At 67.7% G+C, this 56,811-nt stretch carries 56 protein-coding genes, 1 tRNA gene and 3 rRNA genes (1 of these 60 only partly in view); 41 read left to right on the top strand and 19 right to left on the bottom strand.

Going from position 1 to position 56,811, the window contains the following annotated elements:
* Together AWB89_RS17100 and AWB89_RS17095 are read right to left on the bottom strand one after the other, a co-directional pair.
* Positions 1-786, bottom strand: the 5' portion of a protein-coding gene (locus AWB89_RS17100; protein WP_085092813.1) for an NAD-binding protein. Its footprint begins 930 nt before the window's first position; only the first 786 of its 1,716 coding nucleotides appear in the window; it begins with the start codon at positions 784-786; the stop codon falls past the left edge of the window.
* A 158-nt stretch (positions 787-944) separates the two neighbouring features.
* Positions 945-1,316, bottom strand: a complete 372-nt coding sequence (locus AWB89_RS17095) for a nuclear transport factor 2 family protein (RefSeq protein ID WP_085175261.1) — start codon at positions 1,314-1,316, stop codon at positions 945-947.
* On the opposite strand from AWB89_RS17095, the gene AWB89_RS17090 reads away from it, so the two are divergent.
* Positions 1,315-1,887 carry an NUDIX domain-containing protein gene (locus tag AWB89_RS17090; protein WP_174627844.1) on the top strand — a complete coding sequence of 191 codons (573 nt, stop codon included), beginning with the start codon at positions 1,315-1,317 and terminating at the stop codon, positions 1,885-1,887. The genes AWB89_RS17095 and AWB89_RS17090 overlap by 2 nt on opposite strands.
* Before the next feature lie 30 nt (positions 1,888-1,917).
* Positions 1,918-2,448: a pyridoxamine 5'-phosphate oxidase family protein gene (locus AWB89_RS17085; RefSeq protein ID WP_085175257.1), complete on the top strand. Its 531-nt coding sequence runs from the start codon at positions 1,918-1,920 to the stop codon at positions 2,446-2,448.
* On the opposite strand, the gene AWB89_RS17080 is transcribed toward AWB89_RS17085, so the two are convergent.
* Both AWB89_RS17080 and AWB89_RS17075 read right to left on the bottom strand, forming a co-directional pair.
* Positions 2,436-2,975, bottom strand: a complete 540-nt coding sequence (locus AWB89_RS17080; RefSeq protein WP_241520523.1) for a TetR/AcrR family transcriptional regulator — start codon at positions 2,973-2,975, stop codon at positions 2,436-2,438. The genes AWB89_RS17085 and AWB89_RS17080 overlap by 13 nt on opposite strands.
* A gap of 11 nt (positions 2,976-2,986) precedes the next feature.
* A complete protein-coding gene (locus AWB89_RS17075; protein ID WP_085175252.1) occupies positions 2,987-3,976 on the bottom strand; it encodes an NAD-dependent epimerase/dehydratase family protein in 990 nt (329 codons plus the stop codon).
* An 82-nt stretch (positions 3,977-4,058) separates the two neighbouring features.
* Here AWB89_RS17075 and AWB89_RS17070 point away from each other — a divergent pair, with 82 nt between their 5' ends.
* On the top strand, positions 4,059-4,871 hold the full coding sequence (locus AWB89_RS17070; protein WP_085175250.1) for an SDR family NAD(P)-dependent oxidoreductase: 813 nt from the start codon (positions 4,059-4,061) through the stop codon (positions 4,869-4,871).
* Here AWB89_RS17070 and AWB89_RS17065 read toward each other — a convergent pair.
* Positions 4,868-5,848: an Lrp/AsnC family transcriptional regulator gene (locus AWB89_RS17065; protein WP_085175248.1), complete on the bottom strand. Its 981-nt coding sequence runs from the start codon at positions 5,846-5,848 to the stop codon at positions 4,868-4,870. The two genes, AWB89_RS17070 and AWB89_RS17065, sit on opposite strands and share 4 nt — an antisense overlap.
* Positions 5,849-5,949: 101 nt before the next feature.
* Between AWB89_RS17065 and AWB89_RS17060 the strand changes: the two genes are divergently transcribed.
* Positions 5,950-6,807 (top strand): LLM class flavin-dependent oxidoreductase, encoded by an 858-nt coding sequence (locus AWB89_RS17060; RefSeq protein ID WP_085175246.1) that lies wholly within the window; start codon positions 5,950-5,952, stop codon positions 6,805-6,807.
* Here the strand turns inward: AWB89_RS17060 and AWB89_RS17055 are convergent.
* Positions 6,804-7,592, bottom strand: coding sequence for an SDR family NAD(P)-dependent oxidoreductase (locus AWB89_RS17055; RefSeq protein WP_085175279.1), 789 nt, complete (start codon positions 7,590-7,592; stop codon positions 6,804-6,806). The genes AWB89_RS17060 and AWB89_RS17055 overlap by 4 nt on opposite strands.
* A gap of 45 nt (positions 7,593-7,637) precedes the next feature.
* On the opposite strand from AWB89_RS17055, the gene AWB89_RS17050 reads away from it, so the two are divergent.
* From AWB89_RS17050 to odhI, 3 genes are all read left to right on the top strand, one after another.
* Complete coding sequence (locus tag AWB89_RS17050) at positions 7,638-8,204, top strand: carboxymuconolactone decarboxylase family protein (RefSeq protein WP_085092795.1); 567 nt, start codon at positions 7,638-7,640, stop codon at positions 8,202-8,204.
* Positions 8,205-8,208: 4 nt separating this feature from the next.
* The gene (locus tag AWB89_RS17045; protein WP_085092793.1) at positions 8,209-8,709 is read left to right on the top strand and encodes a nitroreductase family deazaflavin-dependent oxidoreductase; all 501 of its coding nucleotides are present in this window, start codon (positions 8,209-8,211) and stop codon (positions 8,707-8,709) included.
* Positions 8,710-8,791: 82 nt separating this feature from the next.
* Positions 8,792-9,223: an oxoglutarate dehydrogenase inhibitor Odhl gene (odhI, locus tag AWB89_RS17040; protein ID WP_085092791.1), complete on the top strand. Its 432-nt coding sequence runs from the start codon at positions 8,792-8,794 to the stop codon at positions 9,221-9,223.
* A 7-nt stretch (positions 9,224-9,230) separates the two neighbouring features.
* On the opposite strand, the gene AWB89_RS17035 is transcribed toward odhI, so the two are convergent.
* The gene (locus tag AWB89_RS17035; RefSeq protein WP_085092789.1) at positions 9,231-9,458 is read right to left on the bottom strand and encodes a hypothetical protein; all 228 of its coding nucleotides are present in this window, start codon (positions 9,456-9,458) and stop codon (positions 9,231-9,233) included.
* 148 nt (positions 9,459-9,606) lie between these two features.
* Positions 9,607-10,374, bottom strand: coding sequence for a cutinase family protein (locus AWB89_RS17030; RefSeq protein ID WP_085175244.1), 768 nt, complete (start codon positions 10,372-10,374; stop codon positions 9,607-9,609).
* A 104-nt stretch (positions 10,375-10,478) separates the two neighbouring features.
* On the opposite strand from AWB89_RS17030, the gene AWB89_RS17025 reads away from it, so the two are divergent.
* A complete protein-coding gene (locus AWB89_RS17025; RefSeq protein WP_085175242.1) occupies positions 10,479-10,781 on the top strand; it encodes a DUF732 domain-containing protein in 303 nt (100 codons plus the stop codon).
* Between the two features lie 41 nt (positions 10,782-10,822).
* Here AWB89_RS17025 and AWB89_RS17020 read toward each other — a convergent pair.
* Both AWB89_RS17020 and AWB89_RS17015 read right to left on the bottom strand, forming a co-directional pair.
* Positions 10,823-10,895 (bottom strand) — tRNA-Arg (locus tag AWB89_RS17020).
* Positions 10,896-10,981: 86 nt separating this feature from the next.
* Positions 10,982-11,950: a GlxA family transcriptional regulator gene (locus AWB89_RS17015; RefSeq protein ID WP_085175240.1), complete on the bottom strand. Its 969-nt coding sequence runs from the start codon at positions 11,948-11,950 to the stop codon at positions 10,982-10,984.
* A gap of 98 nt (positions 11,951-12,048) precedes the next feature.
* Between AWB89_RS17015 and AWB89_RS27305 the strand changes: the two genes are divergently transcribed.
* The 24 genes from AWB89_RS27305 to AWB89_RS16895 all read left to right on the top strand — a co-directional run bounded on the left by AWB89_RS27305 (position 12,049) and on the right by AWB89_RS16895 (position 36,834).
* On the top strand, positions 12,049-12,504 hold the full coding sequence (locus AWB89_RS27305) for a tautomerase family protein (RefSeq protein WP_158089830.1): 456 nt from the start codon (positions 12,049-12,051) through the stop codon (positions 12,502-12,504).
* A complete protein-coding gene (locus tag AWB89_RS17010; protein ID WP_158089829.1) occupies positions 12,501-13,643 on the top strand; it encodes an alanine racemase in 1,143 nt (380 codons plus the stop codon). The genes AWB89_RS27305 and AWB89_RS17010 overlap by 4 nt, the downstream gene beginning before the upstream one ends.
* 113 nt (positions 13,644-13,756) lie before the next feature.
* Positions 13,757-15,409 carry an arginine--tRNA ligase gene (gene argS, locus AWB89_RS17005; protein ID WP_085175236.1) on the top strand — a complete coding sequence of 551 codons (1,653 nt, stop codon included), beginning with the start codon at positions 13,757-13,759 and terminating at the stop codon, positions 15,407-15,409.
* Positions 15,406-16,824, top strand: coding sequence for a diaminopimelate decarboxylase (gene lysA, locus AWB89_RS17000; RefSeq protein ID WP_085175234.1), 1,419 nt, complete (start codon positions 15,406-15,408; stop codon positions 16,822-16,824). The genes argS and lysA overlap by 4 nt, the downstream gene beginning before the upstream one ends.
* A gap of 3 nt (positions 16,825-16,827) precedes the next feature.
* Complete coding sequence (locus tag AWB89_RS16995) at positions 16,828-18,153, top strand: homoserine dehydrogenase (RefSeq protein ID WP_085092775.1); 1,326 nt, start codon at positions 16,828-16,830, stop codon at positions 18,151-18,153.
* On the top strand, positions 18,150-19,232 hold the full coding sequence (gene thrC / locus AWB89_RS16990; RefSeq protein ID WP_085175232.1) for a threonine synthase: 1,083 nt from the start codon (positions 18,150-18,152) through the stop codon (positions 19,230-19,232). The genes AWB89_RS16995 and thrC overlap by 4 nt, the downstream gene beginning before the upstream one ends.
* Positions 19,233-19,235: 3 nt before the next feature.
* Positions 19,236-20,183 carry a homoserine kinase gene (gene thrB, locus AWB89_RS16985; RefSeq protein ID WP_142282559.1) on the top strand — a complete coding sequence of 316 codons (948 nt, stop codon included), beginning with the start codon at positions 19,236-19,238 and terminating at the stop codon, positions 20,181-20,183.
* Between the two features lie 267 nt (positions 20,184-20,450).
* Positions 20,451-22,304: a transcription termination factor Rho gene (gene rho / locus AWB89_RS16975; RefSeq protein WP_085175230.1), complete on the top strand. Its 1,854-nt coding sequence runs from the start codon at positions 20,451-20,453 to the stop codon at positions 22,302-22,304.
* Between the two features lie 11 nt (positions 22,305-22,315).
* Positions 22,316-23,890, top strand: coding sequence for a fatty-acid--CoA ligase FadD1 (gene fadD1, locus AWB89_RS16970; protein ID WP_085175228.1), 1,575 nt, complete (start codon positions 22,316-22,318; stop codon positions 23,888-23,890).
* Positions 23,891-24,037: 147 nt separating this feature from the next.
* The gene (gene rpmE, locus AWB89_RS16965) at positions 24,038-24,280 is read left to right on the top strand and encodes a 50S ribosomal protein L31 (protein WP_066914959.1); all 243 of its coding nucleotides are present in this window, start codon (positions 24,038-24,040) and stop codon (positions 24,278-24,280) included.
* Positions 24,281-24,411: 131 nt separating this feature from the next.
* A complete protein-coding gene (prfA, locus tag AWB89_RS16960) occupies positions 24,412-25,485 on the top strand; it encodes a peptide chain release factor 1 (RefSeq protein ID WP_085175226.1) in 1,074 nt (357 codons plus the stop codon).
* Positions 25,482-26,327: a peptide chain release factor N(5)-glutamine methyltransferase gene (gene prmC, locus AWB89_RS16955; RefSeq protein WP_085175224.1), complete on the top strand. Its 846-nt coding sequence runs from the start codon at positions 25,482-25,484 to the stop codon at positions 26,325-26,327. The genes prfA and prmC overlap by 4 nt, the downstream gene beginning before the upstream one ends.
* Positions 26,324-26,977 (top strand): L-threonylcarbamoyladenylate synthase, encoded by a 654-nt coding sequence (locus AWB89_RS16950; protein ID WP_085175222.1) that lies wholly within the window; start codon positions 26,324-26,326, stop codon positions 26,975-26,977. Before prmC ends, AWB89_RS16950 begins: the two co-directional genes overlap by 4 nt.
* Positions 26,978-27,041: 64 nt before the next feature.
* Positions 27,042-28,229: a glycosyltransferase family 4 protein gene (locus tag AWB89_RS16945; protein WP_174627843.1), complete on the top strand. Its 1,188-nt coding sequence runs from the start codon at positions 27,042-27,044 to the stop codon at positions 28,227-28,229.
* A 250-nt stretch (positions 28,230-28,479) separates the two neighbouring features.
* On the top strand, positions 28,480-28,947 hold the full coding sequence (locus AWB89_RS16940) for an ATP synthase subunit I (RefSeq protein ID WP_085175220.1): 468 nt from the start codon (positions 28,480-28,482) through the stop codon (positions 28,945-28,947).
* Complete coding sequence (gene atpB / locus AWB89_RS16935) at positions 28,940-29,695, top strand: F0F1 ATP synthase subunit A (protein ID WP_085092759.1); 756 nt, start codon at positions 28,940-28,942, stop codon at positions 29,693-29,695. The genes AWB89_RS16940 and atpB overlap by 8 nt, the downstream gene beginning before the upstream one ends.
* A gap of 52 nt (positions 29,696-29,747) precedes the next feature.
* Complete coding sequence (locus AWB89_RS16930) at positions 29,748-29,993, top strand: F0F1 ATP synthase subunit C (protein WP_085092757.1); 246 nt, start codon at positions 29,748-29,750, stop codon at positions 29,991-29,993.
* A 9-nt stretch (positions 29,994-30,002) separates the two neighbouring features.
* On the top strand, positions 30,003-30,521 hold the full coding sequence (locus AWB89_RS16925; RefSeq protein WP_085092755.1) for a F0F1 ATP synthase subunit B: 519 nt from the start codon (positions 30,003-30,005) through the stop codon (positions 30,519-30,521).
* A 4-nt stretch (positions 30,522-30,525) separates the two neighbouring features.
* Entirely contained in the window at positions 30,526-31,866 is a 1,341-nt protein-coding gene (locus AWB89_RS16920; protein ID WP_085175218.1) for a F0F1 ATP synthase subunit B/delta, read from the top strand.
* Between the two features lie 52 nt (positions 31,867-31,918).
* A complete protein-coding gene (atpA, locus tag AWB89_RS16915) occupies positions 31,919-33,619 on the top strand; it encodes a F0F1 ATP synthase subunit alpha (protein WP_085092751.1) in 1,701 nt (566 codons plus the stop codon).
* A gap of 6 nt (positions 33,620-33,625) precedes the next feature.
* Positions 33,626-34,531: a F0F1 ATP synthase subunit gamma gene (locus tag AWB89_RS16910; protein ID WP_085092749.1), complete on the top strand. Its 906-nt coding sequence runs from the start codon at positions 33,626-33,628 to the stop codon at positions 34,529-34,531.
* A gap of 19 nt (positions 34,532-34,550) precedes the next feature.
* Positions 34,551-36,008 (top strand): F0F1 ATP synthase subunit beta, encoded by a 1,458-nt coding sequence (atpD, locus tag AWB89_RS16905; RefSeq protein ID WP_085092747.1) that lies wholly within the window; start codon positions 34,551-34,553, stop codon positions 36,006-36,008.
* A gap of 12 nt (positions 36,009-36,020) precedes the next feature.
* Positions 36,021-36,386, top strand: coding sequence for a F0F1 ATP synthase subunit epsilon (locus tag AWB89_RS16900; protein WP_085092745.1), 366 nt, complete (start codon positions 36,021-36,023; stop codon positions 36,384-36,386).
* A 7-nt stretch (positions 36,387-36,393) separates the two neighbouring features.
* On the top strand, positions 36,394-36,834 hold the full coding sequence (locus tag AWB89_RS16895) for a DUF2550 domain-containing protein (protein WP_085092743.1): 441 nt from the start codon (positions 36,394-36,396) through the stop codon (positions 36,832-36,834).
* A 15-nt stretch (positions 36,835-36,849) separates the two neighbouring features.
* Here the strand turns inward: AWB89_RS16895 and AWB89_RS16890 are convergent, their stop codons facing one another.
* Complete coding sequence (locus AWB89_RS16890; RefSeq protein ID WP_085175216.1) at positions 36,850-37,431, bottom strand: cob(I)yrinic acid a,c-diamide adenosyltransferase; 582 nt, start codon at positions 37,429-37,431, stop codon at positions 36,850-36,852.
* A gap of 70 nt (positions 37,432-37,501) precedes the next feature.
* On the opposite strand from AWB89_RS16890, the gene murA reads away from it, so the two are divergent.
* The 4 genes from murA (at position 37,502) to rrf (ending at position 44,239) form a co-directional block, all read left to right on the top strand.
* Positions 37,502-38,755 carry a UDP-N-acetylglucosamine 1-carboxyvinyltransferase gene (gene murA, locus AWB89_RS16885; protein ID WP_085092739.1) on the top strand — a complete coding sequence of 418 codons (1,254 nt, stop codon included), beginning with the start codon at positions 37,502-37,504 and terminating at the stop codon, positions 38,753-38,755.
* Positions 38,756-39,134: 379 nt separating this feature from the next.
* Positions 39,135-40,654: ribosomal RNA gene (locus tag AWB89_RS16880) — 16S ribosomal RNA — on the top strand.
* A 280-nt stretch (positions 40,655-40,934) separates the two neighbouring features.
* Positions 40,935-44,035 (top strand): 23S ribosomal RNA (locus AWB89_RS16875).
* 90 nt (positions 44,036-44,125) lie between these two features.
* Positions 44,126-44,239: ribosomal RNA gene (gene rrf / locus AWB89_RS16870) — 5S ribosomal RNA — on the top strand.
* The 16S, 23S and 5S rRNA genes sit together here, the layout of an rRNA operon.
* A gap of 88 nt (positions 44,240-44,327) precedes the next feature.
* Here rrf and AWB89_RS16865 read toward each other — a convergent pair.
* From AWB89_RS16865 to AWB89_RS16855, 3 genes are all read right to left on the bottom strand, one after another.
* Entirely contained in the window at positions 44,328-44,849 is a 522-nt protein-coding gene (locus AWB89_RS16865; RefSeq protein ID WP_085175214.1) for a methylated-DNA--[protein]-cysteine S-methyltransferase, read from the bottom strand.
* Entirely contained in the window at positions 44,846-46,342 is a 1,497-nt protein-coding gene (locus AWB89_RS16860; RefSeq protein ID WP_085175212.1) for a DNA-3-methyladenine glycosylase 2 family protein, read from the bottom strand. The genes AWB89_RS16865 and AWB89_RS16860 overlap by 4 nt, the downstream gene beginning before the upstream one ends.
* 64 nt (positions 46,343-46,406) lie before the next feature.
* Positions 46,407-47,291, bottom strand: coding sequence for a LysR family transcriptional regulator (locus AWB89_RS16855; protein ID WP_162293322.1), 885 nt, complete (start codon positions 47,289-47,291; stop codon positions 46,407-46,409).
* A 90-nt stretch (positions 47,292-47,381) separates the two neighbouring features.
* Here AWB89_RS16855 and AWB89_RS16850 point away from each other — a divergent pair, with 90 nt between their 5' ends.
* On the top strand, positions 47,382-48,623 hold the full coding sequence (locus AWB89_RS16850; RefSeq protein ID WP_142282558.1) for an MFS transporter: 1,242 nt from the start codon (positions 47,382-47,384) through the stop codon (positions 48,621-48,623).
* On the opposite strand, the gene AWB89_RS28490 is transcribed toward AWB89_RS16850, so the two are convergent.
* The 3 genes from AWB89_RS28490 to AWB89_RS16840 form a co-directional block, all read right to left on the bottom strand.
* The gene (locus AWB89_RS28490; protein ID WP_420914800.1) at positions 48,572-48,697 is read right to left on the bottom strand and encodes an MFS transporter small subunit; all 126 of its coding nucleotides are present in this window, start codon (positions 48,695-48,697) and stop codon (positions 48,572-48,574) included. The genes AWB89_RS16850 and AWB89_RS28490 overlap by 52 nt on opposite strands.
* Positions 48,694-50,085 (bottom strand): L-lactate MFS transporter, encoded by a 1,392-nt coding sequence (locus AWB89_RS16845; RefSeq protein ID WP_241520522.1) that lies wholly within the window; start codon positions 50,083-50,085, stop codon positions 48,694-48,696. Before AWB89_RS16845 ends, AWB89_RS28490 begins: the two co-directional genes overlap by 4 nt.
* 153 nt (positions 50,086-50,238) lie before the next feature.
* Positions 50,239-51,864: an adenylate/guanylate cyclase domain-containing protein gene (locus AWB89_RS16840; protein ID WP_085175210.1), complete on the bottom strand. Its 1,626-nt coding sequence runs from the start codon at positions 51,862-51,864 to the stop codon at positions 50,239-50,241.
* 45 nt (positions 51,865-51,909) lie between these two features.
* On the opposite strand from AWB89_RS16840, the gene nucS reads away from it, so the two are divergent.
* Together nucS and AWB89_RS16830 are read left to right on the top strand one after the other, a co-directional pair.
* A complete protein-coding gene (gene nucS / locus AWB89_RS16835; RefSeq protein WP_085092729.1) occupies positions 51,910-52,581 on the top strand; it encodes an endonuclease NucS in 672 nt (223 codons plus the stop codon).
* A gap of 23 nt (positions 52,582-52,604) precedes the next feature.
* Complete coding sequence (locus AWB89_RS16830; protein ID WP_085175208.1) at positions 52,605-52,898, top strand: hypothetical protein; 294 nt, start codon at positions 52,605-52,607, stop codon at positions 52,896-52,898.
* 10 nt (positions 52,899-52,908) lie between these two features.
* Here AWB89_RS16830 and mce read toward each other — a convergent pair whose 3' ends face one another.
* A complete protein-coding gene (mce, locus tag AWB89_RS16825) occupies positions 52,909-53,367 on the bottom strand; it encodes a methylmalonyl-CoA epimerase (RefSeq protein WP_139830429.1) in 459 nt (152 codons plus the stop codon).
* 78 nt (positions 53,368-53,445) lie between these two features.
* On the opposite strand from mce, the gene AWB89_RS16820 reads away from it, so the two are divergent.
* Positions 53,446-54,627: an acetyl-CoA C-acetyltransferase gene (locus AWB89_RS16820; protein WP_085175206.1), complete on the top strand. Its 1,182-nt coding sequence runs from the start codon at positions 53,446-53,448 to the stop codon at positions 54,625-54,627.
* Between the two features lie 132 nt (positions 54,628-54,759).
* Positions 54,760-55,671, top strand: a complete 912-nt coding sequence (locus AWB89_RS16815) for a tetratricopeptide repeat protein (protein ID WP_085175204.1) — start codon at positions 54,760-54,762, stop codon at positions 55,669-55,671.
* An 8-nt stretch (positions 55,672-55,679) separates the two neighbouring features.
* Here AWB89_RS16815 and AWB89_RS28315 read toward each other — a convergent pair.
* On the bottom strand, positions 55,680-56,811 hold a 1,132-nt coding region (locus AWB89_RS28315), incomplete at its 5' end, for a hypothetical protein (protein WP_193791366.1).

Below are 56,811 nucleotides of genomic sequence, written 5' to 3'. Positions count from 1 at the left end.
GAAGTACAGCGCGTCGACCCACGTCATCCCGGGATGGGGTTGATAGGTGAACCGCAACACGATCGTCGACCCGATCAGCAGGCCCAGCGCGGCGGCCAGCGCGCGGAAAAACATCGGGTTGACGTCGTTGCGCAGGGTTCGCAACGCGTCGAACGCCCGTCGCAGCTGGGGTGGGCGGGTGCGCACGCGGGTCGCCCGAGCGATCTTGATCCCCAGGGCGGACAGCTCATCCGGCGTGCCGATCATCGCGGTCCAGTCGCCGGCCTGCACCGGCAGGTCGCGGCCCGGGCAGGCCACCACCTCGCCGGGGTTGGGCGAGTTGCTGCCGTGAATCACCGCCACCGGCGCCAGGTCGCCGTAGATCTCGCGCAGGGTTCCGTCCCGGGGCGCCTCGGCGTCGGAGACGACGAACTTGATGCCGGCCGCCTCGAACGGGTGCGTGCTGTGGGCCAGGCACGCCTCCACCACCGAGGGCGCAGCGAGGTCGGCGACGTCCAGGATCGCCCCGGGTCCGTTGTCGTCGGCCACCGCTTCGCGGAGCACGTCATTGCCCAGCCGCGCGACCACCCGCACCCTGGGGTTGGCTTTCCTTGCCAGCAAAGCGATTTCGAGGTTGATCGCATCGTCGTCCCCGGCGCAGACGACTGCGATCGCGCGATCGGCCTCGACGTGGGCAAGCTCGGCGGGGCTGCTGAGCTTGACGACGCTGACGCCGGCGTTGTTCAGCTCGTCGATGATCGTCGTGGCCAGCGCGTCCTCACCGCTGACGATGATGTGCCGTCGCATGCTAGAGCGGTGGATCGTCGTCGTGAGGGTTCATCGATGCATTATCGCCGCCGACGCCCCGAGAAACGAGCTTTAACCCGCCGAAATCCCGGCTCGCTCGGTCGCCGATGAGGGGACTGCGGCGGAACCCTTGTGCCGCAACCGAAGCCGCGGCCCGCTCAGAGGACCTTGACGTCGGCCGGCGACCAGAACGCCCGCATCGAGGTGATCTTGGCGTCCTCGTCGAATTTCATGTGCGAGATGGGCGAGATGCGGCTGCGGCTGTCACCGGTGTCGAGCGTGAGGTGCCACAAATACGCCGCCTCGCTGCCGCCGACGCGCAGCTCCACGAGTTCGGTGTCTTTCTTGAGGTCCTGGAACCCCGCGTAGAACTCGCGGATGGCGTCGTGTCCGCGCCGGACGTCCGAACCGATCGGGTCCTCGACGGTCGCGTCGGCGGCATACAGGTTGAGGATCTCGTCGGTTTTGCCGGCGGCGACGAGCTCGAGGTAGCTGTTGACGGTCTGTGCGATGGCTTCCTGGGAGGGCATGGCTTGGGAACATACTCCTCGCGATACTGGCGGGGTGCCTTTCATCGAATGCGTCTCGTCCCGCGAGATCTATCGGAACCGCTGGCTGGTGATCCGGGAAGACGACATCCGCCGTCCCGACGGGAGTCTGGGCATCTACGCCGTGGTGGACAAGCCGACGTACGCGCTGGTGATGCCGTACGACGGGAGCCGGTTTCGGCTCGTGGAGCAGTACCGCTACCCGCTCGGCGCGCGGCGCTGGGAGTTCCCGCAGGGCAGCGCCCCGGATCTTGTCGACGCCGAGCCGGCAAAGTTGGCCGAGCGCGAGTTGCGCGAGGAGACCGGACTGCGCGCGACGTCGTTCGAGGCGCTCGGCCAGCTCGACGTCGCCGCGGGGATGAGCAGCCAGCGCGGCTGGGTGTTCCTGGCCACCGGGATCGCCGAGGGCGAATCGGATCGCGAGCACGAGGAACAGGACATGCGCAGCGAATGGTTCTCGCGCGAAGACGTCGAGGAAATGATGCGCACCGGGGTGATCGTCGACGCGCAGTCCGTCGCCGCCTACGGATTGTTCCTGCTGCGGGAGCGATGAATTCCACCGCCGCCATCGGTCAATACCGGCATGACGATCACACACCGCAATCTCGACGGGTACGGGGCGCCTCCGATTGGCTGGGACCGCGTCAAGGCAGTGCTGGACGGTGAGCTGACGCAGGCGCCGGGCAGCGGCGGCCCGCAACGCCACACCGTGTGGCTCACGACGATCAATCCGGACGGAAGCCCGCATGTGACGGCCGTCGGGACGACGCAGGACAACGGCAGCTGGTACTTCACCTCGGGCCCGGCGACCCGCAAGTCGCGCAACCTGGGCCGCGATCCGCGATGCGCGTTCAGTGTGGCGACGGAACCGTTCGACTTGGTCATCGAGGGCGTCGCGCGGCGGGTCACTTCCGGGACCGAATTGGCTTCCGTGGCGGACTCTTTCGTGCGCGGTGGATGGCCGTGCGAGGTTGCGGGCGACGCGCTGACGGCGGAGTACAGCGCGCAATCGGCCGGCCCGGCGCCGTGGCACGTGTATCGGATGGAGCCGTCGACGGTGGTCGCGCTGGGAACCTACGAGCCGTTCGGCGCGACGAAGTTTCAGCTCGCCTGAGCGGGGAGGCCGGCGGCGGCCCGGATCTCGCGGCGCGCTGCGGCGGGGTCGGCGTCGGGAAAAATGTAGTGGCTCATCGCGGTTCGCGCGACCGCACCGGCGAGGTCGCGGGGATCGACCGCCGTCGCGAAGGCGCCCTCGCGGGCGCAGAGCTGTAACACGGCCGTCAGCCCGTCGGCGAGCATCGGCAGCGCCTGCGCCATCTGGTCGTGCGCAAACGCCGGCTCCAGGTCGAGCAGCCGGCCGGGCGGCTGGACGTCGACGAACGTCGCGACGACGTCGATCGCGGCCTGAAGCCGCGCGACCCCGACGACGCCGGACATCGCTTGGTCCAACGCGGCGTTGAAGCGCCGCCGCTCGCGTTTGCCGAGCGCGTCGATGAGCTCCTCTTTGGACGCGAAGTAGCGGTAGAGCGTGGGCCGCGACACCCCGGCCCGGGCCGCCACGTCCGACAGCGACAGCCTGCGCGCCCCGGCCCGGAACACCAGCCGCTGGGCCGCGTCGAGGATCCGATCGGCCAGGTCCACCACGGCGATCCCTACAGCTTGCCGAGCTCGCGCAGCCACGAGATCAGCAGTCGCAGGCCGTCATCGAAGGACATGGGCGCATAGCCGAGGCGCCGGCTGGTCAGGTTGTTGGTCGCCCTGGGCCTGCGCTCGCTCTTGGCCGCGGCGGCGGCGATGGCCATCAGGGTGGGCCCGAATTCGGCGGTCAACGCCTCGGGATCCGTGCGGTAGTCGAGATCCTCGACGCGATGATCGATTCCGGCGATCTCGCAGGCGCGATTGATGCCGCCGGCGGTGCTGAAGGTGTCCTCGGGGCGGCCCACCAGCAGGTAGCGCTCGCCGGCCACGCCCTTGTCCAGCGCGGCGATCGATCCCTTGGCGACGTCGGCGCCGGCGACCCAGGTCACCGGAAAAGCCAGGTAGCGCTTGATCTTTCCGCGCATCCCGGCGAGCAGCACCCGGTTGAAGCTGGTGCGGTGCAGGGCGCGCTCGACGACCAGGCCGGGCCCGAAGATCGCGCCAGGATGGCAGGTCAGGACGTCGTCGCCGGCGGCGGCACGCTCGTGCGCGTCGAGGAAGGCGGCGAGCTTGGTGACGGTGTAGGGGTCGCCCGGCGGATTGCGCAGCACGGGCGCCTCTTCGAAATCGGCGCCGGTGCTCAGGTCCAGGAACGTGGCGGTGCTCAGGGCGACGACGCGGCGCATGCCGTGCGCCTTGGCCGCATCCAGCACGTTGGCGGTGCCGACCATGTTGACGGCCTTGAAGTCGTCCAGGTCTTGGCTCGCGCCGCCCAGCAGTGCCGCGCAGTGAATGGCCGCGTCGGCGCCCTTGGCCGCGCGCAGGACGTCGTCGGCGTCGGTGATGTCGCCCCTGATCAGTTCCACGCCGATCCCGGCCAGCGCCGTCGCGTCGTCGGGGTTGCGCACCAGCGCGCGCACGTGGTCGCCGCGCTCGATCAGCTGCTGGCACACATTGCCGCCGGTCTGTCCGGTCGCGCCGGTGACGAAGATCGTGCTGGTCATGGCGGCCCTCCACTGATTACAGATCAAACATAATCAGTAAAGACTGTAAACCTTGACGTCGCATTGTCCTATATTCAGCTGCATGACACTCGACCCCTCCAGCGTCCTTCTGACCGACCGTGTCGCGGTGGTCACCGGCGGCGGCGCGGGCATCGGCCGCGGCATCGCGGCGGGGCTGAAGGCTTTCGGCGCGCGGGTCGCCATCTGGGAGCGCAACCCGGAATCGTGCGCGGCGGCCGCCGAGGAGATCGGCGCGCTGGGGCTTCCCGTCGACGTGCGCGACAGCACCGCGGTGGACGCCGCGTTGGCGCAGACGACCGCCGAACTCGGGACGGTGAGCATCCTGGTCAACAACGCCGGCGGGGTGTTCTGGTCGGGCATCCTCGACACCAGCGAAAACGGTTGGGACGCACTGTACAAGGCGAACCTGCGCCACGTTTACCTGTGCACGCAGCGGGTGGCGCGCATCCTCGTCGAACAGAAGCTGCCGGGCAGCATCATCAGCGTCACCTCGATCGAGGGCGTGCGCGCCGCACCCGGCTACGCCACCTACGCGGCCGCCAAGGCGGGCGTCATCAACTACACCAAGACCGCGGCGCTGGAACTCGCGCCGCACGGGATCCGGGTCAACGCGCTGGCGCCCGACATCACCCTGACCGAAGGCATCAGGGCAATCGCGCCGCCCGGCTCCGAGCAGCGATTCGGCCTCACCGTGCCGATGGGCCGTGCCGGTCACGTCGACGAAATGGCAGGCGCGGCAGTCTTTCTGGCCTCCGAGATGTCCAGCTATATCACCGGCCAAACGATCCACGTCGACGGCGGCACCCACGCCGCCAGCGGCTGGTATCACCACCCGGAGACCGGCGCCTACGCGCTGGGACCGACGAGCGGCTAGGCGCGAATCAACCGGCCGCGCGACACCAGCGAGCCGACCTGCTTGAGCCGCTTACTGCGGACGCTGACGTCGTAGGCCTGGATGTCGTCGACGGTGGCCAGGCGCTCGGCGATGTAGCGATAGAGGTGGCCGGCGTCTCGGCAGATCACCACGACCATCAGGTTGGCCGGACCGCTGACCGCGACGACCGAGGCGACCTCGGGATGCCGCGCGATCTGTTCGGCCACCGACGCGAGATGGCGCGGCGCCGTGGAGATCCAGATCATCGCGTTCAGCATGAACCCGAGCCGCTCCGGCAGCACGTCGAGGTCGTAGGCGAGCGTGTCGGAGGCCTGTAGCGCGGCCAGTCGGCGCTTGACGCGCGCCGGCGACCACCCGGTGAGCGTCGCCAGTGCGTTGTCGGCGATGCGGCCATCGTTGGCCAACGCCTCCAGCAGCGGCTGATCGCCGGCCGTGGGCGCGGCGGGCCGATCGGGCCTCGCGCCCTCGACCTGCTGCCGCAGCGCCTTGATCTGGTCCTCGTCCAGGGCGTGGCCGTGGCCCGTCCAGTGGGCGCCCGCTGGTGACCCGAAGACGTTGAGTACCAAGTCGATCCGCATCTCGAGGACCGCCGGCGTGCGGGGGAGCCGGTGCAGCAGACCGTCGCCGGCGTCGCCGATCGGCGCGCGGACCACGCAGACGAGTTCGGTGCCCCCCGACAACACGTTGGCATGGGTGACGTCGGGCCGGCGGACCAGCGCCTCGGCGAGCCGGGGCAGGTTGTCGGGTTTGGCGCGCACCCGGACGATCCACTGGTCTTCGCCGTACACCCGCGGGTTCACCACGCCGATCACGCGGAGGGCGCCGTCGCGGCGCAGGGCCCGGTAGCGGCGCGCGACGGTTTGTTCGCCGGCGCCGATCACCTCGGCGATACGCCGGAACGGCGCCCGCGGCGCGACCTGCAGCGCGTGCAGAATATGACCGTCCAGCGGCTCCATAGTGAGGAAAACAGTACAGAACTACGGGCAATATGTCCTATTTTTGCCGTCAGAGTGGGTTTTACTGTCCAGAATCGACGGCAAGGGCCGATGCTGGGGCTGTGAAGCTGGGAATCGGGCTGCCGAACCACATCGCCGGCGTCGCCGGCCCGGCCATCGTCCAATGGGCCCGCCGTGCCGAGCGGCGCGGGTTCGAATCCGTCGCGACGATCGACCGCCTGCTCTACCCCGGTATCGACCCGCTGATCGCCCTGGCCACCGCAGCCGGAGCCACCGACGAACTGACCCTGGTGACGAATGTCCTTCTGTCCCCGCTGTATCCCGTCGTTCCGCTGGCCAAGCAGCTCGCCAGCGTGGCTCACACCTCCGGCGGCCGTCTGGTCGTCGGTCTGGGGGTGGGTAACCGCTGCGATGACTACGCCGCCACCGGCGCCGATTTCCGCGGCCGTGGCCGGATCCTCGACGAACAGGTGGAGCACATGCGCGAGCTGTGGGCCGGTGGGCCGGTCGGCGGCGACGGCTCGTTATGCCCAGCGCCCGTGCACATTCCGCTGCTCTTCGGTGGACGGTCGGCGGCGACGGTACGGCGGGTCATCGGCACCGGCGAGGGGTGGGCCGCCGGCGCCGTGCGGCACTACGACGAACAGGCGGCGCTGGCCGAGCGCATCCGGGCCGGTTGGCAGGCCGCGGGCCGGCCCGGGCGTCCCTACCTGCAGGCATCGGTGAACTTCGGGCTCGGGTCGGCCGACGCCGTCGCGGCGGGCAGGGACCACCTGGCGCGCTACTACGGGTTCGCCCCGGAGTATGCAGCGGTGAACGTCGCCGACATGGTCTGCTCGGCGGACGACGCGCGCGACACCGTCCGCCGGTATCGGGAGCTGGGCTTCGACCGGCTGCTGTTCCACCCGACAAGCGAGGCCGTCGACCAGGTTGACCGCCTGGCCGACGCGATCCTCTAGTCGCCGGTATCAAGGCCGATGTGCGCCGACATCCCGCCGTCGATCGCGATCATCTGCCCGGTGATGTAGCGCGACTGCTCCGAGGCCAGGAAAACCACCAGCTCGGCAACGTCTTTCGGTTCTCCGAGGTATGGCGTCAACGTGGCGCGGCCAAGCCCGCCGATGACATCCTCGGACAGGTGCGCGCGCACCGCGTCGGTCAGGATCAGCCCCGGCACGATCGTGTTCGCCCGCACGCCGCCCTTTCCCTCGCTCGTCGCCACGTACATCGTCAGCGCGTGCACCCCGGACTTCGACACGCCGTAGGCCAGCCGCGTCTTGTCGCCCGACAGCGCCGCCCCCGAGGACATGTTGACGATGGAACCGCCGCCGCCCCTTCGCATTTCGGGGACAGCGTACTTGCACATCAGCAGCTGGCTTCCGAGGTTGACGTCCAAGGACCGTCGCCACACCTCCAACGGCATCTCGGCCACCGTGGTGTCGCGCGACAAGAAGTCACTCGCGGTGAGCGCGGCGTTGTTGTGCAGCACGTCGATTCGGCCGAACTCAGCGACGGTGGACCGCACCACGTCGCGCGCCGTGTCCTCCTCGGCGAGGTCGCCGCCGAGCGCCAGTGCCCTTGCCCCGGTTCGCCGGATCTCGTCGGCGACCCCGGCGGCCTTGGCCTCGTCGATGTCGACGACCGCGACGGCGGCGCCCTCGCGGGCCAATACGTGCGCGGTCGCCGCGCCGATTCCACCCGCGCCCCCGGTGACTATCGCGACCTTTCCGGCAAGTCTGGACATCGAGTTCTCCTTTTGGCCGACGCACAAAAAAGTTAGCCTGATTCGATGCCGCGTATTGCGCCAATCCCGATGGAAGAGCTCAGCTCCCATTCCCGCGAAATCGTGGAGGCCGGCGTCGCAGCCGGTCTGTACGCGACGCCGGTGCCCCTGCAGATCTTCGCGTACCGCAGCGCGCAGCTCGACCAGGTCAACGCGGCCAGGACCACGCTCGGTGCCGGCACGCTGCTGGGCGGCCGGATCCTGGAGTTGCTGCGCATCCGCAGCGCGCAGCTCGGCGAATGCGAACCGTGCAGCCAGTCGCGCAAGCACGACTCGATCACCGACGAGGACGTCGCCTGCCTGCTCGCCCCAGGCCACGGCGCGCTCACCCCGCAGGAGCAGATGGCCGTCGAGTTCCTCGACCTGCTCTCCTCCGACCACCACGCCATGGACGACGAGTTCTACAAGCGCCTGGGCGAGCACTTCACCGCCGCGCAGATCATCGAGTTGGGGTTCACCTGCGCCGGGGTGATGGGCTTGCACCGCTTCATCCACACCCTGGACGTCTACGGCGACTCGGCGCCCGTCATCGGGTACGACCGGGAACAGGTCGACAGCACCAAGCCGGCGTGACGCCGTGTCGGACCTGTCCTTCGATCACGCCAACCCATTTCACCGGTTCATGCGCAGCTTCGCGGCCACGGCGGTGGGCGGGGCTATTCTCCGCCCGACCGCCCACCACCTCGACCGACTGATCACGAAGGTCACCGGGGGCAGGAGCAGCTTCGCCGCACTCGCGACCGGGGTTCCCGCGGTCATCCTGACCACCACCGGCGCCAAATCGGGGGAGCCGCGCACCGTCGCGCTGTACGGCATCCCGCACCCCGACGGCGTGGCCCTCATCGCGTCCAACTTCGGCGGCGCGAAGCACCCGGCCTGGTACCACAACCTGAGGGCGCATCCGGAGGCCACGGTGTCGATCGGCCGCGACACCTGGGGCGCCACCGCCCGCCTCGCCAGTCCAAGGGAGCGCGACGAGATCTGGTCCAAGGGCCTCAAGATGTACCCGGGGTGGAGCAAGTACGAGGTGCGCGCCGGCGACCGCCACATCGAGGCGTTCATCCTCCGCCGGACCTGAAGCGGCATAAGACCGCCGGAAGGTGGGTATTTCTCTTGGCCTAGCGGGCATCTGATCGTGCCCGAGGCGGTGGGAGCGACATATGAACCGCGGCGACGACGACCAACACCTCACCCAAGCGGTGGGCGAGACGACCGCCGACTACGGCACGCAGTTTCTCGACGAGCCGGATGACGGTTCGACCGCCACCGAGGCACCCCCCGTCGAAGGGCTGCCGAGCGGAGCGGCGCTGCTGATCGTCAAGCGCGGCCCGAACGCCGGTTCCCGGTTCTTGCTCGACCGCCCCGTCACCTCGGCCGGGCGCCATCCCGACAGCGACATTCTTCTCGACGACATCACCGTGAGCCGCCGTCACGCGGAGTTTCGGCTCGACGAGGACGCCAACTGGGTCGTCGCCGACGTCGGCAGCCTCAACGGCACCTACGTCAACCGGCAGCCGGTGGACTCAGGGGTGCTGGCCAACAACGACGAAGTGCAGATCGGTAAGTTTCGGCTGGTCTTCTTGACCGGATAGGCCCGGGTCAGCTCTTCATTCCCCGCTCACTCCGGATCAGCAGAGCGGGTCCGCCGAGCATCAGGGCCAGTGCGAAGCCGGTGATGTCGGTGCTGGTGGGTTGGTGGGTGCTCATATCGAACGCGGTGACCCCGAAGGTGGCGAGCAGCGTCAGCACGAAGATCATGCCGGTGTAGCGGGTGGGCGCAAACGCGAGGAACACGAGCCCGATCAGAGCGATAAACAGCGACAACATCAGGTCGGTGCCTGAGCTTCGCGTCCCACCAACGTTGCCTCCTCGTCTGAGCGCCCGGCTGCCAGGCACACAGCGTAGCCGCGGCGTGTTCATCTGTTGAGGCAAACGATAGATCCCCCGAACTTCGATCGTCCGCGATCAGGAGGCTTTAGCTGTTGAAGCCTCCGCGTGAAGTGGGGGACCCGACGACGGTCGGCGCGGCCGGACCCGCACCCGTCGGGGAACCTCCGCCAAGACGATCGGCCGCGAAGGCCGCGCCCTGGTCGATCATTGCCGCGTTGCTCGAGTAGGTGTCGTGCGCGGCGAAATTCATTCCGTCAGAACAGATCGGGTCACCCGCGGCGCACACCTGGGTGGTCTTGGCCTGATAGAGCGGGCCGATAGCCACGGGCGGTTCGCCGAAGAAGTTCATCGCCTTCTCGTTCGGCAGTGCGAAGAGCACGACCGAGGAGACGTGGTTGGCCACCTCGGGATCCATCGGCTTGGGGACGGTCGCCGGGTCGATCCCGGCCGGGACGGCCGCCGAGGTGACGAAGCCCATCACGGCCGCGCCCTGCGAATACCCGCCGAGCACCATCTTCGTGTTGGGGCAGTCGTGCGCCATCGACACGACATGCGCGCCCGCATCCCTGATGCCGGCCTCGCCCGCGTTCGTCCAGTCGTGGGTCGCGGGGTAGTTGACCGCGTACACGTCCAGCGACTTCGCGCCGACGCGGGGGCGCAGGGAGTCGACGAAGGCCTGTCCGGTGGGGCCGAGCCCGGGAGGGTCGTCGGTGCCGCGGGCGAACACGACCTGAACGTCGGGGCACGGGTCGGCGGAGGCGACGGGGATTGCAGACGCGAGGACAGAAGCGCTGACGCTAGAGGCCGCGACTACCGCAGGAGGGAGAACACGAGGGATCTGACGCGCGATCATGCCGCGGTGTGCCCACTTCTGCGATTTCTAAACCCCGTCTTCGGGCACCGGCCCGCCGGCTCAGCCCGACGCGCGCCGGGTGAACCCGGCTACCATGCAGGGTCATGACGCGCCTTGCCGCGCTGGTGGCAGCGGCCCTTTTCCTGTTTGTTCCGTCCGCTCGGGCGGACGACAACGACACCGCGTTCCTGAATGCGCTGCACAACCAGGGGATCTCCAGCGCCAAGGGGGATCAGGGCCTGATCAACATGGGTCACAAGATGTGCGCCCTGTTGGCGCAGGGCCGCAACATGGATTCGATCGTGGGCATGTTCCAGTCGCACGAGCGCAACGGGATGACGGACGACGACGTGAGGTTTTTGGTGCGAACTTCCGCCACGTCATACTGCCCCGAATATGCGCAGTAACGGTTACTGGTGCGCGCGGTGCTGAGCTGCGGCGGAGCTTGTGCCCCCGGCAGGATTCGAACCTGCGGCCTTCTGCTCCGGAGGCAGACGCTCTATCCCCTGAGCTACGGGGGCGCATCGAATCGATGTTGCGCCATTGGGCCCAGCCAGAGTAACGCATCGACGTGACGGTCGTGACCCCGCCACAGCTCAAGAGCCGATCACGACGCCCTCGTCTGAGCGCTCGGGCGCAGCGCCCCGGGCGATTGCCCGGTGTGCTTCTTCACCAGTCGGTGCAGCGTCGCCGGATCCGCCAATCCCACTGCCGCAGCGATCTCTTCGAGCGGCATGCGCGTGGTGCGCAACAGATGCAGTGAGCGCTCGAGGCGAACTCTCTGCACCAGCTGCAGCGGACTGAGGCCCACAGCGTTTCGCGTCCGGCGCGCCAGCGTTCGGGTGCTGAGGCCGCACCGACGGGCCAGCGAGTCGAGCGTGTGCGATTCGTCCAGCCGCGACCTGACGAAACGCTCAAGGCTGGCGACCGTCTCGTCGCGCGCCGCCAGGTGCGAGGGGATCAGAAAGCTCGCCTGCGACGTGCGTTGATCGGCGACGAGCCGGTTCGCGAGTTCGTCGGTAAGCGCCGCGCCGCCGAGCTCGCGCATCAGCGCCAGCATCAGGTCGATGTGCGCGAACGCGCTTCCGGCCGTCCAGATCGACCCATCGCGAACAACCATGTCATCGATGACGACGTTGGCCGAAGGCGCGACCCGGGCGAGGTCTGCCCCGAGCCACCAGGTCGTGACGCAGCGCCGCTGATCGAGCAGTCCGGCGGCGGCCAGGACGAATACGGCCGTGCACGACGCCGCGATCTGGGCGCCACGGGCGTTCCCATCGGCCAGCCACTGGGCAGCGGCGGCGACGTCGGCGCCGCAGAGCCGCTCGGCAATCTCCTCGGGCTGCGCGGCGCCCAGCCCGGGGACGACCACGACATGTCGCGCCGTGGCGTCCGCGAGGGGTACCGCGGCGACGGCCAGGCCACCGCGCAGGTCAACGTGGCGCTGCGGTGACACGAACCGAAGGTCGAACGCGGGGGTGGCGAGGATCCGGTTCGCCGCCGAGATCACGTCGATCGTCACGCCCACCGCGCTCGCGCTGGCGCCGTCCAGGACCAGGACGTCGAATCCGATCATGTGGCGAATTATGCAAGAAAGCTGTCTGCCTTGCCACTGGCTTGTGCCGCGCCGCTCGGGCAGATTACGGGAGCAACACCCTCGGAAAGGTAGATGTCATGCCGTTGATGCACGTAGCCCTGACGCCCGGCGCCTTCGACGACACCGGCAAGCAGCGCCTGGTAACGGGCCTCACCGAGGCGGCGTGCCGTGCCGAATCGGTGCCCGACCAGCCCCAGCACCGGATGCGGGCCCTGGTCCTGCTGCACGAGCTGTCGCCCGGGTGCTTTTACTCCGCCGGCGCCTCGGCGGACGCCGCGGTCGCCGGCGTATTCATCGATTGGCACGTCAGCGCCGGGGTTCTCGACGGGGCCCGCAAGGCGCAATTCGCAGGGGAGATCCAGCAGGTCGCCGCGTCCGCGGCCGGCACCAATGGCGACAAGATGGTCGTCACGTCCTGCGTCATCCACGAGGTGCCCGAAGGCCAGTGGGCGCAAAACGGCGCGATTCGCCGGCTGCCCGACATCGTCCCGCAGGCGGGATTCGAGCACCTGACGTCCGTGGCGCCCGGATGACGGTTCGTCCGGCAGACCACTTGGCGCAGGCCATGATCGGCGAGCCGAACTCGCGCTTCCGCCTGCCGACGCCGGCGCTGATCCTCGACGAGGCCGCGCTGGACACCAGCATCCACCACATGGCCGAGCGGGTGCGAGACCAGGTCGCACTGCGCCCACACGCCAAAACCCACAAATGCGCCTGGATCGCGGCAAAGCAGATCGCAGCCGGCGCCGTAGGGATCTGCTGCGCCAAAATCGGGGAAGCCGAAGCGCTTTCGGCGGCCGGCGTGCGCGGCATTCTCCTGACCTCGCCCGTCGCCGACCCTGCGATGCCTAAGCGCCTCTGCGACGTGGCGGCGATCGACACCGGATTTGCGTGCGTCGTGGACCATCGCGACCCGGTCGGCGCGCTGAGCGCGGAAGCGTGCCGACGGGGCATTCGAGTCAACGTCGTCATCGACGTCGACGTGGGGCTCGGCCGCACGGGCGTTTCCGGTCCGGAGCAGGCGGTCGCTTTGGCGGAGCACGTCCAACGGTGCGAGGGGCTGGTGTTTGCCGGCGTTCAGGGCTACGGGGGTCATTGGCAGCACATCGCCGGCTTTCAAAAGCGTTGTGACGCAGTCCGTATCGGCATGGAGCGGCTGTCCCGCGTGGTCGACGCGATTCGAACTTCCGGCTACCCCGTCGGCATCATCACCGGCGGCGGCACCGGGACCGTGGCGGCCGATCTTGATTTGGGTGTCCTCAACGAATTGCAGCCGGGCTCGTATGTGTTCATGGATGTGCAGTACTCCGACGCACTGGGCGACGATGACGACGGAGCCTTCGACACCAGCCTGTGGGTTTCCAGCCAGGTGGTGAGCGTCAACGCCGACGCGATCGTCACCGTCGACGCCGGTCTCAAGGCTTTCGCTACGGACGGCCCCATGCCGCGGCCGGCTGGCGCGCGGTTCGGCGCCTCGACGTACATGTTTTTCGGCGACGAGCACGGTGCACTCACCCGCCCGGCCGGCTCACCCGTCAGCCTCGGGGAACGCGTGGAGTTCGTCGCCCCGCACTGTGACCCCACCGTTGATCGGTATGACGCGTACCACGTTGTCCGCGGTGACCGGCTGATGGGAATCGTGCCCATCGAGGCTGCTCGCGCCAGCCGATAGCGGCCTCACGCGCCGCGCAGCCGCTCCGCGAGCGAGCCGAGGCCCCGGTATGGTCGCGCTGCTGCCTGCAATAGATTCGGGCGGGGGGACCGGAGCCAATAGGATGGACGCTCGTGACCCCCGCTGACCTGGCTGAGCTGCTCAAAGCCACCGCTGCCGCGGTGCTTGCCGAGCGCGGGCTGGACGCTGCCGCGTTGCCGGCGGCGGTGACGGTGGAGCGGCCGCGTAATCCTGATCACGGCGACTACGCCAGCAACCTGGCGCTGCAGCTGGGCAAGAAGGTGGGCGCCAACCCGCGCGAACTGGCCGGCTGGCTCGCCGAAAAGCTGGCCGCGTCCGACGGCATCGCCTCCGCGGAGGTGGCCGGGCCCGGCTTCATCAACATGCGCCTCGAGGCCTCGGCGCAGGCCAAGATCGTCAACGACGTCCTCGACGCCGGCGACGCGTTCGGATTCTCGGACGAGCTGGCCGGGCAGAAGATCAACCTGGAGTTCGTCTCGGCCAACCCGACGGGTCCGATCCACATCGGCGGCACCCGCTGGGCCGCGGTCGGCGACGCGCTGGGCCGGCTGTTGACCACCCAGGGCGCCGACGTGGTGCGCGAGTACTACTTCAACGACCACGGCGCCCAGATCGACCGGTTCGCCAGCTCGTTGATCGCCGCGGCCAAGGGCGAACCGACGCCCGCCGACGGCTACGCCGGCACCTACATCAACGACATCGCGGCGCAGATCCTGCAGAAGGCGCCCGACGCGCTCAGCCTGCCGGACGACGAGATGCACGAGACGTTCCGGGAAATCGGCGTCGACCTGATGTTCACGCACATCAAGGAATCGCTGCACGAGTTCGGCACCGACTTCGACGTCTACACCCACGAAGACTCGATGCACACCAGCGGCCGCGTCGACCAGGCCATCGCCAGGCTGCGCGAAACCGGCAACGTCTACGAGAAGGACGGCGCAACCTGGTTGCGCACCAGCGCTTTTGGTGACGACAAGGACCGCGTCGTGATCAAGAGCGACGGCAAGCCGGCCTACATCGCCGCCGACATCGCCTACTACCTGGACAAGCGGCAGCGCGGCTTCGACCTGTGCATCTACATGCTCGGCGCCGACCACCACGGCTACATCGCCCGGCTGAAGGCCGTGGCCGCCGCCTTCGGCGAGGACCCGGCCACCGTCGAGGTGCTGATCGGGCAGCTGGTCAACCTCGTGCGCGACGGCCAGCCGGTCCGGATGAGCAAGCGGGCCGGCACCGTGCTCACCCTCGACGACCTGGTCGAGGCGATCGGCGTCGACGCGGCGCGCTACAGCCTGATCCGCTCGTCGGTGGACACCGCCATCGACATCGACCTGGCGCTGTGGTCCTCGGCATCCAACGAAAACCCGGTCTATTACGTGCAATACGCGCACGCCAGGCTCTCGGCGCTGGCCCGCAACGCCGCCGAGCTGGGCCTGATCCCCGACACGAACCACCTCGAGCTGCTCACCCACGACAAGGAGGGCACGCTGCTGCGCTCGATCGGCGAATTCCCGCGCGTGCTGAAAACCGCCGCCGCACTGCGGGAACCGCATCGGGTGTGCCGCTACCTCGAAGACCTCGCCGGCGACTACCACCGCTTCTACGACTCCTGCCGGGTGTTGCCACAGGGCGACGAGCAGCCCACCGACCTGCACACCGCGCGCCTGGCGCTGTGCCAGGCCGCCCGCCAGGTCATCGCCAACGGACTGACCATCCTCGGCGTCAGTGCCGCGGAGCGAATGTGAACGTCCATCCCGCCGGTCCCCGGCACGCCGACGAGGCGCGTCACGCCGAGAGCCCGCCGCGGCCGCAATCCCCCGAGGAGCTGCTGCGGCTGGCGCCGAACGTGTGGCCGCGCAGCACGACTCGCGACGACGACGGAGCCGCTGTCATCGGCGGCCTCCCGGTGACGCAGCTCGCCCAGGAGTACGGGACCCCGCTGTTCGTCATCGACGAGGACGACTTTCGCTCCCGCTGCCAGGACCTTGCTGCGGCCTTCGGCGGTGGGGACAACGTGCACTACGCCGCCAAGGCGTTCCTGTGCACCGAGGTGGCGCGCTGGATCAACGAAGAGGGCCTGTCGCTGGACGTGTCCACCGGCGGCGAACTGGCCGTCGCGCTGCACGCCGACTTCCCGCCGGAGCGGATTATCTTCCACGGCAACAACAAATCCGTCGCGGAGCTGACCGCCGCGGTCAAGGCCGGGGTGGCGCACATCGTCCTGGACTCGATGATCGAGATCGAACGCCTCGACGCCATCGCGGGGGAGGCGGGCATCGTCCAGGACGTGCTCGTGCGCCTCACCGTCGGGGTCGAGGCGCACACCCACGAGTTCATCTCCACCGCACACGAGGACCAGAAGTTCGGGCTGTCGGTGGCCAGCGGCGCGGCGATGGCCGCGGTCCGCCGCGTGTTCGACACCGATCACCTGCGCCTGGTCGGGTTGCACAGCCACATCGGCTCGCAGATCTTCGACGTCGACGGCTTCGAAGTGGCCGCGCACCGCGTCATCGGGCTGCTGCACGACATCGTCGCCGAATTCGGCGTCGACAAGACGGCCCAGCTGTCGACCGTCGATCTCGGTGGCGGCTTTGGCATCTCGTACCTGGCGCCGGACGACCCGCCGCCGGTGGCCGAACTGGCGAACAAGCTGAGCGCCATCGTGCGCAACGAGTCGGCGGCCGTCGGGCTGCCCACCCCGCGACTCGTGGTCGAGCCGGGGCGCGCGATCGCCGGGCCGGGCACCATCACACTGTACGAGGTCGGCACCGTCAAGGACGTGGACGTCAGCAGCACGGCGCACCGGCGCTACGTCAGCGTCGACGGCGGCATGAGCGACAACATCCGCACCGCCCTCTACGACGCGCAGTACGACGCGCGGCTGGTCTCGCGCACCAGCGACGCGCCGGCGGAGCTGGCCCGGATCGTCGGAAAGCACTGCGAGACAGGCGATATCGTGGTGCGCGACACCTGGGTCCCGGGCGACCTGCAGCCGGGCGACCTGCTCGGTGTCGCCGCCACCGGCGCCTACTGCTATTCACTATCGAGCCGTTACAACATGATCGGCCGCCCCGCCGTGGTCGCCGTGCGCGGGGGGCGCGCACGGCTGATCCTGCGCCGGGAGACGGTCGACGATCTGCTGAGTCTGGAAGTGAGGTGACCCGTGCCCGGTGACGAAAAGGCCGTCGGCGTAGCGGTACTCGGATTGGGCAACGTCGGCAGCGAGGTCGTCCGCATCATCGAGGACAGCGCCGAGGACCTGGCCGCCCGCGTCGGCGCGCCGTTGGTGCTGCGGGGGATCGGCGTGCGCCGCGTCGCCGCCGACCGCGGCGTTCCGATCGGACTGCTGACCGACAACATCGAAGAGCTGGTCTGCCGCGAGGACGTCGACATCGTCGTCGAGGTGATGGGGCCGGTGGAGCCGGCGCGCAAGGCGATCCTGTCCGCGCTCGAGCACGGCAAGTCCGTCGTCACCGCCAACAAGGCGCTGCTGTCCACCTCGACCGGGGAGCTGGCGCAGGCGGCCGAAAACGCCCACGTCGACCTGTATTTCGAGGCGGCGGTCGCGGGCGCGATCCCGGTCATCCGCCCGCTCACCCAATCGCTGGCCGGTGACACGGTGCTGCGGGTGGCCGGCATCGTCAACGGCACCACCAACTACATCCTGTCCGCGATGGACAGCACCGGCGCCGACTACGACAGCGCCCTGTCCGACGCCGGCGCGCTCGGCTACGCCGAGGCCGACCCCACCGCCGACGTCGAGGGCTACGACGCCGCCGCCAAGGCCGCGATCTTGGCATCCATCGCCTTTCACACCCGGGTGCACGCCGACGACGTCTACCGCGAGGGCATCACCAAGGTCACCCCGGCCGACTTCGTGTCCGCGCGCGCCCTCGGGTGCACCATCAAGCTGCTGTCGATCTGCGAGCGGATCACCGGAGACGATGGCCAGCAACGGGTTTCGGCGCGCGTGTATCCCGCGCTGGTGCCGCTGTCACATCCGCTCGCCACGGTCAACGGCGCGTTCAACGCGGTGGTGGTCGAGGCCGCGGCCTCCGGGCGGCTGATGTTCTACGGCCAGGGCGCCGGCGGCGCGCCCACCGCCTCGGCGGTCACCGGCGACCTGGTGATGGCCGCGCGCAACCGCGTGCTGGGCAGCCGCGGGCCCAAGGAGTCGCGGTACGCCCAACTCCCCATCGCCCCAATGGGTCTCATCTCCACCCGCTACTACGTCAGCATGAACGTCGCCGACGAGCCGGGCGTGTTGTCCTCGGTGGCCGCGGAATTCGCCAAGCGCGAGGTGAGCATCGCCGAGGTTCGCCAGGAAGGCATGGTGGACGAGGACGGCCGACGGGTGGGAGCCCGGGTCGTGGTGGTCACGCACACCGCCACCGACGCCGCGCTTTCCGAAACCGTCCATGCGCTGGCCGATTTGGATGTCGTGCAGAGCGTGACAAGCGTGCTGCGATTGGAAGGAAACGGCCTGTGAGCGCTGCCCGGACGGCCACCCATCAACCCTGGCCGGGAGTGATCGCGGCGTACCGCGACCGGTTGCCGGTCGGCGACGACTGGACCCCGGTCACCCTGCTCGAGGGCGGCACCCCGCTGATCGCCGCGACCCGGCTCTCGGAAAGGACCGGCTGCACCGTCCATCTCAAGGTCGAGGGCCTCAACCCCACCGGCTCCTTCAAGGACCGCGGCATGACGATGGCCGTCACCGACGCCCTGGCCCGCGGCCAGCAGGCCGTGTTGTGCGCCTCCACGGGCAACACCTCGGCCTCGGCCGCCGCGTACGCCGCGCGCGCCGGGATCACCTGCGCGGTGTTGATCCCGCAGGGCAAGATCGCCATGGGCAAGCTGGCGCAGGCGGTGATGCACGGCGCCAAGATCATCCAGATCGACGGCAACTTCGACGACTGCCTGGAACTGGCCCGCAAGATGGCCGCCGACTTCCCGACCATCTCGCTGGTGAATTCGGTCAACCCCGTGCGCATCGAGGGGCAGAAGACGGCGGCGTTCGAGATCGTCGACGCGCTGGGCGCCGCCCCGGACGTGCACGCCCTCCCGGTCGGCAACGCCGGCAACATCACCGCGTACTGGAAGGGCTACACCGAGTACCACCAGGAAGGCCTGATCGACAGGCTGCCCCGGATGCTGGGCGCCCAGGCGGCCGGCGCGGCCCCCCTGGTGCTCGGCAAACCGGTCAGCCACCCGGAGACCATCGCCACCGCGATCCGCATCGGCGCCCCGGCGTCGTGGACGGCCGCCGTCGCGGCCCAGGAGCAATCCGGCGGGCGCTTCCTGGCCGTCACCGACGACGAGATCCTGGCGGCCTACCACTTGGTGGCCGCCTCCGAGGGCGTCTTCGTCGAGCCCGCCTCCGCGGCCAGCATCGCGGGCCTGCTCAAAGCCGTCGACGACGGCTGGGTGGAACGCGGGTCGACGGTGGTGTGCACGGTGACCGGCAACGGCCTCAAGGATCCCGACACCGCGCTGAAGGACATGCCGACCGTGTCCCCGTTGCCGGTGGACCCTGTGCTCGTCGTCGAACGATTGGGTCTCGCGTAAGAAATGAAGGCCCAGATGCTGCCCGCCGGGCTGGTGGCGAGCGCCGTGGTGTCGGCGTCCAGCGCCAACCTGGGTCCCGGGTTCGACAGCATCGGTCTGGCGTTGAGCCTGAGCGACGAAGTCGTCGTGGAGACAACGGATTCCGGCTTGGTCGTGGTGGTCGACGGCGAGGGCGCCGGGCAGGTGCCGCTCGACGCCGACCACCTGGTGGTGCGCGCCATCCACCACGGGCTGCGCGCCGCCGGCGTGGACGCCCCCGGCCTGGTGGTGCGCTGCCGCAACGCCATCCCGCATTCCCGCGGTCTCGGATCGTCGGCGGCCGCCGTCGTCGGCGGCCTGGCTGCGGTGAATGGTCTTGTCGCGCAAACGGATTCGACGCCGCTCGGCGTCGATCGCCTGATCCAGTTGTGCTCGGAATTCGAGGGCCATCCCGACAACGCCGCGGCCGCGGTGCTGGGCGGCGCGGTGGTTTCGTGGACGGACCGCACCGGCGCCGAGCCCCGGTATGCGGCGGTGTCGCTGCGGCTGCACCCCGACATCCACCTGTTCTGCGCGATCCCCGAGGAACGCTCGCTGACCTCGGAGACCCGCGTGCTGCTGCCCAGCCGGGTCAGCCACGAGGACGCGAGTTTCAACGTCAGCCGCGCCGCGCTGCTGGTCGTCGCCCTCACCGAACGGCCGGACCTGCTGATGCCGGCCACCGAGGATGTGCTGCACCAACCGCAACGCGCCCCCGCGATGCGGGGATCGGCGGAATATTTGCGGGTGCTGCGGCGTCATAACGTCGCAGCGACGCTTTCTGGGGCCGGTCCCTCCCTCATCGCATTGAGCACGGAGCCGGAGTTACCCACAGAAGCGCTGGAGTACGGGGCCGCACACGGATTTACCCTCACGAAGATGACCGCCGGCGAAGGAGTTCGCTGGAGCCCGGGCGTCACCGTCGCCGGTTAATCCACAGCGTGGCCGGAGGGTTTGCTTGCTTCCGACAGGGATGCGGGTTATCCTCGGAGCCGTCCAGCAATCGCAGCATCTGTATCTGCACACATACTGCCTTGCCGCTAGGACAACACCAATTCTTCTCGTAAACGAGGTTCGCCGTCTTCTCCGCTGATCCCGGGCGATCACCGTCGCAGAGTCGATGATTGGGCGCACTCGGCAATTTGGCTGAATGCAACGACCCCCCGTATGACCTGATCAGCGGGGGAAGAAAGGAAATCCGTGACTGATACGGACCTCTTCACGGCGGGCGAAAGCACCGACAGCAATCCGGTGCCGGACGCCGTGACCACTGACACTCCCGATGTCAAAACCAACGCCTCGACCGGCTCCCTGTCCAGCATGGTGCTGCCCGAGCTGCGTGCGCTGGCTAACCAGGTCGGCGTCAAGGGCACGTCGGGGATGCGCAAGAACGAACTCATCGCCGCGATAAAGGAAATCCGGGGACAGGCCAACGGGACTTCGGCCCCGACCGCCCCGGAGGGCGGCGGCAAATCCGACAAGACCGACACCGCCGCCGAACCGCCGGCCGACGCGCCCGTGGCGCAAGCCGAACAGAACGGTTCCACCGAGGCGCCGCGCCGGGAACGGCGCAACGCCAACCGCGACGCGGGGTCGCCCGGTCGCGCGCCCGAGGAGCAGGACCGCGAGGACTCCGGCAACCGCAAGGGCGGAGGCAACCCCGACGCGGAGAAACGCCAAGGGGGTCAACAGGACACCAAGTCCGACACCAAGACCGAAGAGCGGGGCCAGGACTCCGGCGGCGACCAGGGTTCGGGCGGCCAGCAATCGCGCGGCGGCTCCAACCAACAGGACGACGACGGCGAGGGCCGTCAGGGCCGGCGGGGACGCCGGTTCCGCGACCGCGACCGCAGGCGGCGCGGCGAGCGCTCCGGCGATGGCGGCGACACCGAGCTGCGCGAGGACGACGTCGTCCAGCCGGTCGCCGGAATCCTTGACGTTCTCGACAATTACGCGTTCGTGCGCACCTCCGGCTACCTGGCCGGCCCGCACGACGTCTACGTCTCGATGAACATGGTGCGCAAGAACGGCCTGCGCCGCGGCGACGCGGTGACGGGCGCGGTTCGGGTGCCCCGCGACGGCGAACAGCCCAACCAGCGGCAGAAGTTCAACCCGTTGGTGCGGCTGGACAGCGTCAACGGCGGCTCCGTTGAAGACGCCAAGAAGCGGCCCGATTTCTCCAAGCTGACGCCGCTGTACCCCAACCAGCGGCTGCGGCTGGAAACCACGCCCGACCGGCTGACCACCCGGGTCATCGACCTGATCATGCCGATCGGCAAGGGCCAGCGCGCGCTGATCGTCTCGCCGCCCAAGGCGGGTAAGACGACGATCCTGCAGGACATCGCCAACGCGATCACCAAGAACAACCCGGAATGCCACCTCATGGTCGTCCTCGTCGACGAGCGACCCGAGGAGGTCACCGACATGACGCGCTCGGTCAAGGGCGAGGTCATCGCCTCGACCTTCGACCGGCCCCCGTCGGACCACACCTCGGTTGCCGAGTTGGCGATCGAACGGGCCAAGCGCCTCGTCGAGCAGGGCAAGGACGTCGTGGTGCTGCTGGACTCGATCACCCGCCTGGGCCGCGCGTACAACAACGCGTCGCCGGCGTCGGGCCGCATCCTGTCCGGTGGTGTCGACTCCACCGCGCTGTATCCGCCCAAGCGCTTCCTGGGCGCCGCCCGCAACATCGAGGAAGGCGGGTCGCTGACCATCATCGCCACCGCGATGGTCGAGACCGGCTCCACCGGTGACACGGTCATCTTCGAGGAGTTCAAGGGCACCGGTAACGCCGAGCTCAAACTGGACCGCAAGATCTCCGAACGCCGGGTCTTCCCCGCGGTCGACGTCAACCCGTCCGGCACCCGCAAGGACGAGCTGCTGCTGTCGCCCGACGAGTTCGGCATCGTGCACAAGCTGCGTCGCGTGCTGTCGGGTCTGGACCCGCACCAGGCCATCGACCTGCTGATGTCCCAGCTGCGCAAGACGAAGACCAACTACGAGTTCCTGGTGCAGGTGTCCAAGACGACCCCCGGGTCGATGGACAACGACTAGCCTCGCAAGCTGTGGCGGACACGCTGCAGCAACTGCTTCGTGAGCGCATAGACCAGGACACGCCGGCGCTGAAGTACGGCGACCGGGTGTGGACCTGGCGCGAGTACCTGGCCGACGCCGCCGCCACCGCGGCCGCCGTCATCCGGGCCGCCGACCCGGACCGTCCGCTGCACGTCGGCGCGCTGCTGGGCAACACCCCCGAGATGCTGACCGCCATGGCGGCCGCCGCGCTCGGCGGCTACGTCCTGTGCGGCGTCAACGACACCCGCCGCGGCGCCGCCCTGGCCAGGGACGTCCTGCACGCCCATTGCCAGATCCTGCTGACCGATCCGGCGCACAAAGCCTTGCTCGACGGCCAGGACCTGCCCGGCGTTCAGGTGTTCGACGTGTCCGGCGAGTCCTGGGCGGCGCTGCTGGAGCGCGCCGGGCCGCTGGCCCCGCATCGCGAGGTCGCGCCCACCGACACGTTCATGATGATGTTCACCTCGGGAACCAGCGGCGAGCCCAAGGCCGTGCAGGTCACCCATTTGAGCGTGCTGTTCGCCGGCGCCACGTTGATCGCGCGGTTCGGCCTGGACGCCTCCGACGTCTGCTACCTGTCGATGCCGTTGTTCCACGCCAACGCCCTGTTCGCGGGCTGGAGCGTGGCGGTGGGCGCCGGCGCCGCGATGGCCCCCGCGACGTTCTCGGCGTCCGGGCTGCTGCCCGACCTGCGCCACTACCGGGCGACCTTCATGAACTACGTCGGCAAACCGCTGGCCTTCGTGCTGGCCACGCCGGAGCGCCCCGACGACCACGACAACCCGCTGCGCGTCGCGGTCGGCAACGAGGCGAGCGACCGCGACATCGCCGAGTTCAGCCGGCGATTCGGCTGCACGGTGTGGGACGGCTTCGGGTCCACCGAGGCCGCGATCGTCATCACCCGCGAGGACGGCTGCCCGCCCGGGTCGCTGGGCCGCGGCTTCCCCGGGGTGGCCATCTACAACCCGGACACGCTGGCCGAGTGCCCGCCCGCCGCCTTCGACGGGGACGGGGCCCTGACCAACCCCGACGAGGCGATAGGGGAGCTGGTCAACACCGCCGGCGCCGGCCTGTTCGCCGGCTACTACAACGACCCGGAGGCCACCGACGAGCGCCTGCGGCACGGCATGTTCTGGTCCGGCGACCTGGCCTATCGCGACGCCGACGGGTGGATCTACTTCGCCGGGCGCAGCGGCGACTGGCTGCGCGTCGACGGCGAGAACATGACCACGGCGCCCATCGAGCGCATCCTGCAGCGGTTGCCCCCGGTCAGCCACGTCGCGGTGTACGCGGTGCCCGACGAACACGTCGGCGACCAGGTCATGGCGGCCATGGTGCTGGCCGACAACGCGCGGCTGACGCCCGAGGAGTTCGGCCAGTTCCTGGCCGCCCAGCCCGACCTGTCGCCCAAGGCGTGGCCCCGCTACGTCTGGGTCACCGATCGGCTGCCGACCACGGCGACCAACAAGATCCTCAAGCGCGAGCTGGCCGCCCGCGGCGCCGCCCCCGGCGGCGGCGTGCTGTGGACCCGCGGCGCAAAAAGCCGCGTCTACCGCGACACATGAACCATGCACCTGCCCGGGAATGCGCGGGGGCGCCTCCGCGTTTGGGGAGATGTAGGTTGACCTGGCATAATCGACGGTCGACTACCCCGAGGACCAGTTCAGGTCCCAGGAGTTCGCGCCGGGGCGCACACGATCGAAGAGGACATGATGAAAGCTGATATTCACCCCGCCTACGGTGAGACCACCGTGCACTGCGGGTGCGGCAACACCTTCACCACCCGCAGCACCAAGCCCGGCGGCAACATCGTCGTCGAGGTCTGCTCGCAGTGCCACCCGTTCTACACCGGCAAGCAGAAGATCCTCGACAGCGGCGGCCGGGTGGCCCGCTTCGAGAAGCGCTACGGCAAGCGCAAGGCCGCAGCCGACAACGGCGAGTCGACCGACAAATAGCTGGCTTACCGACGCCCGAACTGTGCCCACAGCCGCACAGGCCGGGCGTCGGTTCGCGTATGTGACGATCGCAATCGCGGCGCAGCCGGGCGAAGCGGGTCGTCACCATCGATCAGGGCGGGAAAAGTGACATGACGCAGCCGGTGCAGACCATCGACGTGCTGCTGGCCGAACACGCCGAGCTCGAGCAGCGGCTGGCCGACCCCGAACTGCACAGCAACCCCGACGAGGCCCGCAAGGCCGGCCGCCGGTTCGCCCGGCTGGCCCCGATCGTCGGCACCTACCGCAAGCTGGCGGCCGCGCGCGGCGACCTCGAGACGGCCCGCGAACTGGCCGCCGACGACGAGTCCTTCGCCGACGAGGTGACCGAACTGGAGACGCGGGTGGCCGAGCTGGACACCCAGCTCACCGACATGCTGGCGCCGCGCGACCCCCATGACGCCGACGACATCGTGCTCGAGGTCAAATCCGGTGAGGGCGGCGAGGAATCGGCGTTGTTCGCCGCCGACCTGGCCCGGATGTACATCCGCTACGCCGAGCGGCACGGCTGGACGGTCACGGTGCTGGACGAAACCACCTCGGATCTGGGCGGTTACAAGGACGCGACGCTGGCCATCGGCAGCAAGGGCGACACCGCCGACGGGGTGTGGTCGCGGATGAAGTTCGAGGGCGGCGTCCACCGGGTGCAGCGGGTTCCGGTGACGGAATCGCAAGGGCGCGTTCACACTTCGGCGGCGGGCGTGCTCGTCTATCCGGAGCCCGAGGAAGTCGGCGAGGTGCAGATCGACGAGTCGGACCTGCGCATCGACGTCTACCGCTCGTCGGGCAAGGGCGGCCAGGGCGTCAACACCACCGACTCCGCGGTGCGGATCACGCACCTGCCCACCGGAATCGTCGTCACCTGCCAAAACGAACGGTCCCAGCTGCAGAACAAGGCCCGCGCCCTGCAGGTGCTGGCCGCGAGGCTGCAGGCGCTGGCCGAGGAGAAGGCGCTGGCCGACGCGTCGGCCGATCGGGCCAGCCAGGTCCGCACCGTGGACCGCAGCGAGCGGATCCGCACCTACAACTTCCCGGAGAACCGCATCACCGATCACCGAATCGGTTTCAAGGCGCACAATTTGGATCAGGTGCTCGACGGCGACCTCGACGCGTTGTTCGACGCGCTGGCCGCCGCCGACAAGCAGTCGCGGCTGCAGCAGGCATGACCCTCCTGCGGCGCGCGATCGACTCGGCTGCGGCGCAACTCGCCGAAGCCGGGATCGATTCCGCCCGTTACGACGCCGAGGAGCTGGCCGCCCACCTGGTCGGCGCCGAACGCGGCCGGCTGGCCCTGCTCGAGGCGCCCGACGACGAATTCTTCGGGCGCTACCGCGACATCGTCGCCGCGCGCTCGCAGCGGATTCCGTTGCAGCACCTCACCGGGACGGCGGCGTTCGGGCCGGTGACGCTGCGGGTGGGCCCGGGCGTGTTCATCCCGCGCCCGGAGACCGAGGCGATGCTGGAGTGGGCCACCGCGCAGCCGCTGGGCGCCCGGCCCGTGATCGTCGACGTGTGCACCGGCTCGGGCGCTCTGGCCGTGGCCCTGGCCCGCCACCGCCCCGCCGCGCGGGTCATCGGGATCGACGACTCCGACGCGGCGCTGGCCTACGCGCGACACAACACCGAGGGCACCGCCGTGGAGCTGGTGCGCGCCGATATCACCGCGACCGAGCCGCTCACCGAGCTCGACGGGCTGGTCGACCTGGTGGTGGCGAACCCGCCCTACGTGCCCGACGGCAGCGCCGTGGAAGCCGAAGTGGCCCAACACGATCCGCCGCACGCGGTGTTCGGTGGGGCGGACGGGATGGCGGTGATCGCCGCCGTGGTGCGCCACGCGGGGCGCTGGCTGCGCCCGGGCGGCCGCCTCGCCGTCGAGCATGACGACACCACCGCCGCGCGGACCGTCGAATTGCTGCACGGCACAGGGCTTTTCGAGGACATCGAGGCCCGGCGCGATCTCGCCGGACGGCCGAGGTTCGTGACGGCCCGGCGGGGGGAGTCGTCGTGACCTCCGTCTTCGACTGCGCGGACCCCGACCAGCGCTCCCTCGGCATCGCCTCGGCCGCGGGCGCGGCGAAAAGCGGCCGGCTCGTCGTGCTGCCCACCGACACCGTGTACGGCATCGGCGCCGACGCGTTCGACAGCACCGCGGTGGCCGCGCTGCTCGCCGCGAAGGGGCGGGGCCGCGACATGCCGGTCGGCGTGCTGGTCGGCTCCTGGCACACCATCGAAGGGCTGGTCTACACGATGCCCGCCGGGGCGCGCGACCTGATCCGCGCCTTCTGGCCCGGCGCGCTGAGCCTGGTGGTGCGGCAGGCGCCGTCGTTGCAGTGGGACCTCGGCGACGCCCGGGGCACCGTCATGCTGCGGATGCCGCTGCACCCGGTCGCCATCGAGCTGCTGCGCGAGGTCGGGCCCATGGCGGTGTCCAGCGCCAACGTGTCGGGCCGCCCGCCCGCGGTCGACGCCGCCGAGGCCCGCAGCCAACTCGGCGACCTGGTCGACGTCTATCTCGACGCCGGCCCGTCGCAGCAGCAGGCCGCCTCCACGATCGTCGACCTGACCGATGACGCCCCGCGCATCCTGCGCCCCGGCCCGGTGAGCGCCGAGCGGATCGCGGAAGTGCTTGGCATGGACGCGGCAAGCCTGATCGCCTAGCCCGAATTGCTCGGCTAGCTGCAACGCGGCCGATCCGGTCTCAGGTTGGTGCAGTACGGTCTCGGTGGTGTCCAGCCTTGCCGGTGGCCTGCTCGCCCTGTCCGATCGCGGCACCGGTGTCCCGCTGCGCGAGCTCGCCCTGGTCGGCCTGACCGCGGCCATCGTCACCTACTTCGCGACCGGCCCGGTGCGGGTGCTGGCCACCCGGCTGGGAGCGGTCGCCTACCCGCGGGAACGCGACGTGCACGTGACACCCACGCCACGCATGGGCGGGCTCGCGATGTTCGTCGGCGTCGTCTCGGCCGTTTTCCTGGCCTGGCAGCTCCCCGCGCTCACCCGCGGCTTCGTGTACTCCACCGGCATGCCGGCCGTCCTGGTGGCGGCCGCCGTGATCGTGGGCATCGGCCTGATCGACGACCGCTGGGGCCTGGACGCCCTGACCAAGTTCGCCGGCCAGATCACCGCGGCCAGCGTGCTGGTCACGATGGGCGTCGCCTGGAGCGTGCTGTACATCCCGATCGGCGGGGTCGGCACCATCGTGCTGGACCAGGCCTCCTCGATCCTGCTCACCCTGGCGCTGACCGTCTCGATGGTCAACGCGATGAACTTCGTCGACGGGCTCGACGGCCTGGCCGCCGGGCTGGGCCTCATCATGGCTATGGCGATCTGCATGTTCTCGGTCGGCCTGCTGCGCGACCACGGCGGCGACGTGTTGTTCTATCCGCCCGCCGTCATCTCCGTCGTGCTCGCGGGGGCCTGTCTGGGGTTTCTGCCGCACAACTTCCATCGGGCCAAGATCTTCATGGGCGATTCCGGCTCGATGCTGATCGGCCTGATGGTCGCCGCGGCCGCGACGACCGCCGCCGGCCCCGTCTCGCAGAACGCCTACGGCGCCCGCGACGTGTTTGCTCTGCTGGCGCCGTTCCTGCTGGTGGTGGCCGTCATGTTAGTGCCGATGCTCGATCTTTTACTGGCGATCGTGCGCCGCACCCGCGCGGGCCGCAGCGCATTCAGCCCCGACAAAATGCACCTGCATCACCGGTTGCTGCAAATCGGGCATTCGCATCGCCGGGTGGTGCTGCTCATCTATCTCTGGGTGGGCATTGTCGCGTTCGGCGCCGCGAGCACCATCTTTTTCAACCCGCGCGATACCGGCGCGGTCATGCTGGGCGCAATAGTGGTCGCCGGAGTGGCCACCGCGATCCCGCTCATGCGCCGCCGCGACGACTACCAAGACGTGGACTTGGACTGACCGCAACCGCCTACGACGCCCGGTAGTAGTGGTGCCGATCGTATGGTACGGTGCAGGTAGAACCCCAAAAAGAGACCTTGAGGGTTGCCGGCCAGCCGGCCCGTCGGACGCCCGTCCGAGCGCGCCGATCGCCGACCGACGTAGGGAGCTACCCCTTGGGTGATTCCCCTGTGACGTGCGATACGCTCGGCGGGCCACCGATCGGTCGGTCGGGGGTTCCCCGCTCACTACCTGGGATTGAGGTGCTGCAGTGACGACGCCAGCGCAGGACGCGCCGTTGGTGTTTCCCTCTGTTGCTTTCCGTCCGGTTCGGCTGTTTGTGATCAGCGTCGGGATCACGGCGCTGGCGATCCTCGCGGCCGGATTGATGGGCCGCCTCATGCTCGGCGTGTTCTTCGGTGTCGGGTTGCTCTTGGGTTTGCTCAACGCGCTGCTCGTGCGGCGTTCGGTCGCGTCGATCACCGCGAAAGAGCACCCCCTGAAAAGCTCGATGGCAGTCAATTCGGCGACGAGGTTGGCGATTATCACCATCGTCGCGCTGGTCCTTGCCTACGTTTTCCGGCCGAATGGCTTGGGCGCGATGTTCGGCCTGGCGCTTTTCCAGGTGCTCTTGGTCGCGTCGACCGCACTACCGGTGTGGAAAAAGCTGCGGACGGGGGAACCGGTGTCGTCATCGGCCCTGGAGGACACTGACGGAAGGAGCGCCGGCGATGATTGAGACGTTCCTGGCCGGTTCCCAGATCGAGGTCGGCGAGCACACCACCGCGAAGTGGCTCGGCCTGACCGTCAACACGGACACCATCCTGTCGACCGCGATCACCGCGGTGATCGTGCTCGCGTTGGCCTTCTTCCTGCGCGCCAAGATCACGTCGAGCGGTGTTCCCAGTGGGGTTCAGCTGTTCTGGGAGGCGCTCACCATCCAGATGCGCAACCAGATCGAAAGCGCCATCGGGATGCGAATCGCGCCGTTCGTGTTGCCGCTGGCGGTCACGATCTTCGTGTTCATCCTGATCTCCAACTGGTTGTCGGTGCTGCCATTGCAGTACACCGACAAATCCGGTCACACCACCGAGTTGCTCAAGTCGGCGGCGGCGGACATCAATTACGTTCTGGCGCTGGCCCTTTTCGTGTTCGTCTGCTACCACGTGGCCGGGATCTGGCGTCGCGGCATCGTCGGGCACCCGATCAAGGTCCTCAAGGGGCACGTGGCGTTCCTGGCGCCGATCAACCTGGTCGAGGAGCTGGCGAAGCCGATCTCGTTGTCGCTCCGACTTTTCGGCAACATCTTCGCCGGCGGCATCTTGGTGGCGCTGATCGCGATGTTCCCGCCGTACATCATGTGGGCGCCCAACGCGATCTGGAAATCGTTCGACTTGTTCGTCGGGGCGATCCAGGCGTTCATCTTCTCGATCCTGACCATCTTGTACTTCAGCCAGGCCATGGAGCTCGAAGACCACCATGATTAGCCCGCTCGTTGTCAGATAAGCCAACAGATAAAGCTGGATAAAGGAGGAAAGAATGGACCCCACTATCGCTGCCGGTGCACTCATCGGCGGTGGAATCATCATGGGCGGCGGCGCAATCGGCGCCGGTATCGGTGACGGTATTGCCGGTAACGCTCTGGTCGCGGGCATCGCCCGGCAACCCGAGGCGCAGGGCAGGCTGTTCACGCCGTTCTTCATCACCGTCGGTCTGGTCGAGGCGGCGTACTTCATCAACCTGGCGTTCATGGCGTTGTTCGTCTTCGCCACCCCCGTCACGTAGTTCGCTGTGATGGGTGACCCGAACCCCGTGGTGCTTGCCGCCGGCCAGGTGGTAGCCGAGGGAGGCAAGGGGGGGAGTAACTTCCTCGTCCCCAACGGCACGTTCTTCTTCGTGCTGGCCATCTTCCTGATCGTGCTCGCCATCATCGGCACCTTCGTGGTGCCGCCGATCCTGAAGGTGTTGCGCGAGCGCGACGCCATGGTCGCCAAGACCGCCGCCGACAACAAGAAGTCGGCCGAGCAATTCGAGGCGGCCCGGGCCGATTACGAAGAAGCCATGAAGGAGGCCCGCGTGCAGGCGTCGTCCTTCCGCGACAACGCCCGGTCGGAGGGCCGTAAGGCCGTCGAAGACGCGCGCGCCGGTGCCGAGCAAGAGGTGATGTCGACGCTGCAGATGGCCGCCGAGCAACTGAAACGCGAGCGGGACGCCGTGGAACTGGATCTGCGGGCCAACGTCGGAACCATGTCGGCGACCCTGGCCAGTCGGATCCTCGGCGTCGACGTCACGACCTCCGCCGCGACAAGGTAAAGAGATGTCGACTTTTTTGGGGCAGTTGGGCGGGTTCGCCCTCATCGTGTTCATCGTCTGGCGTTACGCCGTACCGCCGGTGCGCAAGATGATGACCGCGCGGCAGGAGCTGGTGCGCCAGCAGCTGGCCGATTCGGCCGCGGCAGCCGAGCGGCTGACCGAGTCGAAGACCGCGCACGAAAACGCCGTGGACGCCGCCAAAGAAGAAGCGGAGCAAATCGTCGAAGAGGCCCGGGCGGACTCGGAACGCATCGCCGAGCAGATGCGGGCCCAGGCCGAAGTCGAGGCCGAGCGCGTCAAAGCGCAGGGCACGCGCCAGGCCGAGTTGCTGCGGACACAGCTGACCCGCCAGCTTCGCCTGGAACTCGGACACGAATCCGTCCGCCAGGCCGAGGAATTGGTGCGCAGCTACGTCGCCGACCCCGAACAGCGGTCTTCCACCGTGGATCGGTTCCTGGATGACCTCGAGGCCATGGCGCCCGCGCCCGCCGAGGTCGCCTACCCGCTGCTGACGAAGATGCGTTCGGCCAGCCGGCACGCGCTGCGAAACCTCTCGGACCGGTTCGGCACCATCGCCAAAAACCTGGACAACAAAGCGCTTTCCACCCTCTCCAGCGAGCTGGTGGCGGTCGCCAAGATGCTGGACGGCGAAATCGTCGTCACCCGGTACCTCACCGTGCCCGCCGAGGACGCGGCGCCGCGGGTCCGGCTCATCGAACGCCTGGTGTCCGACAAGGTGGGCGACGCGACGCTCGACGTGCTGCGGGCGGCGGTTTCCGAGCGCTGGTCGGCCAACTCCGACTTGGTCGACGCCATCGAACACATCTCGCGTCAAGCGTTGCTCGAAGTCGCCGAACGCGAAGACAAGGTCGACGAGGTCGAGGACCAGTTGTTCCGGTTCTCTCGCGTTCTTGATGCGCAGCCGCGGCTCGCCATCCTGTTGGGCGACTTTGGGACTCCCGCCGAGGGCCGGATCGGCTTGCTGCGCAAGGTGCTCGAGAACGCAAGCGGCCGGGTCAACCCGATCGCTTTGGCACTGCTGACCCAGACCGTCGAGCTGCTGCGGGGCGAGTCGGCCGAGGTGGCCGTGAAGTTCCTGGCGAAAGTGGCGGTGGCGCGCCGCGGCGAAATCGTCGCACAGGTCAGCGCCGCGGCCGAGCTCAGTGACGACCAGCGGACCCGTCTCATCGAGGTCCTCAGCCGCATCTACAACCATCCGGTGACCGTGCAGCTGCAGACGGACCCCGAGCTGTTGGGCGGGCTGTTGATCGCGGTGGCCGACGAGGTGATCGACGGGACGCTCTCCGCTCGCCTGGCCGCCGCCCAAGCCCAGCTGCCCGACTGACACGCCATCTTTAACCGACGCGAACGAAGATCAAGTAGGAAGACGAAAAGCCATGGCAGAGTTGACAATCTCGGCTGACGACATCCAGAGCGCCATCGAGGAGTACGTGGGCTCCTTCACGTCCGACACCTCGCGCGAGGAAGTCGGCACCGTCATCGGGGCCGGGGACGGCATCGCGCACGTCGAAGGCCTGCCCTCCGTCATGACCCAGGAACTGCTCGAGTTCCCGGGTGGGGTCCTCGGCGTCGCACTCAACCTCGACGAGCACGACATCGGCGCGGTCATCCTGGGCGATTTCGAGAAAATCGAAGAGGGCCAACAGGTTAAGCGCACCGGCGAGGTGTTGTCGGTGCCCGTCGGCGACGCGTTCCTGGGCCGGGTCGTCAACCCGCTGGGCGAGCCGATCGACGGCGGCGGAGACATCGAGACCGACATCCGGCGCGCACTGGAAATCCAGGCGCCGTCGGTGGTGCAGCGCCAGGGCGTGAGCGAGCCGCTGCAGACCGGGATCAAGGCCATCGATGCCATGACCCCGATCGGCCGCGGTCAGCGGCAGCTGATCATCGGCGACCGCAAGACCGGCAAGACCGCCGTGTGCGTCGACACCATCCTCAACCAGCGGCAGAACTGGGAGAGTGGCGACGAGAAGAAGCAGGTGCGCTGCGTGTACGTGGCCATCGGCCAGAAGGGCACCACGATCGCCGCCGTGCGCCAGGCCCTCGACGAGGGCGGCGCGATGGACTACACCACCATCGTCGCGGCACCCGCGTCGGACTCTGCCGGCTTCAAATGGCTTGCGCCGTACACCGGCTCGGCGATCGCCCAGCACTGGATGTATGACGGCAAGCACGTGCTGATCGTCTTCGATGACCTCAGCAAGCAAGCCGAGGCCTACCGCGCGATCTCGCTGCTGCTGCGCCGGCCGCCGGGCCGCGAGGCGTACCCCGGCGACGTTTTCTACCTGCACTCGCGGCTGTTGGAGCGCTGCGCCAAGCTCTCCGACGACCTCGGCGGCGGCTCGCTGACCGGCCTGCCGATCATCGAGACCAAGGCCAACGACATCTCGGCCTACATCCCCACCAACGTCATCTCCATCACCGACGGGCAGTGCTTCCTGGAATCCGACTTGTTCAATCAGGGTGTCCGCCCGGCCATCAACGTCGGTGTCTCGGTGTCTCGCGTGGGCGGCGCGGCGCAGATCAAGGCCATGAAGGAGGTGGCCGGCTCGTTGCGTCTGGACCTGTCGCAGTACCGCGAGCTGGAGTCCTTCGCTGCGTTTGCCTCTGACCTGGACGCCACGTCCAAGGCGCAGCTGGAGCGCGGGGAACGGCTGGTCGAATTGCTCAAGCAGCGGCAGTACCAGCCCATGCCGGTCGAGGAGCAGGTGGTCTCTATCTTCCTGGGCACCGGCGGCCACCTGGATTCCGTCCCCGTCGAGGACGTCCGGCGGTTCGAAACCGAATTGCTGGACCACATGCGGGCTTCCGAAGAGAAATTCCTCGCCGGGATCCGCGACAGCGGCAAGCTCTCCGAAGAGGGCGAGAACGAGCTCACCGAGATCATCAACAAGTTCAAGAAGGGCTTCGCGGCCTCCGACGGCGGGTCCGTGGTGCCCGACGAGCATGTCGAGGCGATGGACGAGGAGGACCTGGAAAAGGAGTCGGTGCAGGTCAAGAAAGAGAAGCCGAAAGACAAGGAAGCCAAGAACTCCAAGAAGGAATCCGCGGACGTTTCCGGTAAGGACAAGAAGTAGTTAGCGATGGCTGCCACACTTCGTGAACTGCGCGGCCGGATCCGCTCCGCAGGGTCGATCAAGAAGATCACCAAGGCCCAGGAGATGATCGCGACATCGCGCATCGGCAAGGCGCAGGCCCGGCTGGAATCGGCCAGGCCCTACGCCGCACAGATCACCTCGATGCTCACCACCCTGTCCAGTGAAGCCGCGCTGGATCACCCGCTGCTGGTCGAACGAGAAGACCCGAGGCGGGCCGGGGTCCTGGTGGTGTCGTCCGACCGCGGTTTGTGTGGCGCGCACAACTCCGGCATCTTCCGTCGTTCCGAGGAGCTGTTCTCCCTGCTGAGGGAGGAAGGCAAGACGCCGATCGTGTACACGGTGGGCCGAAAGGCGCAGAACTACTTCAAGTTCCGCAATTGGGACATCACCGAATCGTGGACGGGCTTTTCCGAGCAGCCGCAGGTGGAGAACGCCCAAGAGATCGCCTCGACCCTCGTCGATGCCTTCATGAAGGGTGCAGGCGACGAGGACTCCGACGAGCAGGGCGTCGACGAACTGCACATCGTCTACTCGGAGTTCAAGTCGATGATGTCGCAGGCGGCGGTGGCCCACCGCATCGCGCCGCTGGTGGTGGAGTACGTCGAAGAGACCGATGAACTCCACACGTTGTACTCCTTCGAGCCCGGCGCGACAGAGCTTTTCGATGCCCTGTTGCCCCGGTACATCACGACCCGCGTCTACGCGGCTTTACTCGAATCCGCGGCGTCCGAGCTGGCGTCGCGTCAGCGAGCGATGAAGTCCGCAACCGACAACGCGGACGACCTGATCAAAGAACTGACGCTGATGGCGAACCGCGAGCGGCAGGCCCAGATCACCCAGGAGATCAGCGAAATCGTCGGCGGCGCAAACGCGCTCGCCGACGCTAAGTAGCGCACGAGGAAGAAGAAACATGACTGCTACTGACCAGAAGAGCAAAGAGTCGAAGGACACCGACACCAGCGGCCGCGTGGTCCGCGTCGCCGGTCCCGTCGTCGACGTCGAGTTCCCGCGCGGCTCGGTGCCGGAACTGTTCAACGCGCTGCACGCCGACATCACCTTCGAGGAGCTCAAGAAGACGCTCACGCTCGAGGTCGCGCAGCACCTGGGCGACAACCTGGTTCGGACGATCTCCCTGCAACCCACCGACGGCCTGGTGCGCGGCGTCGAGGTGACCGACACCGGTAACTCGATCTCGGTGCCGGTGGGCGAGGACGTCAAGGGCCACGTCTTCAACGCCCTCGGCGACTGCCTCGACAAGCCCGGATATGGCGAGGACTTCGACCACTGGTCGATTCACCGCAAGCCGCCGCCCTTCGAGGAGCTCGAGCCGCGCACCGAGATGCTCGAGACCGGCCTGAAGGTCGTCGACCTGCTGACCCCGTACGTGCGTGGCGGCAAGATCGCCCTGTTCGGCGGTGCCGGCGTGGGCAAGACGGTGCTGATCCAAGAGATGATCAACCGCATCGCCCGAAACTTCGGTGGTACTTCGGTTTTCGCCGGCGTGGGCGAGCGCACCCGCGAGGGCAACGACCTGTGGGTGGAGCTCAAGGAAGCCGACGTGCTCAAGGACACCGCGCTGGTGTTCGGTCAGATGGACGAGCCGCCCGGCACCCGTATGCGGGTGGCGCTGTCGGCGCTGACGATGGCCGAGTGGTTCCGCGACGAGGCGGGCCAGGACGTGCTGTTGTTCATCGACAACATCTTCCGGTTCACCCAGGCCGGCTCCGAGGTGTCGACCCTGCTCGGTCGCATGCCGTCGGCGGTGGGCTACCAGCCCACCCTGGCCGACGAGATGGGCGAGCTGCAGGAGCGCATCACCTCGACGCGTGGCCGCTCGATCACGTCGATGCAGGCGGTGTACGTGCCGGCGGACGACTACACCGACCCGGCGCCCGCGACCACGTTCGCGCACCTCGACGCCACTACCGAGCTGTCGCGTTCGGTGTTCTCCAAGGGTATCTTCCCCGCGGTGGACCCGCTGGCGTCGAGCTCGACGATCCTGGACCCCAGTATCGTCGGTGACGAGCACTACCGCGTTGCACAGGAAGTCATCCGAATCCTGCAGCGCTACAAGGACCTTCAGGACATCATCGCTATCCTCGGCATCGACGAACTGTCCGAGGAGGACAAGCAGCTGGTGCAGCGCGCCCGCCGCATCGAACGGTTCCTGTCGCAGAACATGATGGCGGCCGAACAGTTCACCGGTCAGCCGGGTTCGACGGTGCCGGTCAAGGAGACCATCGAGGCGTTCGACAAGCTGACGAAGGGCGACTTCGACCACATCCCCGAGCAGGCCTTCTTCCTGATCGGCGGCCTCGACGACCTGGCCAAGAAAGCCGAAAGCTTCGGCGCCAAACTGGATTCCTGAGGACTGAGCGGCATGGCCGAATTGAACGTGGAGATCGTCGCCGTCGACCGGAAGATCTGGTCGGGTGAGGCGACGTTCCTGTTCACCCGCACCACCGTCGGCGAGATCGGCATCCTGCCCCACCACATCCCGCTGGTCGCCCAACTGGTCGACGACGCCATGGTGCGCGTCGAACGCGAAGGCGAGGACGACCTGCGGGTCGCGGTGGAGGGCGGGTTTCTGTCGGTGACCGAGGAGAGCGTGACGATCCTGGCCGAATCCGCGGAGTTCGAGTCGGAGATCGACGAGAGCGCCGCCCGCCAGGATTCCGAGTCCGACGATCCCCGGGTTGCCGCCAGGGGGCGCGGCAGACTGCGCGCCGTCGGCGCGATCGACTAACGCCCCGATGAGCGCGCCCATGGTCGGCATGGTCGTGCTCGTCGTCATGCTGGCGGCCGCCGTGTTGGCCCTGAGCTATCGGCTGTGGAAGCTGCGCCAGGGCGGCACGGCCGGGATCATGCGTGACATCCCCGCCGTCGGCGGGCACGGCTGGCGGCACGGCGTGATCCGCTATCGCGGCGGCGAGGCCGCCTTCTACCGGCTGTCCAGCCTGCGTTTGTGGCCGGACCGCCGGCTCAGCCGGCGGGGGGTAGAGATCGTGGCCCGGCGCGCGCCGCGCGGCGACGAATTCGACATCATGACCGACGAGATCGTCGTACTCGAGCTGCGCGACACGACGCAGGACCGGGCCGGTTACGAGCTTGCGCTCGACAAGGGCGCCCTGACCGCGTTCCTGTCCTGGCTGGAATCCCGGCCGTCGCCGCGCGCCCGCCGTCGCAGCGTATAGGCGTTGCGCCGCAGGCTAACTCGCGTTCGTCCCGCCGCCCGGCTGCCACAGCACGTCGCCGTCGGGGTTGGCCGCGCGCGACAGGATGAACAGCAGGTCGGACAGCCGGTTCAGGTACTTTGCCGGCAGCGCGCTGACCCCGTCGGGCTGCGAATCCACCGCGGCCCACGCCGAGCGCTCGGCCCGCCGCACCACGGTGCGGGCCACGTGTAACAGCGCCGACAGCGGTGAACCCCCGGGCAGCACAAAGGAATTCAGCGCCGGTAGCGGCTCGTTGTACTTGTCGCACCATGCCTCGAGCCGATCGATGTAGGCCTGGGGAACTCGCAGCGGGGGATATTTGGGGTCTTCGGCCACCGGGGTCGACAGATCCGCGCCGGCGTCGAACAAGTCGTTCTGGATCTGCCGCAGCACGCCCGCGATTTCCCCGTCGGGCCGACCGAGCGCGATCGCGACGCCGATCGCGGAGTTGGCCTCGTCGCAATCCGCGTAGGCCACCAGGCGGGGGTCGTTCTTGGAGACCCGTGAGAAATCGCTCAATCCGGTCGTCCCGTCGTCGCCGGTTCGCGTATAGATGCGGGTCAGGTGGATGGCCATGAGAAAACGGTACTCGGCTGGCCGCCTCGGCTGACTGACAAGCCGAAACCGCTTCATTAAACTGACGCGGGTGACTGAGCGATTCGTGGTGACCGGCGGGAACCGGTTGTCCGGCGAAGTCGCTGTCGGGGGCGCCAAGAACAGCGTGCTCAAGCTGATGGCCGCGACCCTGCTGGCCGAGGGCACCAGCACCATCACCAACTGCCCGGACATCCTGGACGTGCCGCTGATGGCCGAGGTGCTGCGCGGCCTGGGCGCCACCGTCGAGCTCGACGGTGACGTCGCCCGCATCACCTCGCCCGACGAGCCCAAGTACGACGCGGACTTCGCGGCGGTGCGGCAGTTCCGCGCCTCGGTCTGCGTGCTGGGCCCGCTGGTCGGCCGCTGCAAGCGCGCCAGGGTCGCGCTCCCCGGCGGGGACGCGATCGGATCGCGTCCGCTGGACATGCATCAGGCGGGCCTGCGGCAGCTGGGTGCGCAATGCAACATCGAGCACGGCTGCGTGGTCGCCCAGGCAGACACCCTGCGCGGCGCGGAGATTCAGCTGGAGTTCCCCTCCGTGGGGGCCACCGAGAACATCCTGATGGCCGCCGTCGTGGCCGAGGGCGTCACCACCATTCACAACGCGGCGCGCGAACCGGACGTGGTCGATCTGTGCACGATGCTCAACCAGATGGGTGCGCAGATCGAGGGCGCGGGTTCGCCGACCATGACGATCACCGGCGTCCCGCGGCTACATCCCACGGAACACCGAGTGATCGGCGACCGCATCGTGGCCGCCACCTGGGGCATCGCCGCGGCCATGACCCGCGGCGACATCGAGGTGACCGGCGTCGACCCGGCCCACCTGCAGGTGGTGCTGCACAAGTTGCACGATGCGGGCGCCACGGTCACCCAGACCGACGACAGCTTCCGGGTGACCCAGTACGAGCGCCCCAAGGCCGTCAACGTCGCGACCCTGCCTTTTCCCGGGTTCCCGACCGACCTGCAGCCGATGGCGATCGCGCTGGCCTCCATCGCCGACGGCACGTCGATGATCACCGAGAACGTGTTCGAAGCCCGCTTCCGGTTCGTCGAGGAGATGATCCGGCTGGGCGCCGACGCCCGCACCGACGGGCACCACGCCGTCGTGCGGGGCCTGCCACAACTGTCCAGCGCGCCGGTGTGGTGTTCGGACATCCGGGCCGGTGCCGGCCTGGTGCTGGCCGGGCTCGTCGCCGACGGTGACACCGAGGTCCACGATGTCTTCCACATCGACCGGGGCTACCCGTTGTTCGTCGAAAACCTGGCGATTTTGGGAGCGGAGATCGAGCGGGTAGAGTAGTCAAAGTCAGTGCCCCACAAGGGCGGTCACCCCTCGAGGGGGACCGAAACCGGGGCCTTGACTCCCTCGCCGGATCGGTACTAGCCTGGCACGGCTGTCCCGCAGCGGTCACCACACAAGATGACCAAAACTGGGACTTGACGCCTCCGCCAGAACGGTATTAAGCTGGCAGGGTTGCCCGGAAGCGGGCGAAAATAAGCATGAGTGTTGTTTGAGAACTCAATAGTGTGTTTGGTCTTTTTAATTGTTGTTGTTTTTTGGCCATACTCTGCACTCCCCGTGTGTGGGTATGGCTGTTTTTTGATGCCAGATGTTTGGCGTCTTTTTGTTAGGTCAGATTTTCTCTGATTGTAAATTCACCTCGTTATCGAGGGGTTTTTGTTTGGAGAGTTTGATCCTGGCTCAGGACGAACGCTGGCGGCGTGCTTAACACATGCAAGTCGAACGGAAAGGCCCCTTCGGGGGTACTCGAGTGGCGAACGGGTGAGTAACACGTGGGTAATCTGCCCTGCACTTCGGGATAAGCCTGGGAAACTGGGTCTAATACCGGATAGGACCATTTAGCGCATGCTTTATGGTGGAAAGCTTTTGCGGTGTGGGATGGGCCCGCGGCCTATCAGCTTGTTGGTGGGGTGACGGCCTACCAAGGCGACGACGGGTAGCCGGCCTGAGAGGGTGTCCGGCCACACTGGGACTGAGATACGGCCCAGACTCCTACGGGAGGCAGCAGTGGGGAATATTGCACAATGGGCGCAAGCCTGATGCAGCGACGCCGCGTGGGGGATGACGGCCTTCGGGTTGTAAACCTCTTTCAGCAGGGACGAAGCGCAAGTGACGGTACCTGCAGAAGAAGCACCGGCCAACTACGTGCCAGCAGCCGCGGTAATACGTAGGGTGCGAGCGTTGTCCGGAATTACTGGGCGTAAAGAGCTCGTAGGTGGTTTGTCGCGTTGTTCGTGAAATCTCACGGCTTAACTGTGAGCGTGCGGGCGATACGGGCAGACTGGAGTACTGCAGGGGAGACTGGAATTCCTGGTGTAGCGGTGGAATGCGCAGATATCAGGAGGAACACCGGTGGCGAAGGCGGGTCTCTGGGCAGTAACTGACGCTGAGGAGCGAAAGCGTGGGGAGCGAACAGGATTAGATACCCTGGTAGTCCACGCCGTAAACGGTGGGTACTAGGTGTGGGTTTCCTTCCTTGGGATCCGTGCCGTAGCTAACGCATTAAGTACCCCGCCTGGGGAGTACGGCCGCAAGGCTAAAACTCAAAGGAATTGACGGGGGCCCGCACAAGCGGCGGAGCATGTGGATTAATTCGATGCAACGCGAAGAACCTTACCTGGGTTTGACATGCACAGGACGCCGGCAGAGATGTCGGTTCCCTTGTGGCCTGTGTGCAGGTGGTGCATGGCTGTCGTCAGCTCGTGTCGTGAGATGTTGGGTTAAGTCCCGCAACGAGCGCAACCCTTGTCTCATGTTGCCAGCGCGTAATGGCGGGGACTCGTGAGAGACTGCCGGGGTCAACTCGGAGGAAGGTGGGGATGACGTCAAGTCATCATGCCCCTTATGTCCAGGGCTTCACACATGCTACAATGGCCGGTACAAAGGGCTGCGATGCCGTAAGGTTAAGCGAATCCTTTTAAAGCCGGTCTCAGTTCGGATCGGGGTCTGCAACTCGACCCCGTGAAGTCGGAGTCGCTAGTAATCGCAGATCAGCAACGCTGCGGTGAATACGTTCCCGGGCCTTGTACACACCGCCCGTCACGTCATGAAAGTCGGTAACACCCGAAGCCAGTGGCCTAACCCTTTGGGAGGGAGCTGTCGAAGGTGGGATCGGCGATTGGGACGAAGTCGTAACAAGGTAGCCGTACCGGAAGGTGCGGCTGGATCACCTCCTTTCTAAGGAGCACCACGAAAAGCACCCCAACTGGTGGGGTGCGAGCCGTGAGGGGTTCCCGCCTGTAGTGGGCGGGGGCCGGGTGCGCAACAACAAAGCGAAAGCCAGACACACTATTGGGTCCTGAGACAGCACTCGGGTTGTTTCGAGTGGTGTCCCTCCATCTTGGTGGTGGGGTGTGGTGTTTGAGAACTGGATAGTGGTTGCGAGCATCTAAATGGATGCGCTGCCCTCGTGGCGGTGTGTCCATTAAATGTTGTAATTTTTCTTTGGTTTTTGTGTTTGTAAGTGCTTAAGGGCGCATGGTGGATGCCTTGGCATCGAGAGCCGATGAAGGACGTGGGAGGCTGCGATATGCCTCGGGGAGCTGTCAACCGAGCGTTGATCCGAGGATTTCCGAATGGGGAAACCCAGCACGAGTGATGTCGTGTTACCCGCACCTGAATATATAGGGTGCGGGAGGGAACGCGGGGAAGTGAAACATCTCAGTACCCGTAGGAGAAGAAAACAATTGTGATTCCGTCAGTAGTGGCGAGCGAACGCGGAACATGGCTAAACCGCACGCATGTGTAACCGGGTAGGGGTTGTGTGTGCGGGGTTGTGGGATTGATATGTCTCAGCTCTACCTGGCTGAGGGGTAGTCAGAAAGTGTCGTGGTTAGCGGAAGTGGCCTGGGATGGTCCGCCGCAGACGGTGAGAGCCCGGTACGCGAAAACCCGGCACCTACCTTGTATCAACTCCCGAGTAGCAGCGGGCCCGTGGAATCTGCTGTGAATCTGCCGGGACCACCCGGTAAGCCTAAATACTTCTCGATGACCGATAGCGGATTAGTACCGTGAGGGAATGGTGAAAAGTACCCCGGGAGGGGAGTGAAAGAGTACCTGAAACCGTGTGCCTACAATCCGTCAGAGCCTCCTTGTGGGGTGATGGCGTGCCTTTTGAAGAATGAGCCTGCGAGTCAGGGACATGTCGCGAGGTTAACCCGTGCGGGGTAGCCGCAGCGAAAGCGAGTCTGAATAGGGCGCATCCCCTTTGGGGTGTAGTGGCATGTTCTGGACCCGAAGCGGAGTGATCTACCCATGGCCAGGGTGAAGCGCGGGTAAGACCGCGTGGAGGCCCGAACCCACTTAGGTTGAAGACTGAGGGGATGAGTTGTGGGTAGGGGTGAAAGGCCAATCAAACTCCGTGATAGCTGGTTCTCCCCGAAATGCATTTAGGTGCAGCGTTACGTGTTTCACCACGGAGGTAGAGCTACTGGATGGCCGATGGGCCCTACTAGGTTACTGACGTCAGCCAAACTCCGAATGCCGTGGTGTATAGCGTGGCAGTGAGACGGCGGGGGATAAGCTCCGTACGTCGAAAGGGAAACAGCCCAGATCGCCGGCTAAGGCCCCAAAGCGTGTGCTAAGTGGGAAAGGATGTGCAGTCGCAGAGACAACCAGGAGGTTGGCTTAGAAGCAGCCACCCTTGAAAGAGTGCGTAATAGCTCACTGGTCAAGTGATTGTGCGCCGATAATGTAGCGGGGCTCAAGCACACCGCCGAAGCCGCGACAACCGCAAGGTTGGGTAGGGGAGCGTCCCCCATTCAGCGAAGCCGCCGGGTGACCGGTGGTGGAGGGTGGGGGAGTGAGAATGCAGGCATGAGTAGCGATAAGGCAAGTGAGAACCTTGCCCGCCGTAAGACCAAGGGTTCCTGGGCCAGGCCAGTCCGCCCAGGGTGAGTCGGGACCTAAGGCGAGGCCGACAGGCGTAGTCGATGGACAACGGGTTGATATTCCCGTACCCGTGTGTGCGCGTCCCTGACGAATCAACGGTACTAACCACCCAAAACCGGATCGACCATTTCCCTTCGGGGGCATGGAGTTTCGGGGCTGCGTGGGACCTTCGTTGGTAGTAGTCAAGCGATGGGGTGACGCAGGAAGGTAGCCGTACCAGTCAGTGGTAATACTGGGGCAAACCTGTAGGGAGAGCGATAGGCAAATCCGTCGCTCACATTCCTGAGAGGTGATGCATAGCCGGTTGAGGTGAATTCGGTGATCCTCTGCTGCCAAGAAAAGCCTCTAGCGAGCACACACACGGCCCGTACCCCAAACCGACACAGGTGGTCAGGTAGAGCATACCGAGGCGTACGAGATAACTATGGTTAAGGAACTCGGCAAAATACCCCCGTAACTTCGGGAGAAGGGGGGCCGGAATACCGTGAACAGCCTTGCGCTGGGAGCGGGATCCGGTCGCAGAAACCAGCGAGAAGCGACTGTTTACTAAAAACACAGGTCCGTGCGAAGTCGCAAGACGATGTATACGGACTGACGCCTGCCCGGTGCTGGAAGGTTAAGAGGACCCGTTAACCGCAAGGTGAAGCGGAGAATTTAAGCCCCAGTAAACGGCGGTGGTAACTATAACCATCCTAAGGTAGCGAAATTCCTTGTCGGGTAAGTTCCGACCTGCACGAATGGCGTAACGACTTCTCGACTGTCTCAACCATAGACTCGGCGAAATTGCACTACGAGTAAAGATGCTCGTTACGCGCGGCAGGACGAAAAGACCCCGGGACCTTCACTACAACTTGGTATTGGTGTTCGGTACGGTTTGTGTAGGATAGGTGGGAGACTGTGAAACCCCAACGCCAGTTGGGGCGGAGTCGTTGTTGAAATACCACTCTGATCGTATTGGACACCTAACGTCGAACCGTATATCCGGTTCACGGACAGTGCCTGGCGGGTAGTTTAACTGGGGCGGTTGCCTCCTAAAATGTAACGGAGGCGCCCAAAGGTTCCCTCAACCTGGACGGCAATCAGGTGTTGAGTGTAAATGCACAAGGGAGCTTGACTGCGAGACCTACACGTCAAGCAGGGACGAAAGTCGGGATTAGTGATCCGGCACCCCCGAGTGGAAGGGGTGTCGCTCAACGGATAAAAGGTACCCCGGGGATAACAGGCTGATCTTCCCCAAGAGTCCATATCGACGGGATGGTTTGGCACCTCGATGTCGGCTCGTCGCATCCTGGGGCTGGAGCAGGTCCCAAGGGTTGGGCTGTTCGCCCATTAAAGCGGCACGCGAGCTGGGTTTAGAACGTCGTGAGACAGTTCGGTCTCTATCCGCCGCGCGCGTCAGAAACTTGAGGAAACCTGTCCCTAGTACGAGAGGACCGGGACGGACGAACCTCTGGTACACCAGTTGTCCCACCAGGGGCACCGCTGGATAGCCACGTTCGGACAGGATAACCGCTGAAAGCATCTAAGCGGGAAACCTTCTCCAAGATCAGGTTTCTCACCCTTTTAGAGGGATAAGGCCCCCCACAGAACATGGGTTCGATAGGCCAGACCTAGAAGCTCAGTAATGAGTGCAGGGAACTGGCACTAACCGGCCGAAAACTTACCAACACAAATCGCAACCACAATCCAGCGCCTGACAGCAATGTCGTGGCGCACCACACCCCCCACCAGAACACTTGAATGAAAAATAAATAGAGTTACGGCGGCCACAGCGACAGGGAAACGCCCGGTCCCATCCCGAACCCGGAAGCTAAGCCTGTCAGCGCCGATGATACTGCCCTCTTCGGGTGGAAAAGTAGGACACCGCCGAACATATACAAAAACACCCCCGGCAACGGGGGTGTTTTTGCATTTTCTTGCCGGCGAATGTCGAGTTGTTGCGGCGATTATCGGGAAAGCATCACAACAAGTCGGCGTTCGGCCGTTTAGTGAACAATGTCAGCTCGGCCGGCATGCGATTTTTCTCCAAGTCGAGCAGCGTTCGCTTTCGATCCAGCCCGCCGCCGTAGCCGGTGAGGCTGCCGCTGGCGCCGATCACCCGGTGGCACGGAACGACGATCGCGATGGGATTGTGGCCGTTGGCCCAGCCGACGGCGCGCGCCGAGCCGGGGGTGCCGATCTGCGCGGCGATCTCCCCGTACGACCGCGTCTCGCCATACGGGATCGTCAGCAGCGCCTGCCACACGCGCCGCTGGAATTCCGTGCCCCGCAGCTCGAGCTCGATGTCGAACGCGGTGAGCTCGCCGGCGAAATAGGCGCCGAGTTGCTCGACGGCCGCACCGAACGCCCGCGGCTCGGGCGACCAGCCGGCGCGGTTCGGTTCGTAGGTCTGGTCGACCATCCGCAGGTTCGTCAAGACCCCGTCGCGCCCGGCCAGGGTCAGCAGCCCGATCGGGCTCTCGATGGTGCGGTAGCTGATCATGCGCCCTCCTTGGGAGGCTTTGGCGGCCAATGGTTTACCGGATGGTCGAGGGTCGCCCACAGATGCTGGGTGGCATACGAGCGCCAGGGCCGCCAGCGGGCGCTGCGTTCGACGAGTTTGCGCTGATCCGCGGGGAGCCCGAGTTGCTTTGCGGCCAGCCGGAGCCCGAGGTCGCTGGCAGGAAAGGCGTCCGGGTCGCCCAGGGCGCGCATCGCGATCACCTCCGCGGTCCAGGGGCCGACGCCGGGCAGCGCCAGCAATTGTGCGCGGGCGGCCTCCCAGTCGCTTCCGGCGTCCAGGACGACGCTGCCGTCGGCGAGGCCGGCGATCAGCGCGTGGAGCGTGCGTCGTCGTGCCTCGGGGACCGCCAGGTGGACGGGGTCGATGTCGGCGAGCTGTTCGACCGACGGGAACGCATGCGTCAACGCGTCCTCGGGGTCGCGCACCGGTGCGCCGTAGGCCGCGACCAGCCGGCCCGCGTGGGTCCTGGCGGCCTTGGTCGAGACCTGCTGGCCCAGCACCGCGCGCACGGCCAGCTCGGCCTCGTCGACGGTGCGCGGGATGCGTTGCCCCGGCGCCTTTTCCACCACCGCGGCCAGCTCGGGGTCGCCGGCCAACGCGTCGACCACGGCTTCGGGGTCGGCGTCGAGGTCCAGCAGCCGCCGGCAGCGGGCGATCGCGGTGGTGAGGTCGCGGAAGTCGTCGAGCGCCAGCCGGCAGCGGACGTGGTCGACGGCCGGTGCCAGCGTCACGACCGCGCCGCCGTGGGGAAGCCGCAGGGTGCGCCGGTAGGCGCCGTCGCGCACCTCCTCGCAGCCGGGCACGACGCCGGCCGCCAGGTGGCCGAACACGCCCTCGTAGGCGAACGGCGTGCGCACCGGCAGCCGAAGGCACAGCGCGCCAGGGGGATTGGCCTCGACCCCCATCCGGGCGGCCGCCCGCCGGCGCAATGCCGACGGCGTGGTCTCGAACACCGAGCGCACGGTGTCGTTGAACTGGCGGATGCTGGAGAACCCGGCGGCGAACGCGACGTCGCCGAACGGCAGCTCCGTGGTCTCGATGAGCAGCCGCGCGGTCTGGGCGCGCTGCGCCCGGGCCAGCGCGAGCGGGCCGGCGCCCACCTCGGCCTGCAGGAGCCGCTCCAGCTGCCGGGTGGTGTAGCCGAGATGAGCCGCGAGTCCGCCGACGCCCTCCCGGTCCACGGTGCCGTCGCCGATCAGCCGCATCGCCCGCGCGACGACGTCGCCGCGCACGTTCCATTCGGGGGATCCGGGTGAGGCGTCGGGGCGGCACCGCTTGCACGCCCGGAACCCGGCCCGCTGGGCGGCCGCCGCCGTCGGGTAGAACCGGACGTTGCGCGCGAACGGCGGCCGCACGGGGCAGCTGGGCCGGCAATAGATCCGAGTCGTCAGCACCGCGGTGACGAACCAGCCGTCGAACCGGGCGTCCTTGGACTGGACGGCCCGGTAGCAGCGTTCGAAATCGTCGTGCACGGTTCCACAGTTACACCCGCCCCCCGACAAAACTGGCGGAAAACCGACATTGCAGTCCACTGCGCTACGGTCCCTGGTGGTGCAGGGCCGCGGCGGACGCGATGAAGTCGCGGGCCGGGCGGGACAGCGGTCGCCCGGAATTCCAGATCATCCCGACATCGCGGTAGGCGTCGGCGTCGGCCAATGGCAGCACGCTGACCCCGGGCGCGTGATCGCTGCCGTCGATGGGCATCAGGCTGATGCCCAGCCCCGCGGCCACCAGGCCCACGGTCGACGTGAGGTTCGCCGACTCGAGGACGATCCGCGGCTGGATTTGCGCCGCCGCGCAAAGCTCGTCGAGCAGCCGTCGCATGCCGAAGCCGGGCCGCATGGCCACGAACGGCTCGTCGGCCAGGTCCGTCATGGACACCGCCGCCGCGCCGGCAAGCGCGTGGTCGCACGGGAACGCGACGCCGAGCCGCTGGCGAAACAGGCCGCGCCAGGCCAGGTTTGGCGCCTGCGGCCGCGGCGACACCACGCCCATGTCGATCGACCCGGACTGCACGAGATCGCCGATCGATTCGGCGGCGCCCTCCTCCAGCGTGAACGTCACTCGCGGTGAGGCTTCGGCGAACCCGGCGATCAAGCGCGGCACCACCGTTGACCCGAACGAACCGAGGAAGCCGAGTCGGATCTCGCCGACGGCCGGGTTGGCCAGATCGTCGATCGCCCGCCGCGCCGAATCGAGTTCGGACTGGGCCCGGCGCGCGTGCTCGTAAAAGATGCGGCCGTAGGTGTTCAGCGCGAGCCGCTTGCCGCGGCGATCGAACAGCGCCACCCCCAGCTGCCGTTCCAGGCGCGCCAGCATTCGGGTGAGCGTCGGCTGCGCGATGTGCAACTGGCCGGCCGCCGCCGTGACGTGTTCCAGCTCCGCCAGTGTGACGAACCACTCGTAGTCGCCATCGGGCACGCCCGCCACCTCCGCTTATTCTGATAATGAATCATAAGCGATTAAACAATTCATTTCCTTTCCTATCGGCCGGCGCCGAGCATCGTTGTTATGCCAACTGCACATCAAGCCGGAAGCCGCGGGTATCGGCGAGTGACCGCGGCGCTGTACGGCGCCGGCCTGGCCAGCTTCGCCGCGATGTACTGCACGCAGGCGTTGTTGCCGGCCTTCTCGGCGTATTACCGGATCTCCCCGGCCACCGCGGCGCTCGCGGTCTCGCTGACCACCGGCATGCTGGCGCTGTCCGTCGTTCCCGCGAGCGTGCTTTCCGAGCGCTACGGGCGCGTGACGGTGATGCTGACGTCCGGGGTGGCCGCCAGTGTCGTCGGGTTGTTGCTGCCCTTCAGCCCGTCGCTCGGCGTTCTGCTCGCGGGGCGGGCGCTGCAAGGCGTCGCGCTCGCCGGGATCCCCGCCGTCGCGATGGCTTTTCTCGCCGAGGAGATCCACGCCTCGTCGCTGGGCTCGGCGATGGGGCGGTACATCGCCGGTACCACCGTGGGTGGGCTGGCCGGCCGGATCGTCCCCGCCCTGGTCGTCGACGTCAGCAACTGGCACGTGGCGCTGTTGGTGTCGTCATTGACGACGCTGGCCGGCACCGTGGTCTTCGCCGTCGTGGTGCCCCGGTCGCAGTTCTTCACGCCGAAGGCGGCGAACGTGCGGGCCACGGCGCGCAACCTGGCGACTCATCTGCGAAACCCCGTGCTGCTGAAGCTCTTTGCGTTGGGTTTCACGCTCATGGGCGGATTCGTCACGGTGTACAACTACCTGGGGTACCGACTGACGGCCCAGCCCTTCGGATTGGCTCCCTCGATCGTCGGGCTGTTGTTCGTGCTGTATCTGGTGGGCACGTGGACGTCCGTCGTGGCAGGGCGGCTGGCCGACCGCAGGGGACGCGCGCTCGTGCTCGGCGGCGCCTTGCCCATCACGGTGGCCGGCCTGCTGTTGACCGTGCCGCACTCGCTGGCCACGATCGTCCTCGGGGTTGCGGTGTTCACCGGCGGGTTCTTCGCCGCGCACACGGTGGCCAGCGGTTGGGTGGGCGCCGTCGCGCAGCGGGATCGGGCCGAGGCGTCCGCGCTGTATCTGTTCAGCTACTACCTGGGCGGTTCGGTCGCCGGCGCATTCGGCGGCGTCGTCTACGCCGCCGGCGGCTGGCCGGCGACGGCGTGGTTCGTGGGCGCGCTGCTGTTCGCGGCGTCGTTATTGGCGGCGCTGTTGGTGCGGGAACGGCCCGCGATCGTTCAGGCGCCGAACAACTGGGTGATCTTCGAAAAGAGTTGCCAGACCCCATAAGCGAAGGGCAGGGCCACCCACAGCCACGCCAGTGCGATGGGAGCGGGGCGGACCGCCGCCGTCGGGTTCGTCACGGTTGCCTCTCCGGTTGCCGGTGGGGAATTGCCTCGGGCGCCACCGCGGCGCCGTCGGGCTCATGGAACTTGGCGGCCACCGGCCTGATCAGCTCGTTGCAGATCAGTCCGATGGCCAACAGCGCGATCATCACCTCGAACGACACGAGGTAGAGGTCCGGGCCGTGCTTCCCGGCCGTCTTCTGGGAATCGGCGATGGCGTTGACGATCAGCGGGCCCAGCACACCCGCGACCGACCAGGCCGTCAGCAGCCTGCCGTGGATGGCGCCAACCTCGTAGGTGCCGAACAGGTCTCGCAGATACGCCGGAACCGTCGAGAAGCCCGCGCCGTAGAACGACAGGATCAGCACGGTGCACAGCAGGAAGGCGACCTTGTTGGTGTTCGTCGTCAACACCAGCGTGAGGTAGAGCAGTGCGCCGCCGCCGAGGTAGAGCCGGTACATGTTCTTGCGGCCCAGCGCATCCGACAGCGACGACCACCCGATCCGGCCGAGCATGTTGGCCAGCGACAGCAGGGCGACGAACCCTGCGGCGGCCGAAGCCAGCACGGCCGCACGGGGCGCCCGCGGGAAGAAATCCTGATAGATCGGTGACGCCTTTTCCAGGATGCCGATCCCGGCGGTGACGTTGAAGCAGAGCACCACCCACAACAGCCAGAACTGGGGCGTCTTGACCGCGTTGGCCGCCGACACGCCGGCGGCGCTGACCAGCGCTCCGGCCTTGTGCGGCTTGGGTTTCCAGCCCGCCGGCGCCCAGCCCGGCGCCGGCACCCGGATCAGCAGGCACCCCATCGACATGAACAGCGCGTAGGTGCAGCCCATCACCAGGAAGGTCCGCGCGACGCCGGCGGTGCTGGTGCGGCCGAACGCGTCGAGCAGGCTGTTGGTCCACGGCGACGCGATCAGGGCGCCGCCGCCGAAGCCCATGATCGCCAGGCCGGTCGCCATGCCGGGGCGGTCGGGAAACCACTTGATCAACGTGGACACCGGCGAGATGTAGCCGATACCGAGGCCGACCCCTCCGACGACCCCGTAGCCCACCACGACGAGCCAGTATTGGTGGACGGAGACCCCGAATCCCGCGATCAGCAGCCCGCTGCAGAAGCACACGGTGGCAACGACCATGGCCCAGCGTGGCCCGTAGTGGTCGACCCGCGTTCCGAACGCGGCGGCCGAAAGGCCCAGCGCCACAATGGCGACCGTGAAGGGCATCGCGCTCGCGGTCCCGGAGACGTGCAGCGACTTCTCCAGCGGGATCTTGAAGACGCTCCAGGCGTAGGCCGACCCGATGGCCAGGTGGATGGACAGCGCGGCCGGCGGGACCAGCCAGCGGTTCCACCCGGGTCTGGCAACGATTCTCGAACGGTCCAGCAAGCCAACGCTTGTCACGATGCACCCTTCTCATGTCGCCGGGCGGGGCTCCGTCCCGTCGCCACTATTTGTGGGGTGCAACCGCGCGGTCAAGGCACGTCTTCTATTGTCCGATAAGGGATTTCTATCGACAACGCTCACCGCGTTGACCACGAGCGTTGTCAGCGCGAATTAGCGGTCGGGCCGGGCGGCCTCGACCGGGTAGGCCAGCCGGGTGGGGCGCTCGTGCCCGCGCAGGGTCACGGTGTCGCCCAAAGACCAACGGGCACATTCCTCTTCGCCGGCACCTTCCAGCGCGTCGGCGGTCGCGAGCAATTTGCCCGGCCGCGACTTCGCCAGCTCGCACAGCCGAGCGGCCTCGTTGACCGGCTCGCCGATGACGGTGTACTCGAACCGCTCCTTGGCGCCCACGTTGCCGGCGACGACCTGACCGGCCGCCACGCCGATGCCGGCGTCCAGCTCGCACATCTCGTCGGCCAGCCGTTCGGCGATGCGGCGCGCCGCGGCCAGCGCTTCGTCTTCGGGCGAGTCCAGGTGGTTCGGAGCCCCGAAGATGGCCAGCGACGCGTCGCCCTCGAACTTGTTGACCAGGCCGCAGTGGCGGTCCACCTCCTCGACGACGATCGCGAAGAACCGGTTGAGCACCTCGACGACTTGGGTCGGGGGTTGGGTGGTCACCAATTGGGTGGAGCCCACGATGTCGATGAAGACGACGGCGACGTGTCGTTCCTCGCCGCCGAGTTTCGGTCGCTCGCGCTCGGCGGCCAGCGCGACCTCGCGGCCGACGTGCCGGCCGAACAGGTCGCGCACGCGCTCCCGCTCGCGCAGGCCGTCGACCATCGCGTTGAACCCGCGCTGCAACTCGCCGAGCTCGGTGCCGTCGAACACCACCAGGTCGCCGCGCAGATTGCCCTGCTCGACGCGGCGCAGCGCCGCGCGCACCACCCGCACCGGTGTCGCGGTCAGCCAGGCCAGGATCCACATCAAGGCGCAACCGAAGATCAGGGTGGCGAAGCACACGATGAGCACGCCGACGGCGAACTGGGTTTGGGTCAGATTCCGCAGCAAGATCTCGAACACGGCCAGCAGGGCGATGCCGATGACGGGCACGCCCGAACCGAGGAACCAGACCACCATCGTCCGGCCCATGATGCCCGACGACAACCGCCGTGGCGGGGGCCCCGCCTCGAGTGCCTGAGCGGCCACCGGTCGCAGCGCGAACTCGGCGAGCAGATAGCTGCCGGTGGCCACCAGGACCCCACCGAAACCCACCGCGACGAAGAACCGCGGGATGAACATGGTGTTGATCAGGCCGTAGAGGGTCGTCAGCACGACCGTCCCGATGGCCCAGAGGATGAGGTCGAACGCGGCGATCCGCCACGGGGCCAGAAAGGTGTTGCGCTCGTCCTCTCTGGTCGGGGTGCGCTCGTCGATCGCCCAGCGCAACGCGATGACCGTCCGGCGCGTGATCCAATAGGTGCCCACCGCCAAGGCCAGCGCGATGTAGGCCGGCACGACCCCGAACGTGAGCCAGGCCGGTGCGTCCTCGAACACGCTCGGTTCGGGAACCGCAACCGCGACGATCAGCATCACCGCGGCGATACCGATGAGGTTCGCCCCGAGAACCAGCACGGTCATGATGACCTGGATGCGGATGCGGCGACGTCGTTGGCTTTCCGACACCCGCCCGAGGAGCAGGGACCCGTACGCGGGCGTTTCGGGCAGACGGCCGCTCTGCCGGGTAATCCGCTCGAGCACCCGGCCGATACGTTGTGCCACGCTCTTTTTGGCCAGCATCGTGGCGCAAGCCTAATTTGTGGGGCTCGCTCTAAGGTGAGTCGGGTGCGCCTCGTTATCGCCCAATGCACCGTCGACTACGTCGGCCGGCTCACCGCCCACCTGCCGTCGGCGCGGCGGCTGCTGCTGTTCAAGGCCGACGGGTCGGTCAGCGTGCACGCCGACGACCGCGCCTACAAGCCGCTGAACTGGATGAGCCCGCCGTGCTGGCTCACCGAGGAGGCCGGCGGCGAGGCGGCGCTGTGGGTGGTGGAGAACAAGGCGGGCGAGCAGCTGCGCATCACCGTCGAGGAGATCGAGCACGACTCCAGCCACGACCTGGGCGTCGACCCCGGCTTGGTGAAGGACGGCGTCGAGGCCCACCTTCAGGCGTTGCTCGCCGAGCACGTCCAGCTGCTGGGCGAGGGATACACGTTGGTCCGCCGCGAGTACATGACCGCGATCGGACCCGTGGATCTGCTCTGCCGCGACGAGAACGGCGGCTCGGTGGCGGTCGAGATCAAGCGCCGCGGCGAGATCGACGGCGTGGAGCAGCTCACCCGCTACCTCGAGTTGCTCAACCGCGACAGCGTGCTGGCGCCGGTCAAGGGAATCTTTGCCGCCCAGCAGATCAAACCGCAGGCGCGCACGCTGGCCACCGACCGTGGGATTCGTTGCGTCACATTGGATTACGACAAGATGCGCGGCATGGACAGCGACGAGTACCGGCTGTTCTGACGTGCCCAACTAGACTGGCGGGCATGCCTCGGCGCCGCCCACCGCCCCGTCGGCAGCGCCCGGTGTCGCTCCCGCCGGTTCCGCACCGGGTCGAGACCGGGCCCGACGGCTACGAATACGAGGTGCGCCCCGTAGCGGCGGCCCGCGCGGTCAAGACCTATCGTTGCCCCGGTTGCGATCACGAAATCGCTACCGGCACTGCACATCTGGTGGTGTGGCCCATCGAGGGGCCACAGGGGCCCGATGACCGGCGGCATTGGCACACGCCGTGCTGGGCCAACCGCGCGACTCGCGGCCCGACCAGGAAGTGGTCTTAGGCGCCGCCCGCTAGGAGGCCGGCTCGACCAACTCGATGAGGACTCCGCCGGCGTCCTTGGGATGGATGAAGTTGATCCGCGAGTTTGCTGTGCCGCGCCGGGGCGCCTCGTAGACGAGTCGCACGCCCTGCTCACGCAGCTGCTCGCAGATGGTGTCCAGATCGCTGACCCGAACGGCCATCTGTTGGATGCCAGGTCCGCGCTTTTCCATGAACTTCGCGATCGTCGACGAGTCGTCCAGCGGGGCCATCAGCTGCAGCTGCGCGCTGGTGCCGGGGACGGCCAGCATCGCCTCGCGAATGCCCTGGTCGTCGTTGACTTCCTCGTGCACCAGGATCATGCCGAGGTGGTCGTGGTACCAGGTGATTGCGGCGTCCAGGTCGGCGACCGCAATGCCGACGTGATCGAGGCCGGTCACCAAGGAGGTGGCCAGGAGGTGACGGGCGTCAACTTGATCGGTCGTCATCACACCACGGTAACGTGGCAGCAAAGATTCCGCCTCTCCAGGTAGCGGAATCAGCCGTTTGCGCACGCCCAGGAGGTTCTCATGACGACGTCGGTGATTGTTGCTGGGGCGCGGACGCCCATCGGGAAACTGATGGGTTCGCTGAAGGACTTCTCGGCGAGCGACCTGGGCGCAATCGCGATCGCCGGGGCGCTCGAGAAGGCGAAGCTACCCGCGTCGGCGGTCGAGTACGTGATCATGGGCCAGGTGCTGACGGCCGGGGCGGGCCAGATGCCGGCGCGCCAGGCGGCGGTCGCGGCGGGCATCGGCTGGGACGTTCCGGCGCTGACGATCAACAAGATGTGCCTGTCCGGCATCGACTCCATCGCGCTGGCTGACCAGCTCATTCGCGCCGGGGAGTTCGACGTGGTGGTGGCCGGCGGCCAGGAGTCGATGACGAAGGCGCCCCACCTGCTGATGGACAGTCGGGCGGGCTACAAGTACGGCGACGTCACGGTGCTGGACCACATGGCCTACGACGGGCTGCACGACGTGTTCACCGACCAGCCGATGGGCGCGCTCACCGAGCAGCGCAACGACGTCGACAAGTTCACCCGGGCCGAGCAGGACGAGTTCGCTGCGCGGTCCCACCAGAAGGCCGCCGCGGCGTGGAAGGACGGCGTCTTCACCGACGAGGTGGTGCCGGTCAATATCCCGCAGCGCAAGGGCGATCCGTTGCAGTTCACCGAGGACGAGGGGATCCGCGCCAACACCACCGCGGAGTCCCTGGCCGGCCTCAAACCGGCGTTTCGCCGCGACGGCACCATCACCGCCGGCTCGGCGTCGCAGATTTCCGACGGCGCCGCCGCGGTCGTCGTGATGAACAAGGCGAAGGCGCAGGAGCTCGGGCTTTCCTGGCTCGCCGAGATCGGCGCGCACGGCGTGGTGGCCGGGCCGGATTCGACGCTGCAGTCGCAGCCGGCCAACGCGATCAAGAAGGCGCTCGGCCGGGAGGGGATCTCCGTCGACCAGCTCGACGTCGTCGAGATCAACGAGGCGTTTGCCGCGGTGGCCCTGGCCTCGACCCGCGAACTCGGCGTCGATCCCGAGATCGTGAACGTCAACGGCGGCGCGATCGCGGTCGGTCATCCGATCGGCATGTCGGGCGCCAGGATCACCTTGCACGTGGCCCTGGAGTTGGCGCGGCGGGGCTCCGGCTACGGCGTCGCGGCCCTCTGCGGGGCGGGCGGTCAGGGCGACGCGCTGATTTTGCGGGCGGGCTGACCGGATCCGAACTGGCCGGTAACTTTGCTGTGGTCAGGGGCCCCGAATCGGGTGTGATTTGCGTCATATGAGGCGTTTGCGGGCTGCACCCGGGTGGACCCCCGACCGGCGCGGCGTGACAAACTTGACGGCGTGACGCGTCCGCGACCCTCGATCGGGCCCGCACTGGCAGGTGCGGTCGACCTCTCCGGGCTCAAACAGCGGGCCCAGCAGACCGCTTCCGCCGCCGGCCCTGCGGGCGCTTCGGCGCCCGCAACGCCGGGTGGCACGGAGGTCAACGAGGCCAATTTCGAAGAGCAAGTGATCGTCCGGTCCGATGAGGTCCCGGTCGTGGTGTTGTTGTGGTCGCCGCGCAGCGACGCCTGCATCCAGCTCCTCGAGACGCTGTCCGACATGGCCGTCCAGGACAACGGCACCTGGGCGCTGGCGACGGTCAACGTCGACGTGACGCCGAGGGTGGCCCAGATATTCGGCGTCGACGCGGTGCCGACCGTCGTGGCGTTGGCCGCCGGCCAGCCGCTGTCCAGCTTCCAGGGCGTTCAGCCGCCCGACCAGTTGCGCCGATGGGTGGACTCACTGCTGTCCGCGACGGCCGGAAAGCTCAGGGGGCCAAGCGGTTCCGGCGAAGCGGAAGTGGATCCGCAACTGGCCCAGGCGCGCCAGCAACTCGAGGCCGGCGATTTCACCGCCGCCAAGGCGTCGTATCAGGCGATCCTGGACGCCAACCCGGCCAGCGCCGAAGCCAAGGGTGCGATCCGGCAGATCGACTTCCTCACGCGCGCAACGACGCAACGCCCGGACGCCGTCGCGGTTGCCGATGCCGCGCCGGGCGACATCGATGCCGCGTTCGCCGCCGCCGACGTGCAGATCCTCAACCAGGACGTGAGCACGGCGTTCGATCGCCTGATCGCGTTGGTGCGCAGCACATCCGGCGACGAGCGCACCCGGGTGCGCACCCGGCTGATCGAGCTGTTCGAGCTGTTCGATCCGGCCGACCCCGAGGTCGTCGCCGGTCGGCGCAACCTCGCCAACGCGCTGTACTGAGTTCGGCCTTACGGCCCCGAGATCCCGTTCGCGCCGCCCAGGCCAAGCACCCCGCCCGTGCCGCCGGCACCGCCGGCGCCGCCCAGACCGGTCGCCCCGCCGACTCCGCCGTTGCCGCCGTTGCCGCCATCGCCGAGCAGCACGGCGTTGCCGCCGGCCCCTCCAGTCCCACCGGTGCCGGTCGGAACCAGGCTGGTGCCGCCCGCGCCGCCACCGCCGCCGTTGCCGAACAGGCCCGCCGTACCGCCAGCTCCGCCGCCCCCGCCGTTACCGCCGAAACTGAATCCGCCGACGCCGCCCGTGCCGCCGTCGCCGTCGAGCAGCCCCGCGTTGCCGCCGGCCCCGCCGGCTCCAGCGGTCGCGCCGCCGCCACCACCGCCGCCGGCACCGCCGGAGCCGACGAGCAGCCCGCCCTTGCCGCCGACGCCTCCGGCCCCGCCGATCGAGTTGGTGTCGAACCCGTTTCCGCCGGTGCCGCCGGAGCCGCCGAAGCCGAACCACCCGGCGGCACCGCCCGCGCCGCCGGTGCCGGCAAGTCCCTTCAGGCTTTCGGCGCCGGCGCCGCCGGAGCCGCCCGCACCGAACAGCCCGCCGGCGCCGCCCGCGCCGCCGGACCCACCGTTGGCGCCGATGCTGGAGCCGAACCCGCCGGTGCCGCCGCTACCGCCGACGCCAGAGAGAAAGCCGCCGGCGCCGCCGATTCCGCCGGTCCCGCCGTCAGCGGCGTTGTTGCCCAGTCCGCCGGCGCCGCCGGCGCCGCCGGCGCTGAAGAGGCCACCGGCGCCTCCGGCGCCGCCGACCCCACCGTGGAAGCCGCTGCCGTTCCCCGTCCCGCCCGTGCCGCCCGCGCCACCCGCTGCGAAGGGGTCAAACAACCCGCTGCGACCGCCGGCCCCGCCGGCACCGCCGAATTGGCCAACCCCGCCAACGCCGCCGAGGCCGCCGGAACCTAGCAGGCCGGCGGCCCCGCCGGCCCCGCCCACGCCGCCATTGCCGGTGGCGAGGGCGAACCCGCCGGCCCCGCCGGGGCCGCCGGTGCCGAACAGCAGGCCGCCCGCGCCGCCGGCGCCACCCGCTCCGCCGTTGCCGGCGGGGGCGTTGCCGCCCGCCCCGCCGGCCCCGCCGACGCCGAAGAGGCCC

The organism is Mycobacterium paraense, from assembly GCF_002101815.1.
Lineage (GTDB): Bacteria > Actinomycetota > Actinomycetes > Mycobacteriales > Mycobacteriaceae > Mycobacterium > Mycobacterium paraense.
Note: the sequence above shows the minus strand (reverse complement) of the source record. Positions and strands in the feature narration are given on the sequence as shown.

Coding starts and splice junctions, on each gene's coding strand:
- AWB89_RS17090 (WP_174627844.1), top strand. CDS start 1,315: ATGGCTTGGGAACATACTCCTCGCGATACTGGCGGGGTGCCTTTCATC.
- AWB89_RS17095 (WP_085175261.1), bottom strand. CDS start 1,316: ATGCCCTCCCAGGAAGCCATCGCACAGACCGTCAACAGCTACCTCGAG.
- AWB89_RS17085 (WP_085175257.1), top strand. CDS start 1,918: ATGACGATCACACACCGCAATCTCGACGGGTACGGGGCGCCTCCGATT.
- AWB89_RS17075 (WP_085175252.1), bottom strand. CDS start 3,976: ATGACCAGCACGATCTTCGTCACCGGCGCGACCGGACAGACCGGCGGC.
- AWB89_RS17070 (WP_085175250.1), top strand. CDS start 4,059: ATGACACTCGACCCCTCCAGCGTCCTTCTGACCGACCGTGTCGCGGTG.
- AWB89_RS17065 (WP_085175248.1), bottom strand. CDS start 5,848: ATGGAGCCGCTGGACGGTCATATTCTGCACGCGCTGCAGGTCGCGCCG.
- AWB89_RS17055 (WP_085175279.1), bottom strand. CDS start 7,592: ATGTCCAGACTTGCCGGAAAGGTCGCGATAGTCACCGGGGGCGCGGGT.
- AWB89_RS17050 (WP_085092795.1), top strand. CDS start 7,638: ATGCCGCGTATTGCGCCAATCCCGATGGAAGAGCTCAGCTCCCATTCC.
- odhI (WP_085092791.1), top strand. CDS start 8,792: ATGAACCGCGGCGACGACGACCAACACCTCACCCAAGCGGTGGGCGAG.
- AWB89_RS17035 (WP_085092789.1), bottom strand. CDS start 9,458: ATGTTGTCGCTGTTTATCGCTCTGATCGGGCTCGTGTTCCTCGCGTTT.
- AWB89_RS17030 (WP_085175244.1), bottom strand. CDS start 10,374: ATGATCGCGCGTCAGATCCCTCGTGTTCTCCCTCCTGCGGTAGTCGCG.
- AWB89_RS17025 (WP_085175242.1), top strand. CDS start 10,479: ATGACGCGCCTTGCCGCGCTGGTGGCAGCGGCCCTTTTCCTGTTTGTT.
- AWB89_RS17015 (WP_085175240.1), bottom strand. CDS start 11,950: ATGATCGGATTCGACGTCCTGGTCCTGGACGGCGCCAGCGCGAGCGCG.
- AWB89_RS27305 (WP_158089830.1), top strand. CDS start 12,049: ATGCCGTTGATGCACGTAGCCCTGACGCCCGGCGCCTTCGACGACACC.
- AWB89_RS17010 (WP_158089829.1), top strand. CDS start 12,501: ATGACGGTTCGTCCGGCAGACCACTTGGCGCAGGCCATGATCGGCGAG.
- thrB (WP_142282559.1), top strand. CDS start 19,236: ATGAAGGCCCAGATGCTGCCCGCCGGGCTGGTGGCGAGCGCCGTGGTG.
- rpmE (WP_066914959.1), top strand. CDS start 24,038: ATGAAAGCTGATATTCACCCCGCCTACGGTGAGACCACCGTGCACTGC.
- prfA (WP_085175226.1), top strand. CDS start 24,412: ATGACGCAGCCGGTGCAGACCATCGACGTGCTGCTGGCCGAACACGCC.
- prmC (WP_085175224.1), top strand. CDS start 25,482: ATGACCCTCCTGCGGCGCGCGATCGACTCGGCTGCGGCGCAACTCGCC.
- atpB (WP_085092759.1), top strand. CDS start 28,940: ATGATTGAGACGTTCCTGGCCGGTTCCCAGATCGAGGTCGGCGAGCAC.
- AWB89_RS16930 (WP_085092757.1), top strand. CDS start 29,748: ATGGACCCCACTATCGCTGCCGGTGCACTCATCGGCGGTGGAATCATC.
- AWB89_RS16925 (WP_085092755.1), top strand. CDS start 30,003: ATGGGTGACCCGAACCCCGTGGTGCTTGCCGCCGGCCAGGTGGTAGCC.
- AWB89_RS16920 (WP_085175218.1), top strand. CDS start 30,526: ATGTCGACTTTTTTGGGGCAGTTGGGCGGGTTCGCCCTCATCGTGTTC.
- atpA (WP_085092751.1), top strand. CDS start 31,919: ATGGCAGAGTTGACAATCTCGGCTGACGACATCCAGAGCGCCATCGAG.
- AWB89_RS16910 (WP_085092749.1), top strand. CDS start 33,626: ATGGCTGCCACACTTCGTGAACTGCGCGGCCGGATCCGCTCCGCAGGG.
- atpD (WP_085092747.1), top strand. CDS start 34,551: ATGACTGCTACTGACCAGAAGAGCAAAGAGTCGAAGGACACCGACACC.
- AWB89_RS16900 (WP_085092745.1), top strand. CDS start 36,021: ATGGCCGAATTGAACGTGGAGATCGTCGCCGTCGACCGGAAGATCTGG.
- AWB89_RS16895 (WP_085092743.1), top strand. CDS start 36,394: ATGAGCGCGCCCATGGTCGGCATGGTCGTGCTCGTCGTCATGCTGGCG.
- AWB89_RS16890 (WP_085175216.1), bottom strand. CDS start 37,431: ATGGCCATCCACCTGACCCGCATCTATACGCGAACCGGCGACGACGGG.
- AWB89_RS16865 (WP_085175214.1), bottom strand. CDS start 44,849: ATGATCAGCTACCGCACCATCGAGAGCCCGATCGGGCTGCTGACCCTG.
- AWB89_RS16850 (WP_142282558.1), top strand. CDS start 47,382: ATGCCAACTGCACATCAAGCCGGAAGCCGCGGGTATCGGCGAGTGACC.
- AWB89_RS16840 (WP_085175210.1), bottom strand. CDS start 51,864: ATGCTGGCCAAAAAGAGCGTGGCACAACGTATCGGCCGGGTGCTCGAG.
- AWB89_RS16830 (WP_085175208.1), top strand. CDS start 52,605: ATGCCTCGGCGCCGCCCACCGCCCCGTCGGCAGCGCCCGGTGTCGCTC.
- AWB89_RS16820 (WP_085175206.1), top strand. CDS start 53,446: ATGACGACGTCGGTGATTGTTGCTGGGGCGCGGACGCCCATCGGGAAA.